The sequence below is a fragment of the Sorangiineae bacterium MSr12523 genome, assembly GCA_037157775.1.
In the GTDB taxonomy this organism is placed as follows: Bacteria; Myxococcota_A; Polyangia; order Polyangiales; family Polyangiaceae; genus Pendulispora; species Pendulispora brunnea.
Genome location: CP089982.1, coordinates 7,470,172 through 7,527,842 on the forward strand (window position 1 = coordinate 7,470,172; position 57,671 = coordinate 7,527,842).

At 63.4% G+C, this 57,671-nt stretch carries 41 protein-coding genes and 2 pseudogenes (1 of these 43 running past the window's edge); 25 read left to right on the forward strand and 18 right to left on the reverse strand.

The window, feature by feature from the left end:
- Window positions 1–1,391 precede the first annotated feature (1,391 nt).
- From LZC95_29220 to LZC95_29230, 3 genes and pseudogenes are all read right to left on the reverse strand, one after another.
- Window positions 1,392–1,481: pseudogene (locus LZC95_29220) on the reverse strand (TonB-dependent receptor plug domain-containing protein).
- Window positions 1,467–2,180: pseudogene (locus LZC95_29225) on the reverse strand (TonB-dependent receptor plug domain-containing protein). Before LZC95_29225 ends, LZC95_29220 begins: the two co-directional pseudogenes overlap by 15 nt.
- A 170-nt stretch (window positions 2,181–2,350) precedes the next feature.
- Window positions 2,351–3,949, reverse strand: a complete 1,599-nt coding sequence (locus LZC95_29230; GenBank protein WXA90526.1) for a protein kinase — start codon at window positions 3,947–3,949, stop codon at window positions 2,351–2,353.
- A gap of 384 nt (window positions 3,950–4,333) precedes the next feature.
- Here LZC95_29230 and LZC95_29235 point away from each other — a divergent pair, with 384 nt between their 5' ends.
- Window positions 4,334–6,223, forward strand: a complete 1,890-nt coding sequence (locus tag LZC95_29235) for a beta-propeller domain-containing protein (protein ID WXA90527.1) — start codon at window positions 4,334–4,336, stop codon at window positions 6,221–6,223.
- Here LZC95_29235 and LZC95_29240 read toward each other — a convergent pair.
- Window positions 6,215–7,183 carry a DJ-1/PfpI family protein gene (locus tag LZC95_29240; GenBank protein ID WXA90528.1) on the reverse strand — a complete coding sequence of 323 codons (969 nt, stop codon included), beginning with the start codon at window positions 7,181–7,183 and terminating at the stop codon, window positions 6,215–6,217. The two genes, LZC95_29235 and LZC95_29240, sit on opposite strands and share 9 nt — an antisense overlap.
- A gap of 71 nt (window positions 7,184–7,254) precedes the next feature.
- On the opposite strand from LZC95_29240, the gene LZC95_29245 reads away from it, so the two are divergent.
- Both LZC95_29245 and LZC95_29250 read left to right on the forward strand, forming a co-directional pair.
- Window positions 7,255–8,667 carry an MFS transporter gene (locus LZC95_29245; GenBank protein ID WXA90529.1) on the forward strand — a complete coding sequence of 471 codons (1,413 nt, stop codon included), beginning with the start codon at window positions 7,255–7,257 and terminating at the stop codon, window positions 8,665–8,667.
- Window positions 8,592–9,995 carry an amidase gene (locus LZC95_29250; GenBank protein ID WXA90530.1) on the forward strand — a complete coding sequence of 468 codons (1,404 nt, stop codon included), beginning with the start codon at window positions 8,592–8,594 and terminating at the stop codon, window positions 9,993–9,995. The genes LZC95_29245 and LZC95_29250 overlap by 76 nt, the downstream gene beginning before the upstream one ends.
- Here the strand turns inward: LZC95_29250 and LZC95_29255 are convergent.
- A complete protein-coding gene (locus tag LZC95_29255) occupies window positions 9,946–10,602 on the reverse strand; it encodes an FMN-binding negative transcriptional regulator (protein WXA90531.1) in 657 nt (218 codons plus the stop codon). The two genes, LZC95_29250 and LZC95_29255, sit on opposite strands and share 50 nt — an antisense overlap.
- A 91-nt stretch (window positions 10,603–10,693) precedes the next feature.
- Here LZC95_29255 and LZC95_29260 point away from each other — a divergent pair, with 91 nt between their 5' ends.
- Together LZC95_29260 and LZC95_29265 are read left to right on the forward strand one after the other, a co-directional pair.
- Entirely contained in the window at window positions 10,694–11,191 is a 498-nt protein-coding gene (locus LZC95_29260; GenBank protein WXA90532.1) for a GNAT family N-acetyltransferase, read from the forward strand.
- On the forward strand, window positions 11,188–12,072 hold the full coding sequence (locus LZC95_29265; protein ID WXA90533.1) for a glutamate ABC transporter substrate-binding protein: 885 nt from the start codon (window positions 11,188–11,190) through the stop codon (window positions 12,070–12,072). Before LZC95_29260 ends, LZC95_29265 begins: the two co-directional genes overlap by 4 nt.
- 1,103 nt (window positions 12,073–13,175) lie before the next feature.
- On the opposite strand, the gene LZC95_29270 is transcribed toward LZC95_29265, so the two are convergent.
- The 6 genes from LZC95_29270 to LZC95_29295 form a co-directional block, all read right to left on the reverse strand.
- On the reverse strand, window positions 13,176–13,520 hold the full coding sequence (locus tag LZC95_29270; protein WXA90534.1) for a DUF2019 domain-containing protein: 345 nt from the start codon (window positions 13,518–13,520) through the stop codon (window positions 13,176–13,178).
- Window positions 13,521–13,533: 13 nt separating this feature from the next.
- Window positions 13,534–21,339 (reverse strand): hypothetical protein, encoded by a 7,806-nt coding sequence (locus LZC95_29275; protein ID WXA90535.1) that lies wholly within the window; start codon window positions 21,337–21,339, stop codon window positions 13,534–13,536.
- Between the two features lie 56 nt (window positions 21,340–21,395).
- Window positions 21,396–21,698 (reverse strand): hypothetical protein, encoded by a 303-nt coding sequence (locus LZC95_29280; GenBank protein ID WXA90536.1) that lies wholly within the window; start codon window positions 21,696–21,698, stop codon window positions 21,396–21,398.
- Window positions 21,699–22,190: 492 nt separating this feature from the next.
- Window positions 22,191–23,318, reverse strand: a complete 1,128-nt coding sequence (locus LZC95_29285; protein ID WXA90537.1) for a hypothetical protein — start codon at window positions 23,316–23,318, stop codon at window positions 22,191–22,193.
- Window positions 23,319–23,665: 347 nt separating this feature from the next.
- Window positions 23,666–24,376, reverse strand: a complete 711-nt coding sequence (locus tag LZC95_29290; protein ID WXA90538.1) for an SDR family oxidoreductase — start codon at window positions 24,374–24,376, stop codon at window positions 23,666–23,668.
- Window positions 24,377–24,579: 203 nt separating this feature from the next.
- A complete protein-coding gene (locus LZC95_29295; protein ID WXA90539.1) occupies window positions 24,580–25,083 on the reverse strand; it encodes a hypothetical protein in 504 nt (167 codons plus the stop codon).
- A gap of 145 nt (window positions 25,084–25,228) precedes the next feature.
- Between LZC95_29295 and LZC95_29300 the strand changes: the two genes are divergently transcribed.
- The 3 genes from LZC95_29300 (at window position 25,229) to LZC95_29310 (ending at window position 28,297) form a co-directional block, all read left to right on the forward strand.
- Window positions 25,229–25,903, forward strand: a complete 675-nt coding sequence (locus LZC95_29300) for a response regulator transcription factor (protein WXA90540.1) — start codon at window positions 25,229–25,231, stop codon at window positions 25,901–25,903.
- Window positions 25,900–27,210 (forward strand): ATP-binding protein, encoded by a 1,311-nt coding sequence (locus tag LZC95_29305; protein ID WXA90541.1) that lies wholly within the window; start codon window positions 25,900–25,902, stop codon window positions 27,208–27,210. Before LZC95_29300 ends, LZC95_29305 begins: the two co-directional genes overlap by 4 nt.
- A 118-nt stretch (window positions 27,211–27,328) precedes the next feature.
- A complete protein-coding gene (locus LZC95_29310) occupies window positions 27,329–28,297 on the forward strand; it encodes a zinc-dependent alcohol dehydrogenase family protein (GenBank protein ID WXA90542.1) in 969 nt (322 codons plus the stop codon).
- Here LZC95_29310 and LZC95_29315 read toward each other — a convergent pair whose 3' ends face one another.
- Window positions 28,298–29,698: an alpha/beta hydrolase gene (locus LZC95_29315; protein WXA90543.1), complete on the reverse strand. Its 1,401-nt coding sequence runs from the start codon at window positions 29,696–29,698 to the stop codon at window positions 28,298–28,300.
- 11 nt (window positions 29,699–29,709) lie between these two features.
- Window positions 29,710–30,789, reverse strand: coding sequence for an amidohydrolase (locus tag LZC95_29320; GenBank protein WXA90544.1), 1,080 nt, complete (start codon window positions 30,787–30,789; stop codon window positions 29,710–29,712).
- A 113-nt stretch (window positions 30,790–30,902) separates the two neighbouring features.
- On the opposite strand from LZC95_29320, the gene LZC95_29325 reads away from it, so the two are divergent.
- The 6 genes from LZC95_29325 (at window position 30,903) to LZC95_29350 (ending at window position 35,094) form a co-directional block, all read left to right on the forward strand.
- Window positions 30,903–31,400: a MarR family transcriptional regulator gene (locus LZC95_29325; protein WXA90545.1), complete on the forward strand. Its 498-nt coding sequence runs from the start codon at window positions 30,903–30,905 to the stop codon at window positions 31,398–31,400.
- A 79-nt stretch (window positions 31,401–31,479) separates the two neighbouring features.
- The gene (locus tag LZC95_29330) at window positions 31,480–31,707 is read left to right on the forward strand and encodes a hypothetical protein (GenBank protein ID WXA90546.1); all 228 of its coding nucleotides are present in this window, start codon (window positions 31,480–31,482) and stop codon (window positions 31,705–31,707) included.
- 91 nt (window positions 31,708–31,798) lie between these two features.
- Window positions 31,799–32,470: a hypothetical protein gene (locus tag LZC95_29335; GenBank protein WXA90547.1), complete on the forward strand. Its 672-nt coding sequence runs from the start codon at window positions 31,799–31,801 to the stop codon at window positions 32,468–32,470.
- Complete coding sequence (locus LZC95_29340) at window positions 32,440–33,228, forward strand: fibronectin type III domain-containing protein (protein ID WXA90548.1); 789 nt, start codon at window positions 32,440–32,442, stop codon at window positions 33,226–33,228. Before LZC95_29335 ends, LZC95_29340 begins: the two co-directional genes overlap by 31 nt.
- An 85-nt stretch (window positions 33,229–33,313) precedes the next feature.
- On the forward strand, window positions 33,314–34,147 hold the full coding sequence (locus LZC95_29345) for a peptidyl-prolyl cis-trans isomerase (protein WXA90549.1): 834 nt from the start codon (window positions 33,314–33,316) through the stop codon (window positions 34,145–34,147).
- A complete protein-coding gene (locus LZC95_29350) occupies window positions 34,135–35,094 on the forward strand; it encodes a HupE/UreJ family protein (GenBank protein WXA90550.1) in 960 nt (319 codons plus the stop codon). Before LZC95_29345 ends, LZC95_29350 begins: the two co-directional genes overlap by 13 nt.
- Here the strand turns inward: LZC95_29350 and LZC95_29355 are convergent.
- Window positions 35,073–37,088 (reverse strand): metallophosphoesterase, encoded by a 2,016-nt coding sequence (locus LZC95_29355; protein WXA90551.1) that lies wholly within the window; start codon window positions 37,086–37,088, stop codon window positions 35,073–35,075. The two genes, LZC95_29350 and LZC95_29355, sit on opposite strands and share 22 nt — an antisense overlap.
- Before the next feature lie 80 nt (window positions 37,089–37,168).
- Window positions 37,169–39,361, reverse strand: a complete 2,193-nt coding sequence (locus LZC95_29360; GenBank protein ID WXA90552.1) for an anthranilate synthase component I — start codon at window positions 39,359–39,361, stop codon at window positions 37,169–37,171.
- A 671-nt stretch (window positions 39,362–40,032) separates the two neighbouring features.
- Between LZC95_29360 and LZC95_29365 the strand changes: the two genes are divergently transcribed.
- The 8 genes from LZC95_29365 (at window position 40,033) to LZC95_29400 (ending at window position 49,206) form a co-directional block, all read left to right on the forward strand.
- On the forward strand, window positions 40,033–41,421 hold the full coding sequence (locus LZC95_29365; GenBank protein WXA90553.1) for a hypothetical protein: 1,389 nt from the start codon (window positions 40,033–40,035) through the stop codon (window positions 41,419–41,421).
- Window positions 41,422–41,486: 65 nt separating this feature from the next.
- Window positions 41,487–43,061: an N-acetylmuramoyl-L-alanine amidase gene (locus LZC95_29370; GenBank protein WXA90554.1), complete on the forward strand. Its 1,575-nt coding sequence runs from the start codon at window positions 41,487–41,489 to the stop codon at window positions 43,059–43,061.
- A gap of 110 nt (window positions 43,062–43,171) precedes the next feature.
- Complete coding sequence (locus LZC95_29375; GenBank protein ID WXA90555.1) at window positions 43,172–44,275, forward strand: tolB protein precursor protein; 1,104 nt, start codon at window positions 43,172–43,174, stop codon at window positions 44,273–44,275.
- 221 nt (window positions 44,276–44,496) lie between these two features.
- Window positions 44,497–45,537: a hypothetical protein gene (locus LZC95_29380; GenBank protein ID WXA90556.1), complete on the forward strand. Its 1,041-nt coding sequence runs from the start codon at window positions 44,497–44,499 to the stop codon at window positions 45,535–45,537.
- 3 nt (window positions 45,538–45,540) lie between these two features.
- Window positions 45,541–47,763 carry a molybdopterin-dependent oxidoreductase gene (locus tag LZC95_29385; GenBank protein WXA90557.1) on the forward strand — a complete coding sequence of 741 codons (2,223 nt, stop codon included), beginning with the start codon at window positions 45,541–45,543 and terminating at the stop codon, window positions 47,761–47,763.
- Complete coding sequence (locus LZC95_29390; protein ID WXA90558.1) at window positions 47,760–48,404, forward strand: 4Fe-4S dicluster domain-containing protein; 645 nt, start codon at window positions 47,760–47,762, stop codon at window positions 48,402–48,404. The genes LZC95_29385 and LZC95_29390 overlap by 4 nt, the downstream gene beginning before the upstream one ends.
- Window positions 48,401–48,913, forward strand: a complete 513-nt coding sequence (locus LZC95_29395; GenBank protein WXA90559.1) for a Rieske 2Fe-2S domain-containing protein — start codon at window positions 48,401–48,403, stop codon at window positions 48,911–48,913. The genes LZC95_29390 and LZC95_29395 overlap by 4 nt, the downstream gene beginning before the upstream one ends.
- Window positions 48,914–48,936: 23 nt before the next feature.
- On the forward strand, window positions 48,937–49,206 hold the full coding sequence (locus tag LZC95_29400) for a hypothetical protein (protein ID WXA90560.1): 270 nt from the start codon (window positions 48,937–48,939) through the stop codon (window positions 49,204–49,206).
- Between the two features lie 5 nt (window positions 49,207–49,211).
- Here LZC95_29400 and LZC95_29405 read toward each other — a convergent pair whose 3' ends face one another.
- Together LZC95_29405 and LZC95_29410 are read right to left on the reverse strand one after the other, a co-directional pair.
- Window positions 49,212–49,676, reverse strand: coding sequence for an SRPBCC family protein (locus LZC95_29405; GenBank protein WXA90561.1), 465 nt, complete (start codon window positions 49,674–49,676; stop codon window positions 49,212–49,214).
- Window positions 49,673–50,014 (reverse strand): metalloregulator ArsR/SmtB family transcription factor, encoded by a 342-nt coding sequence (locus LZC95_29410; protein WXA90562.1) that lies wholly within the window; start codon window positions 50,012–50,014, stop codon window positions 49,673–49,675. Before LZC95_29410 ends, LZC95_29405 begins: the two co-directional genes overlap by 4 nt.
- 231 nt (window positions 50,015–50,245) lie before the next feature.
- Here LZC95_29410 and LZC95_29415 point away from each other — a divergent pair, with 231 nt between their 5' ends.
- Complete coding sequence (locus LZC95_29415; GenBank protein WXA90563.1) at window positions 50,246–54,202, forward strand: serine/threonine-protein kinase PknK; 3,957 nt, start codon at window positions 50,246–50,248, stop codon at window positions 54,200–54,202.
- Window positions 54,199–55,869: an isovaleryl-CoA dehydrogenase gene (locus LZC95_29420; protein ID WXA90564.1), complete on the forward strand. Its 1,671-nt coding sequence runs from the start codon at window positions 54,199–54,201 to the stop codon at window positions 55,867–55,869. The genes LZC95_29415 and LZC95_29420 overlap by 4 nt, the downstream gene beginning before the upstream one ends.
- A gap of 75 nt (window positions 55,870–55,944) precedes the next feature.
- Here LZC95_29420 and LZC95_29425 read toward each other — a convergent pair whose 3' ends face one another.
- Window positions 55,945–57,225 (reverse strand): class I SAM-dependent methyltransferase, encoded by a 1,281-nt coding sequence (locus tag LZC95_29425; GenBank protein ID WXA90565.1) that lies wholly within the window; start codon window positions 57,223–57,225, stop codon window positions 55,945–55,947.
- 236 nt (window positions 57,226–57,461) lie between these two features.
- Here LZC95_29425 and LZC95_29430 point away from each other — a divergent pair, with 236 nt between their 5' ends.
- Window positions 57,462–57,671, forward strand: partial view of an SMI1/KNR4 family protein gene (locus LZC95_29430; protein ID WXA90566.1) — the 5' end (the start) only. The gene runs 1,845 nt beyond the window's last position; only the first 210 of its 2,055 coding nucleotides appear in the window; it begins with the start codon at window positions 57,462–57,464; the stop codon falls past the right edge of the window.

Here is a 57,671-nt window from a genome sequence, read left to right on the forward strand (position 1 = left end):
TCGAACTGCTGGTACACGATGCCGTCGGGCGTGGCGATCTTCTCTTGCCACACTTGGGCCGATTGGTAGTGCCAGGTGACCTCGCCATTCAGGCCCATCTTGGTACGCACCTGGATACCGGCGTTGACCTTGTGCCGGCTGGTCCGCTTGTCCTCCGGAATGAGGCACGACGCGGGCTTGTCCTGCGTCGATACGTTCAATGCATAATTGGCAAAGACGTCGAGCCCTTCCACCGGATAGATGCGCGCACCGAGCTCGCCACCGCCGACGTTGTGCGTATCGCACTGATTGGTAAACCCGCCGAACGTGGCCGTGTACCGTCCCGCGCTCGGATCGTAGCCTCCCAGCCCGTGCTGCCGATCGGAGAGGGTCACGTTGCGGTTGTCCTGCACCGCAATGAGATCGGTCACCCGCTGGTAATAGGCCGTGACGTCGAACTCGAACAGATCGCTCTGTTGATTGAGATATCCAATTTCCGCCGAAATGATTTGCTCCGGCTGCAATCGACTCCCATCTTCGCGGCCATTGCCTGAATAATAGAGGGCGCCGGGCACCGTGAGCATGATCGGCAATCCGACATAAGCCTCGAGAAAGCTCGGCGAACGGAAGGCCGAAGCTCCCACCAGACGAAACGCTTGCCGGTCCGTGGGCTTGTAAATCACCGAGGCACGCGCCGACGGAACGATCTTCTTCAGATAGGGAACGTAGTCGAGCCGCCCCGAACCCACGATGTTGAAATGCTTGCCGAAGTGAACCGAGTCTTGGACGTACGTGGAGGCGTGGTGCTCGATGTCGTTGCCGCGCAGGTACTCCCAGCTGACGTCCTTGAGGCGATAGCCCAGCCCGAAGTGAACGTCGTGCGAGATCTGCTCGCCGAAGGTGCCGACGAACTCCGCCTCGGTGTTGAACACGTTCTGGCGCGGGTGCGACGTGTAGAGCGTGTGGCCGATGTAATCGTATGCGGCCTGGCCGGTGCCCGACAGGCGCGTGAAGTACGTGCGGGCGTTGAAGTTCTTGCTCTTGAAGTCGACGGTGATATCGCCGTTCGCTGCGTCGAAGTTGTATTCGTTCAGCGGGCCGATGCCATACACGTCGAGCTTGCTGTTCGCATAACCGCCGCCGATGTCCAAAGACATGTCCTTGCCGAAGCGTTTCGACGTGCGAATGTCGATGCGCTGCGACTCGGCGCCGGTGAATTGATTGACCGGTGCGAAGAGCAAATCGGTGCGCCCGCCGTCAATCTCGCGCGTCCACTTGGGATAGCGCGTGTAGCCCGCGGAAATGCGGTATCCAATGTCGCCCTGGCGCCCCGTGGCCCAGACCGAGCCATAGGCCTGTTGCTGATCGCCATATCCGACGCGCAAACCGGGTTTCCCCTCACCCGGCGCGATCGTAATGATGTTGATGACGCCGGCGAAGGCATTGGCGCCGTAAAGCGCCGAACCCGGGCCGCGGATGATTTCGATTCGCTCGATTTGATCGACATCGACGGAGAGCAGCTCCCAGAAGGTGGAGCCCAGAATGTCGTTGTAGACCGAACGCCCGTTGACCAACACGAGGATCTTGTTCGCCAACCGGCTATTGAACCCGCGCATGGACACATTGGTGTCGCCGCCGGTGATCTGCATGACGTCCATCCCGGCGACGCGCCGGAGCAGCTCGGGGATGCGGGTGATGCCCGACAGGCGAATGTCCTGCTGCGTGATGATGGTCGTCGAACTAGGAGCATCCAGCGGGCTTTGCTTGCCGCGCGATGCGGTGATGATCGTCTCCTCGTAGACGTCTTCCGTGCGCGCCTCGCCCACGAAGGGGGCCGGCGCGGCGGGCTTTTGCGGCTCGGCGGGCTTCGCCTCCACCGGCTTGGGGGGCGCCGGCACGTCGCCTGGGGCGATGGGCGTGGGGCCCGTGAGGTCGGGTGCGGGCGTCGGAGCTTTGGGCTCGGCGACCTTCTGCGCCGCGAGCCGATCCTCCAATTGCGCGAGCACCAATTCGACCTCGACCCGATCGGGCGGATTGCTCGCGATATACTCTTTGTAGCTGGCCACCGCCGGCTCGAGCTCGCCCGCCTCCGCGTGCGCACGGGCAATGTTGAACACGACATTGGGGTGCGGGAGAATCTCGTTCGCCTTTTCCAGTTCGGCGATGCCCTCGGCATATCGCTTGTTCTGGACCAATTGCATTCCATTCTTGAAATGCCGGCGAGCTTCCGTTCGGGCGTCTGCGAGGGCGCTCGAGGAAATGAGAATGCTCAGCAAAAAGGCAAGCCCGGAGGCGTACCTTCGAGAGGCACCGCGCCCAAGGCCCGGCTTTGCGGGCCGTTCTTGAGGTGCTGCAATTTTGAAATTGCTCACTAGTAGGGATCTGGCTTGTAGGGATCGGGCTTGAACGACGGGGCGTTAGCCGGATCTCCCTTCGGGGCATCCGGCCTCTTGCGAGGAGTCTGCGGAACGGCCACCGGTACGAGCGTGACACTGATGCTTTCCGCCCTGGGATCGACGGAAAGAGGAGACGGTTTGAAACCTTTTTTCTCCATCGTGAACCGGTGCTCTCTCGTGGCGTTCTGGCCGGAGAGCATCACATCACATGGGGTGCTCGCGCAAAGTTCTTGTCCATCTTCCGACACAATGGCGCCGGGAGGATCACTCTCGACGTGAATCGTCCGCGGCGAGGCGCTCGCTGCCGGTGCGCCCGATGCCGAGACAGATGCCGTGACGGGTGCGGAGACGGCTTGCGGCGCGGCCGGTGCTGCGGCCATGGCCGCCGCCGACTCACGTTGTTGCGACATCAGGTGCAGGACCGCCGCCACGGCGCCGGCCGCCACGAGCAACGTGCCCCCAAGGAGCACGCCCATCAACGCCTTGCGGCCCGTCGTGCCCCCGACCACATCGTCGGGCCGCCGCACGAGCACGGTCTTCTCACTCGAGGGCGGCACCGGAATGTGCGGCCGCATGCTCAATGCGGCCCCGGGTCCTGACGGTTGATCCGGCGAAAGGAACGGATTGCGCGGCGAAGCGAAGGGGCCGCTCACGTCGATGGAGCCATCCTCCGCAAGCCCTTTGATGGCGAGCAGCAGCGCGCTCATCGAGGCGAACCGGCGCGCTGGATCTTTCTCCAAGCAGCGATACACGATGGCTTCCATCTGCGGCGAAAACGCCAGCGAGGGTGCCATCGAGTGCATGTTCGGCAGCGGATCGTTCACGTGCGCCATCAACGTGGCGATGTTGGCCCCACCGCGGTCGTACGGCACCTTCCCGGTGAGCATCTCGAAGAGCATGATGCCCAGCGAATAGACATCCGCGCGGGGCGTGAGCGCCAGACCGAGGATCTGCTCGGGCGCCATGTACTTGGGCGACCCCATGAACACGCCCTCTTGCGTGTGATCCTGCGCGTCGGTCGTGACGTCTTTGACGAGGCCGAAGTCGAGCACCTTGACGTTGTCACGCTCGTCGCCCTTGTTCGTCAGCATGATGTTGCCGGGCTTCAGATCCCGGTGGACCACGCCGAGTCCATGCGCCTCGCGCAAGGAGCGACAGATCTGTGCCGCGATATGCCGCACGCGCTCCTCGGGGAGCGGCCCATCGTCGCGCAGCGCGATCGAGAGGGTGCGCCCCTCGATGTACTCCATGGCAATGTAATAGATCTCTTCGTTCTCGGCTTTGCCGTAGTCGAAGATGGTCACCGTGTTGGCGTGCGTGAGCTTCGCCGCCGTGGAGGCCTCGAGGAAGAAGCGACGCCGGAACTCCGGATCGTCCTCACCGTCGTAGCGTGGGCTCAGAATTTTCAACGCGCAGACGCGCCCGAGTGGGGCCTGCTCCGCGCGATAGACCTTGCCCATACCACCGCGCGCAATCACCGCGTCAATGCGGTAACGCCCATTGATGGTGCGGCCAATCAGTGGATCGGGGCCTGATTGGCGCGCGGCCGCGGCAACGCCGCCCGCACCTGCCATACCACCTGCCCCACCTGAGGAATGCTGCGGACCTCGTGCATTCATCGGATTGTCGGCGTTGGCCCCTCCTCCTTGACGCCTATCAGACATGGCTTCACGGCGCTCGACTCAGTTGTTCAGCTCAATCGCAAGAGTTTGCTAAGACCGATTCGCGATGTCAAATCCGAAACAACGAATCGCCCCCCTCGTGAGCGGAATTCTGGCGCTCGGATGTAGTAAACGAGCGCACCCGTACTGGGCCGCAAAGGCCATGTTCGGCGCAGCATAGCCCGGCACCGCGCCTCAGTGACAGCGCGGTCATGGCCGGAGGCCGCGCAAAATCATTCGCGGCCGAATTTCTAGCGTGCGCGACAGATGGCCCGCGGCTTGCGCAAACGACCGCTCATGAACTTCCTTGGCTTCAATCGCTACCTCGCGGCATTCCTCCTCCTGATTCCCATTCTGGTGGGCGCGGCGGCCTGTACCTCCGCGGAGTCGGACTATGCGGCAGGAGACAATGGGGCGGCGCCGCCCCCGTCGGCGGAGGTCCCGCCCGGCGATGAGACGCCGATGCAGGACGATGCGTCGCGGGCCATTGCGGAGGCCGACATCATTCAGGCCGCCGGCGGCCGCCTCTATGCCATGTCGCGCTTGGGGAGCGTGTCCGTCGTGGATATCTCGCAGCCGGGGCAGCTCACGCTCCTCGGGCAGCTCCGCATTGCGGGCGAGCCGTTCGAAATGTATCGGCGCGGCGATCAACTCGTCGCCATGGTCAATGGGGCGTACATGCCCGACGGCACGCCGTGCAATCCTATGGGCTCCTCCTATCGCCCCCGCCCCGCCGATTCGGGGGCGGCCGTCGTGGTGATCGATGTCTCCGATCCGACGCGCCCCCAGGCGGTCGACACCTTCCCCATTCCGGGCGACGTCGCCGATTCGCGCATGGTGGGCGACGTTCTCTATCTGGTCACCTACGACAATGGCCGGTGCTGGAAATGTGGCCCGATGCCGCGCACCTTGCTCACGAGCTTCGATCTTTCCGCGCCCTCGCAGCTGCGCCTCGTCGACCAACTCGCCTTCGCGAGCGGCCCCTTGCAGGGCTCGAACACCTTTACGCAGATGCCGTGGAAGCGAAGCATCGTGGCCACGAAGGACAGACTTTACATCGGAGGCATGGCCGACTCGCCCTACGCCGACTACCCCGATGACTTGGGCTACGGCGAGGGCATGCTCGAGGTCGTCGATGTGACGGATCCCAAAGGCGCGCTGGTTCGCACCACCACGCTTCCGCTGGCGGGTCCCGTGTTGAGTCGTTGGCAGGTCGACGAAACGGACGGCGTCCTCCGCGTGGTCACCCAACGCGGCGCGGGGACCTCGGTCAATGGCTCGGGCATGCCCGTGGTCGAGACGTTCAAAATCGAGGGGCCCGGAACCTTCACGCGCCTCGGGTACGGGAGGCTCCGGCTTCCCATGCAGGAGGGCCTGCGGGCGGTTCGCTTCGACAAAGAGCGCGCGTACGCCATCACGTTCCGCGTGCAGGATCCGCTCTTCGTCATCGATTTGTCCGATCCGGCGGCCCCGCGCCAGCGCGGCGAGCTTCACATGCCCGGCTACATCTTCCACATGGAGCCGCGGGGCAATCAGGTGCTCGGCTTGGGTGTCGACTCGAGCGACATCACGGCGCCGCTCAGTGTGTCGCTCATCAGCGTGGAGGATCTCGACCACCCGCGGCTGGCCCAGCGCGTCTCCTTCGGACCGTACATGTACTGGGGCGGCGCGGCTGCGGTGAACATGCTCCCCGAGGATCAGGATCGCATTCAAAAGGCCTTCCGCATCATCGGCAACGGCCAGGGCACGGATCTCGTGGTCATTCCCTATGCCGACGGGAAGTCTTATTACGAGAAGGGCTGCACCTCGACGGGGGGCGGCGTGCAGCTCGTCGACTGGTCCCACACGAGCCTCCGCCCGCTGGAGAAGCGCGCCCTGCTTCCCTTGCGCGGTCACCCGCGCCGCGCCTTCGCCAACGGTGAGGAGCTGCTCACCATCAGCGAGTCCAACGTGCGCGCCTTCTCCCTGGCCAACCGCGACGAGGCTGTGCAAACCGCCGATCTCCGGCTCGAGGAGTGCATCTCCCCCGGCGGCGAATATTACAATGGAATGGGGGACCGCCATTACTACTCGTCCCGGGGCAAGCACTTCGGATGCTCCACGGCACCGGGCTCGCAGAGCGCGGGTTGGGTCGTCTTGGCGGGACTGATTCCTCTCTGGATCGTGCGCCGCCGTCGCTCACGCTGAGGCGCGTTCGAAGGTGCGGCGGTACTCGGTGGGGGGCACGCCCACGATGCGCGCGAAGTGATGGCGCAGGTTGGCCTCGCCCCCCAGTCCGCAAAGCTCGGCGATGCGCGTGGGAGGCTCGCGCGTCGACTCGAGCAAGGAGCACGCTTTCTGAACGCGCTGGAGGAGGAGCCATTTGAGCGGCGGCATGCCCGTCGCCGCGCGAAAGTGCCGGATCAACGTGCGCGGGGTGAGGCGCTGACGCTTGGCCAGATCGGCAATGGTGAGCGGCCGCTCGAGGTTGCGGAGCGTCCAATCGAGCAAGGCGGCAAGTCCCTTGTCATCGGTCTGGGGCAGCGGCGTCTGCACGTATTGCGCTTGCCCGCCCGGCCGATGCGGCGAGATGACCAGGCGGCGCGCGAGAAGGTTCGCAATGCGTGGCCCCATGTCCAAGCGCACCACGTGAAGACATAGATCGAGCCCTGCGGCGACGCCGGCGCTCGTGAGCACATCGCCATCGTCGACGTAGAGCACGGAGGGATCGACGGTGACCTTGGGGTAGCGCTTGGCGAGTCGGTCCGCGTAGATCCAGTGCACGGTGGCCCGCCGCCCATCGAGCAGTCCCGCCTCGGCGAGAACGAACGCGCCCGTGCACAGCGATACGATGCGCGCACCGCGCGCGTGCGCCTTCCGCACGGCGGCAACGAGATCGGGCGGCGACGACTCGAGTACGTTGGCGCACGCCGGGACGATCACCGTGTCCGTCTTGCGGGCTTTGCTCAACTGGTCGAGCCCGTAGGCCGTACCCACGACGAAGCCTGCCGCGGTGCGCGTGCGACCGGGATCGCGTGCGCAGACGCGCAGATCGTACCAGGGATCCATGAGGTCGAGCCGCTGGCGCCCGAAGACTTCGCACGGAATGGCGACTTCGAAGATGGGCACGTCGTCGCTGACGGCGAGAAGGACGCGACGGGAACGCATGTCATTTATTTAGCGCACATTGTCATTCTTGCCACTGGTTGACCATGCGCTCTCGCCGCATCGTCCCATTCATGAATCGACTCCAAGGCAAGCCTTGGCTCGTGCTGGCGGTCGCTTCGGCGGCGAACTTCCTCACCGTTCTGGACCTTTGGGTGGTGAGCATCGCCTATCCGGAGCTCGAGCGAGCCTTTGCGCCGACGACCCTCTCGGAGGTGTCGTGGATCCTGAACGTGTACGCCATCCTGCTGGCGGCGTTTCTCATTCCTGCCGGGCGGCTCGCCGATGGCGTCGGCCGGCGCGCCTGCTTTCTCGCCGGCCTCGTGCTCTTCGGCCTCGCGTCGCTGGGTTGCGCACTCGCGCCGGCGCTCTCCGCGCTGATTGCCGCGCGGGCCCTCAAGGCGATGGCCGCGGCCATGCTCATGCCCACATCGCTCGGATTCGTGCTGTCGGCCTTCCCTTCGCAGCGGCGCAGCATGGCCGTGGGCATCTGGGCCGCCGTGGGAGCAGTCGCCGCAAGCAGCGGACCGGTGCTCGGGGGTTTGCTCATGACCCTGAGCTGGCGCTGGATCTTTTTCATCAATGTCCCGCTCGTCGTCCTGGCGGTGGTCCTTGGCGCGCTGTGTTTGCCCCGCGGTGACGCGCGCGTCCGGCGGCGCATCGATGCGCTGGGCGCGTTCTTGATTTCGCTCGCGATGGGGCTCGTGTGCACGGCGCTGGTCGAGGCGCGGGAGTGGGTACCGTGGCGCACGTGGTCTGCGCTGGGCGTGGGTCTCCTTCTCGCGATGGCCTTCGTGGCGCACATTCGCCTGCATCCCGAGCCCATCGTCTCGCCGGCGCTGTTCGGCGTGGATCGCTTCCGCAGCGGGGCGTGCGGCATCTTCGCGTACTACGTGGGCTTCTCCGGGATGCTCCTGGGCTCCACCTTGCTGCTCACCGACGGCTGGCATTTCTCGGTGCTGCATGCAGCGCTCGCGATCGCGCCGGGGCCCATGACCGCGAGCATCGTATCGCCCTTCGCCGGACGCCTCGCAGCGCGCATCGGTCCGCGGAAGGTCGTCCTCGCGGGGGCCGCGCTCTTCGCCGTGGCGGCGGCATGGCCCCTCGTGGTGGCGCGCACCTCGCCGGCGTACGCACTCGTCGTGCTTCCGAGCCTGCTCCTCTGGGGCGTGGCCAACGGGCTCCTTCAGCCCACGCTCTTCGCCACCGCCGATGCCGTGCCGCGTGAGGAGCTCGCGTCGGCGTCGGCGGTGTTGACGATGGCACGGCAGCTCGGTTCGGCCTTCGGTGTCGCCGTTCTCGTTTCCGTGCTGGGCACCGATGCGGCGGGAGGCTTGGACGGGCTCCGTCGCGCATGGATGGTGGTCATTTTCACGGCGGTACTCACGGCATTCACACAAGGAGATCGATCATGGATACGCACTTCCTCGAGCTCATGGAGCTCGCGGCCCACCTCCGCGGACGCGAAGTCTCGTCGCTCGACGTGACGCGCGCGCAACTGGATCGCATTGCCGCGTTGGACGGTGCGCTGTGCAGCTATGCGCACGTGACCGCCGATGCGGCGTTGGCCCAGGCCGAGGCGGCGGATGCCGAAATGGCCGCGGGCCGATACCGCGGGCCGCTGCACGGGGTACCCATCGCGGTGAAGGATCTCTGTTGGACCGAGGGCATCCCCACCGCGGCGGGTATGGCCGTTCATGCCGGGCATCGCCCGACGGAGGACGCCACGGTCGTGCGTCGTCTGAAGGAGGCCGGCGCCGTGCTTCTCGGCAAACTGCAGCTCACCGAGGCCGCGTACGCGGACCATCACGCGTCCATCGTGCCGCCGAAGAATCCATGGGATGCCGAGGCTTGGCCGGGGATGTCCTCGAGCGGCTCGGGCGTGGCCACGGCGGCGGGGCTCTGTCATGGCTCGCTCGGATCCGACACGGGCGGTTCGATCCGCTTTCCGTGCGCCGCCAACGGCGTCACCGGCCTGAAACCGACGTGGGGCCGCGTGAGCCGCTACGGCGTGTTCGAGCTTGCTGCGTCGATGGATCACATTGGACCGATTGCGCGCAGCGCCGCCGATGCGGGCGCCATGCTCCGCGTCCTTGCGGGCGACGACCCGAAGGATCCGACGGCGAGCCTCGAGCCGGTGCCCGATTACCTCGCGGGAGCTTCCCGTGGCGTGCACCGGCTACGCATTGGCATCGACGAAGCGTGGACCGACGACGTCGCCCCCGAGACGAAGGGCATGCTTGCGGGTGCCATCGAGGCCTTTGCCGCGCTCGGAGCGGATCTCGTTCCCGTGCGCTTTCCCGAGGTGACGCAAGCCATCGCCGACTGGTTTCCCATCTGCGCCGTGGAGGCGGCCGTCGCCCACGAGGCGACGTATCCTGCGCGCAAGAGCGAGTACGGCCCGGTGTTCGCGCAGGTCCTCGAGGACGGTCGCGCGCTCTCCGCGACCGCGTACCAAAAGGTGCTGCTGCGCCGCATGCACTTCCGCGGCTTGGTCGACGCGGTGCTCGATGCGATCGATCTGTTGCTCCTTCCCGTGCACCCCTTCGCGCCGCCGACGTTGGCCGATATGACGGCGCTGGGCGGACGGCCCGAGCTCGTTACGCGTTTGCTTCGCTACACGTGCCCGTTCGACATGACCGGTCACCCGAGCTTGACGTTGCCCGGAGGCTTTACGCCCGGCGGGATGCCCCTCGCCTTTCAGCTCGTGGCGAAGTCCTACGACGAGGCGACCCTGATCCGGGCCGGGGTGGCCTTCCAGGGCGTCACGTCCTGGCACCGCCGGCATCCGGCGCTGCTTGAAGGCCGCGCATGATGCGGGCGAGTTCGCGCTCGGTCTCGGAGGCTTCGAGCCCGGCCGCCGCGCCCTCGAAGTCCGCCGGCGACAGGTTTTGCCCGAGTTTCCACTTTCCCTCGAGGCGCGCGATGGGCATGCGAATGCCAATGATGGCGCGAAGGAGGCCCTCGATGTACTTCGGCGGCGCGTCGTCGACGCTCCAGGGGTGCGCCCGCCCGGCCTCGTGCTTGTCGGTCAGGCGCGAGACGATGCTCAGAAGCGGCGCCGGCGACTCGATGGTCTCGAGGGCTCCGTAGGCGTGCACCGCGATGTAATTCCAGGTCGGCACCCTGCGCCCGTGCTCACGCTTGCTCGGATAATACGACGGCGAAATGTAGGCGTGCGGGCCGGTAAAGGTGAGCAGCGATTCGATGTCCTTCGAGGCCGTTCGCCACTGCGCATTGGCGCGCGCGACATGGCCGTAGAGGGTCCCCAGCGGGCCCTCGTTCGGGTCGACGTGAATCGGTAGGTGTGTCGCCTCGAGCCCGTCGGGCCCGTAGGTCACCAAGGTGCCAAAGCCGATGCGCACGATGGTGTCGTGCAGCACATGAGTGCGCTCCTCGCGAAAATGGCCGGGCATGTACATGTGTGGGTGCAGTATTTAGGGTGGCCGCCGGCGACCGCAAATGTGCATTTGTACGAATGGCCGTAGGTCAAAGCTCGTAGAATGCGGCCGCGTGGAGATTCATCGCCTCACCGCCGACGAAGGTCCCCGGCTTCGCGCCGTCCGGCTGCGTGCCCTTCGCGATGCGCCCGATGCCTTTGGCACGACCTTCGAGGAAGCCAACGCTTGGCGTGCGGAGACATGGACGTCGCAGCTCGAGAAGCTCGCCACCTTCGTGGCTGCGCGGGATGGGATGGATATCGGGCTGGCGCGAGGCGCGCCGCACGACGACGTGGAGGATGCGGCCATACTGCTCTCGATGTGGGTCGCCCCCGAGGCGCGCGGCCAAGGCGTGGGCGATGCGCTCGTTGGGGCGGTGGCCGCATGGGCCCGGGCGCAGGGATTTCGGCAGCTGCTGTTGGACGTGGCCGACACCAATGCGCGAGCCATCGCGTTCTACGCGCGGTTGGGCTTTTTCCCCACGGGCGCCGTCTCGACCTTGCCGCCACCACGGGAACACATTCTCGAGCACCAGCGTGCGCTCGATTTATCGAGGAGGGGAACACGATGAAATGGATTGTGGTCATGGCACTCGTCACCGTCGCCTGCGGCAAGGGTGGAAATCCCGCAGCTGGAACCGGCGACAAGTGCGTCGCCTCGGGAATCGAATTGACACCCGCGAAGGGCGTGAACATCGAGGGCAGCCCCACATTCGAGAAGATTCGGCAGACCGGCAAAATCGTAGTCGGCGTCAAAGCCGACGAGCCAAACCTGGGCTACAAAGACGCCGACGGAAAGCGCTGCGGCTTCGACGTGGAAATGGCCCGACTCGTCGCCGCCCGACTGGGCATCGACTCCGCCAAAATCGAATACCGCGAAATCCCCACCACGAACCGCGAGACGGCCATCAAAGGCGGCGAAATCGACTATTACATCGGCACCTATTCCATCACCGACAAGCGCAAAAACGAAGTCGGCTTCGCCGGCCCTTATTTCATTGCCGGGCAAGATCTCCTGGTGCGCAAATCCGAGTCGGCCATCACCGGAAAAGATTCCCTCCAGGGCAAACGCGTCTGCGCCTCCACGGGCTCCACACCCCTGCAGCGGGTGCGGTCCCTCAAACTGACCGACGATGCGAACATCACCGAGTTCAAGGCCCCCTCGGAATGCGTATCGCAATTGCTCGACCAGAAAACCGACGCCGTCACCACCGACGACGCCATCCTCAAGGGCTTCGCCGCCCAAATGCCCGCCAAGATGAAGGTCGTCGGCCAGCCCTTCAGCCAAGAGAAATACGGCGTGGGCGTCCGCAAAGAGGACATCGCATTCCGCAACGCGATCAACGACGTCCTCGAGGCGGCCATCAAAGACGGCAGCTGGAGGAAGATTTACGACGGCACCTTGGGGCTCTCGGGCTCGACGGCCGTACCGCCCGCGGTGGAGCGGTATTAGCGCGGAGCCCCACCGGCACCAAAGGCACACGTGGCACGCGACACCTCGTAATGGGGTGGGCCATTGGATGAGCGGTGGCACGTGCCCTTGCACTCCTGCCCGGCCGAAAGCTCATCGCATGGACGATTTGTCGCCGTGTCGATGCAGGTGAGTTCTGGGTTGCACGAGACTTGCCGGTCACAAGCCTCACCGATGCGCGGAGAGCGGGTGCACACCTTCGTCTGCGGATGGCAATATCCACCGTACGCGCAATGATCTCCATCGCACGGCTCACCGAGCGCGTCAAACGGCTTGCAGATCCCGGTCGGCGTATTTCCCGGTCGCGAGCAATATCCGATCAGAGGATCGCACGAGCGACGTTCGAACTTGTCCTTCGAAATCGCCTCGCAGGTTTCGCCCATCGCGAGATTCCATCTCGCGAGATAACACTTGTCGTCCCGCTCCCCCTGGTTGGGGTTGATCCCGAAACTTAGACAGACGGCATGCGTCCCGGGCCCCGAATCGGCACAGTCGAGAGCATCCGTGCACGCTTGCCCCGGACCTCCCCGACCCGCATTCAAATTGGTGCACGCGAGCTCCACGGCCCAATCGGCACGCGCCGTCGCATCCGGCGACGCCAAGCTATCGGTGCACAGGGCCATCCGCGCACGCACCGCTTCCGCGCACTTCCGTATGACCGAGCGCTTGTACTCAAGCCCTGGTATGGGCGGCCCGGGCCACCACCACTGCCACGGGGTGCCACACTGCGACACATCGTATTCGAGCTTCCCCACCTGGCAACAGTCCCGCAACGACTCGCAATAGGCCGGCCTCAGGACCGCGATGGCTTCTTCCTGGGTATATGTACCGGTGTCCGAATTGTCGGAGCCATCGGTGGCGTCAGCATTGTCGGAACTTGAGCAGCCCTGCAGCATTGTCGCGAAGATAGCGAGAGCCGAGAAGCTTGCCCATTCAACACGGGTCGAGAAAATGAATATCATGTTAAAGCTTCTCCCGTCGTCGAGCTTAAACGGCGTCTCCGGAATAGGCCACGGCACGACGTCCATCGCATTCGCTCAGCACGCCAAACGCGCAAAGGACGCCCGGGGTGCGTGGCGGTCGAGTCATGCGAACTTGAGCCGACCTGCTCGCCACTCTTGAAGGGTTACCTTAGCGGAGAAGGACAAAAGGCGATGCTGGCCCGTTTCAATGGCCTGCAACACGCGTTCACCATCTTCCGGTGCAAATTCGAGTGCATGAGCGGCCGCCCACAGTCGGATGCCCACGTCTGAATCCGTTAAGAGAGGGAGAAGCTTTCGTTGCTCACCGCGGCGGCGTATCTCCGCGTATGTCGCCGCGATCAAGTCATGAGCTTCGTTGGCCTCCTCTGAGGCTCCAGACCGTGTTGCAGTTCCATGTTTGGAGGCGGCCTCTTGATAGCGAATGAGCAGCTCTTCAATCGTTTCCATGAGTGATTCCTCGTTACTGTGAAACACCAAACATCCGGAGAACCTCCCGGCCGAACGTCTGTTGTTCCGCGAAAGAACGTCCGGACAGATATTGGCGTACAGTCATGCCGCTTGTAAACGGTTGTTTCGAACTGTAGTAGGCGCTTATCTCTTGATGAATTTCAGTATTGACACGAACCAGGTTACCAGTGTTGTGGACGGATTGCTCACCAAACCGAGCCACGTTCGCGGAGGTCTGCTCAACGACATGGTGCCACTGCGAGTCTGCGCCAGCTTCGCCAACGACCCCCTTGAAATGCGCGAAGCTATCAAACCCTGCACCCGCAGCAGCATTAAACTCCTCTGCTGCAGCGCCGCAGATATTATGCACGAGGGCTTGCAGCTCACCGACGAAGTATGAGTGATTGCCGGCAACCTCGAAATTGTAGACGGTCGCAATACCTGACTTGCGTTCGCTATCCTTCACGAGAAGCCGGGCGCCATCCACGTCGCGGACCTCATCGCCGACTGTCAATGCCCCCGCGCCAGTCCAGCCTTTGCCTTCTACCCAGAACGGATGCTCCGATGTGGTGTGCACCAGGTCGCCGTATCCGGCAGCCGTAGTGAGGGCCACGTCCACAAGCTCTTCTGACGGACGCACAGTGGTCCGCACCACCACTTGGCACTGTGGCGTTCCCGTCACCTCGTTCCATGACAGCACTGAGTCGCCCGGCCGAATCGTCTCGATGGGCTGCTTGCTCCCATCGCACGTCGTCACGAGCGTGCCCTCGGTGAAGCACCCCTCGCGAGCGATCAGTGACAAGCCGTCACCTGCGGCGCCCGCTTGGGCGATGGCGCCGAGTCCACCCGCTACAATCGCGACTGCCGTCGGAATGAATTCGCCAGCCTCGAAGTCTGACTGCGCGTAGGGCGTGGTGGGCGGCGTGAACGTGACCGCTGACTGCGCCGCATTAATGCTGTCCCCGAACGCCCGCCCTAGTATCGGATCGTTCCTCATAGCGTTGAAGGGAGTGCTTGCGACGCTGTTCCAAGCGCCCTTGCCCAGGAGAACTGCGGTATCGCCCCACCCCTTGGGTTCGAGGTTGGCTCTCCGCTCCGCCTCGAGGGCAAAGTTCGCCCACGCGACGCCCAGCGCGAGCATCTGTTCCGGTGAGCGTTGGTCCTTATCTTTAGAGACAGCAGTAGCGGTCAGACCCGGGTTTATGACGTCTACCACCTGCATGCACCACCCCTTAGGTATGTCGCAAGTTTGGAAAGCATCGCCACTGTACCCCGCCATCAATCCGCTGCCGTTTGAGTAGCTCACACCCTCGGTGCCTGCGTTCGTGACCGTAATTTTATTCGTACTAAACAAGCCCCCTAGGTCCGTGAGGTGCTGCGGTGATCCAAAGACGTAGGCATACGGATTCAAATCGCTCTGAAGTGCATGCACCGTAAGCGGGTCGGCGCTGGCCCACTGACCGAGAGCGGGCACGTAATATCGGAAACCAAAATACGTGAGCCCGACACCAACGTCGTCCTCTTTGCCGCTAAACCGGTAATGCTCTCGATACGCCTTCCATCTCTCTGGACGATAATCGCTCTCGCCCTGGCCAAAGGCTTGGTACGTCGTGCGCTCGACCAGTTCGCCCGTCCACTTGTCGATGACGGCGCTCGTGGACCCCATCGGGTCGGTGAGCATGAAGAAGATATGTTGGGCGCCACCAACTCGACCTTGAGGCAACCGCTCGTCGTAAATCACGCGCGCAAGAGGATTGCCGTTGGCAATCAGGTACACCGTAACGGTGTCCTTCGTACGCTCGTAATCGCCATTTTGGAAGCGGGCGTGCTCCAGTCGAAGTGTGGCGAAAATTTCGCTCGTGTACGTGCGCTCGTGGGTGTGCGGATCCTCGACTGACTTGGTAATCCGCTGGCCGCCTGCGTCGTACGTGTAGTGAAAATCGGCGCCGCGGTCGCCGCTCACTCCAACGATTGGCTCACGGTTCGCGCGAACCAATCGGCCGATCTCATCCCACTGGTATGAAAACACGATATTCAGCGTCGCACCGGTCGGGCCTGGTTTCGTGACCGTGAGCTTCGTCAAGTTGCCCGCGGCGTCATAGCTGGCATTCGCGTGCCCCCGTGGCCCTTCCGCCGATGCGATGCGATTGGGTCCGTTCATTGCGCTCCCGTAAGTCGCGGTTCCCATGGACCGGTCGTGAAACGCGTGCGCATCGTCGTCCGACTTCGTCAAGTTGCCTTGCCAGTCGAAGTCGTACGTTTGCCACCTCACGCGCTTGTCTTGGTTCCCTTCCGGAATAGGCCGCGTGTCGCCGCTCTTGGTCTCCGCATCGAACAGTGGGACCTGCTTGTCGTCCGTAGTCGACGTGACATAACTGTAGTCAACGCGTCGAAGCTGGCTCAGATCATCATAGGTCAACTGACGATTCACAGGCTTTGCGCCGTCAGGCCATTCCGCAGCGTTGCGCCCGTCCGCTACGCGCAGTGGATTTCCGATCGCGTCATAATCGAAAGTCCAATCCTGAATGACCTTCGGAGTCGAGGTTTCTTGTTTCACCGCCGTATGGCGAAGGCGTCGTCGCGGATCCGGGTCGAACGTCGCCGACGTTTGGACAGCCTGGGAGGTGTCCCCAAACGTAACGCGGTCTACAAATCCGTCCGCTTCCACTTTTTTACCAAGAATCAGGTCTCCATAGCTGGTCCCGATGGTCTTGGTGACCCCGCGGCCCGAATAGGTGGTTACAATGACGTCATTGCTCGTAAGCCACCCCTGGCTCACGGGGTTACCGTAAAGTTCCGGCACCTCGGCGGATCGCGCACCGACCGCATGCCCCCTTACGCGTTCCGCTTCATCGTACGAAAACGCGGTCCGATACCAGTGTGGGGCATACTCGCCTCCTGGTGTGGATGGCACCCCTCCCCCACCGCCGTACGCAAGACCATCAGGATCAGGAACGGCGAGCTGCCGCTGAATCACGATCGTGCGCCCTCGCCCGTCGTAGGTAAGGCGCGAGTGCTGCGCGCGATCGTACATCGCAGCGAGCTTGCCGGCCCACAACGCCGGATTCGCGGCGCCTTCCTGACCCTCCTCCGGCGAATCATACACGTACAGGTTCGTCACGTGCTGGTCGTACGGATGCTGGCTCGACAGGCAGGGAGAGTAGGTCTCCGAAACCATACGTCCAAGACCGTCCCATTCGACGTTCTTGCCGCAACCTCGAGCATCGCTCGTACCGACGATTTCGTTCGAGTCATTGTAGGCGTAGCGCCACGTCTTCAAGCTGGTGGTGCCGAAGCCGGTCGACGTGTTTGGCTCCGCGGTTTGCACGAGACGACCCCACGAGTCGTAGGTCATCTCGCGCGTGTAGACATCGCTGCTAGCGGTGTGCGTGCGCTGGACCTTCTTCACCTCGCCAGTGGGCGCATAGATCACGCGCGTCGAGATGGAATCCGCCGTCCCATTCTGATTCGTATTCTGTAGCGAGCCGGTTGGACGCCCGTGCCCGTCTCGAATCGTTCGCGCCGGGTAAGATGTGGAGCCTTGCCCCAGGTCCGCAGCATCGAAGTTGTCCTCCGAGAGAGCGTAGTAACGAGTCTTGCTTGTCGGCTCTCCTTCCAAACCGAAGGTATCTGTCACCCGGCCGAAGGCGTCATGCAAAGCAACCCGGGACGCAATCGAACCTGGCACAGCGGGTGGCGCGTACGTCGAGGGCGACTCGCCGCTGAAGTATGGCTCGTACGCCCGGACCACGAATCCCCGGCCATCTCGTTCGACCCTGCCACGGATGATGTAGGGATCCGCATCGCCCGCCGACGTATCGGCCTCCGAAAATGTCGCGATGATTTGCCCGTAAGCATCGGTGTACGTCCAGGCACTGTGATAGCGCGGCGAATCTCCATCGTCGTCCCGGACCTCCGCTTGCACGCGTTGATACGGCCCACCGGGAACATCGAAGTACGTAAACCGGGACGAAGGTTCGCTCTGCGGCAGTATCCCAAGAGTCACGTTGGCCTTGTAGATCCGCGTGGGACGTCCGAAGCCGTCATACTCCACCGTCGACGTGGCACCCGTCGGGGCCGTCGATGACGTTGGCACCTCGAGGCCGCGGTCGTACGAAGTCGACGTTGTAAGGGCATCGCCACCGCACCCGTGCTTGTAGGCAAGGTGGGCCACGGCGAGTTGCGCGAATGGACCATCGAACCTGGTATCCGCACAGCGTGTACCCTTGGCATTCTTCACGCGGACGGCATTGCCGAAGTTGTCGTAAGCGACCTCGGAGTGGAGCTGATGGTCGCCATTTTGAGAGGCATCTGCGGGTGGCGGTGCAACCATCTTGTCAGGGTCCTCGTGGAAACGTTGCAAAGGCAACGTTCCGCTCAGATCTGCGTACGTTTTCAACACTTGACCGAAATTGTCGTACTCGAAGCTCGAGTGCCTCAAACTCGGCGCGCCAATGGACTCTCGGACATAGCTATCCTTCGGCCGCCAGATCCAGTGGCTCGTGTCGCCAGGCTGCAGTGTCCACACCGTGTAATTGACAATGGCAGAATCCTTCGGAATGATCGGGTCGAACGATTCCATTACGCCATAGTCCGCCAGAATCGTAGGATTGCCGAAGCGATCGAGCTCCTGCGTCGTACGCGTGTGAACGGAGTTGGTGTGCGACGCAATCGTGTCGCGTCCATTAAGCGTCAATCCCTCGTTCGACGCCAAATCCACGAAGTCCGTTGGCCCGCCATCCGCAACGAAGTCCGCAGTGTCGAACGTCCACGTGTCGGTTTGGCTGACGTAGATCTGCCGCACTTTACGGCCGTCCATCCCATCGTAGAGTTTATTCATCTGGTACTGCTGATGGCTCGTCGACAAATGCACGCCATTCGCGTCGAACTGATCGACCGAGACCGGGAGGTTGCGAACGGCCATCGTGGGATTGTCCACGGCGGCGGCGCAAGGGATCTCTTGGCCTTGAGCCTGGCAGCTTCCAATCAAATAGCGCGTTTCGCTGATCACGCGTTTGGGATCCGCCGCGTCGCCTGACGTCGTACGAACCTTGCGAAATCCTCGAAACTGATGCTCCACGTAGTCGTACACGGGCCCGTCGTATTCGTAGCTCGTGACGTACGGCCCGCCCGATTCCTGGGCCGTGCCCGTAGCTGTAACCCTGATGTTCTTCACACGGTGTAGTGCGCCCGGTATCCCGGGAACGACCTCGTATTGCAGCGAAGTCGTCGCGCCGAGACCATTGCCAATCGTGCTGAGCAACGCGGGACGCGCGCCATTGTCGGGCGAGGTGTCGATGAATTCGACGTGAGCGATATTTCGGTACTGCTCCGAAGTCTGCGCCGTGATTATCATCCTCACCAAGCCATTATTGAGTTGGCTGGCGAAGTGCAGCTGCATCGGCTGGTGGTACGCCTGCGTTCCACCGGGCGTCGGATAAATGGTCGCCCAGTTGGGGATGTCAGGATCTCCGGGGTTCAGATGTGCGACCTGATTCCAGCGCCAACCGTCTCCCAAGAAGATGTCGATTCCGGGATTGGGATCCCCTGCACCTCCGTAGTTTGCGTTTCGCAAATCGATGCGATCGGCAATACCGTCCGAGTTCAGATCTGCGACGAAGTTCGTGAAGTTCGGTGGATAGGCATTGGTGGGTCCCCCATCGATCGTGCGCGCCGGCTCGTACGAACCGTTGCCCAGACCGAACTCGACAGTCCAGTGTTGATCAAATATCGGGTGCTCAATATCCGGTATACGATTCCGCCAAGAAGACCGAATCCGATCAGGAATCCCGTCTCCATTGAAATCTGCATCGTAATTGCCGTCCAGAACTCGAGGTTCGTAGTTTTCAGAGCTTTCATCCGGAATGCATTTAGTATTCGGTTGCTGACGCGAGTACGGCACGTTGTTGCCAGCAGCATCCCTCGTCGAGAAGAGGTAGCATTCCTGATACTTGGCCTTCTTGCCAGCACTGGGGTCGGGGGCTGTCAGGATGATGGTCGAGCGGAGATCCGGATTGCCATCCGCGTCGATGTCAATGGGAGTCGTCGGGTCGCTCTTGTAGGTCCGATCTTCGGGCGGCGGAGGTATGGGGATCGGCCAAGCGGCTTCTGGCGGCAGAGTTTGAACCGGCCCGCCGACCAAGCGATACTGGTTGGTGGCGACGTCGAACTTCCATGAATAGAACATGTAGCGGCGGACATCGTCACCCTCGCCGCGCCACAGGAAGTTCATCCTGCCGTCGTTGTTCCAGCCGCCCTGCGCGCCTAGTTGCAAAAGACCGACGACACTCGCTCCGAGGTTGCCATTTTCCAAATAGACAGCCCCGCCTCGGTGGTAGGTAAGAGGCCCCGTCGCGCCGTGACTCAGGTAACCGTATTCGACGGGCTCGCTCTGCGTGCTGTAGGAAAACACATCGGCCCTATTGATGCCGGACACGTCGATGAATCCAATTTTCGTTCTTTCCGGGTAGAACGCATGTTCAAACGGCAGCGTTTTTCCCTGGGCACTTGGATGCGTATCGAATGCGGCGTAACCCGTATACGTCATCCCGGCTATATCGCGCTCCTGCGTGGCGCAGACTCCGGATTCGGGCAAGTCGTAGTTGGCATCTTCGTAGGTGTTTGGGCACGCCCCAATCAAATGCACGCGCTTCAGCAACTTCCGAGCTTGCTGCGCATAGGTGCCCGGCGCATAGTATTCCAAGAGATAGCGACGGACCAAATGACGGGGCGCGCCCTCCGAGCCGTTGTAGTCCGCGCTCGAGACATCCACTCTTGCGAGGTGGTACCCAGGGCGCGCGTGCCAGATGGCTGCACCCGGAAAGCGCTCTTCGGCGACCCGATCGTAGTGGAGGCGGGTATGGTGCGCGAATTTAGCCGCCCCGATTGGCGCGCCGCCCGACACACCCGCGCGTGGCGTATCGAACACGTCGACAAGATAGTTGCGACGGTCGACCGTCGCGTCGAACTTTTGCCACCGATAGACGACTACGTTCGCGTGGCCATGGCTCCACAACCTCGTTAGGTTCCAACGAAACACTGGAGCGGTGTCCGAGCTGATGCCGTCGGCAAGGTCCACGCCACCCAAGTCGGCGGAATCGTCAGTCGGCACGCCAAACTCCGCGACTACTCCTGACTTTTCGAACGCGAAAAAGGTGCGACCATTTTTGGAGAGAAAGTATCGAGTGCCATTGTCGACGCGGGTGCGGAAATAGCTGCTGCCGCTCTCGATGTTGTCAGGAAGGATCTCGCCCGCCAGGAGTCCGGAGCATTGTCCGACCGTGCAAATCTTGACGAGTTCCGCCCCGTTGATTCGAAGTCGGTCGTTATCATCGTATCGCGGCCCGCCGCCTCGGTTCTCACGTTCGATTCGGGGAACATTGAGAGACCACGAATAGCCTACCTCGGTATTCCCTCCCGAAGAGCTGTACGAAACGCCGAGACTCGGCTGCGCCTGACCGCGCGCCCGTGGCAGACGGAACGCGATCGATGCGCTCGACGCCCCCGTCGATGGATCAACGCTTGCCTGACCGGCGCTTCCCTCGGCAGAATCCACCGAGACCGGGCCCTGAAAAGGGGGGTTACTGGACACATTTCCCACGGGATCTGCGGCCAATGCGGCGCTCGTGCTCGAAGGTTCCGCGGCGTCCGAGGGCTGCGAGTTTTTGCTCCCTTCTTCCGCGAAGGCACGCAGGGGCATCGGCCCCAGGACCAGCATCGGAATCAATGAGAGCGAAATGAAGGCATTGAGGTTGCGCCTCAAAATGACGGTCCGTCGGAGCATAGCCTCCGACATGGCGGAGGGCCGAGTCTTTTTCATTGGATTCTCACGTCCAGAAAGTCTCGAAAATAAGAATTGGGCGCCCATGTGATCGTTTAGCGACAGGCACGGGAAAGTTGCGCTTCTGCGGCGCGGCATTGGGCGGCCAGCTTCTCGCGCGCCACATCGTCTTTATCCTTGGCAGCCGCGATGAAGGTCTGGCGGGCCATCCCGGTCCGCTGGGAAGCCAGGTCTTGCCCGGCCGCCGCGGCACAGCGAGATAGTGCGCGAACATAGGAATCACACTCGGAAATTCCGGTGTTCTCGTCTGCGACCGAGCCACACGCGGCGAGCAAGGCTGCGACTCCCACCAGCGCGATGGTGCGCGCGTGAGCCACAAAGGCTAGAATGTGCTGCATCGACCCCTCGAATATTGGAATCCCGCACATCGGGCCCGGTTTGAATTGCGTCAGCGGACCATCGGAGATTAAGCAACGGGGAAGATAAGACGCACGTCGGACGTTTGCCTCTTTCTCACGGCGCGAGATGACGGTCAATCGCGAATTGCTGAGTACTCACAAAATTTTGGCGTCGGCCACCTCTGCGAGAAGTTGCTAGGTTTCGGCAATAAGTCTCGAGACCTTCCCTGCGGCAACCTGAAGGCGGAGCACGGTTCGAGATCGAAGGGCGCGGCGTTTGTGACGAACGACGCCGCGCCCACGAACGGCCGGCCGCCGAAACGCGGAATGCCACCGAGCGATGCCGAGGTCCGACTCCGATACATTCGATTGTCAACGCTCGAACATTCACACTGGTAGCTCCGATGTCTCACTACATCAATAAACCATGTCGCGACGTCGCGAAAAATTGACATATGTAGACTTGGACAGATCGCCGCCGATCCATCGGAGCTAAGGCGATACGCTCGCGTTGCCGTTGTCGTCGAACGTGATCGGGATCTGTATTTGAAATGGGCCTTTTTTGGGCGGCCCCTCTTTTGCGGTTACGAATTGGCGCAGATGCCAATCCACGCAATCGGCGATCGGGGACGGTGGGGACAGTTTTGCCTGGCCTGTATTTCCGTGTTCGTCGAAGGGCACGGTTACTAGGTACCGACGAGGAGGCGGTGGCTCGTCTGCCCCCTGCTCTCGCAGTTTTGCCTTCGCCTGGTTGCGGTCCAGTAGATCGCGGCCGCACCCTTGCAATCGATCGAGGCGGGCGAGAATGCGACGGCGGCCCCACTCTTCGTTCGTCATTTTGGACGCGGCGTTTTGCGCGGTTTTCGGTGCCGCGGAGGCTGCGACCTCCTGTTTCGTCTCCGCTTCGGCGGCTTCCGGCTCCGCCGCCCCTGTCGATTCGTGCGCGTTGCCGGCTTTGTCGAACTCCAGGGGTACTTTGATGTTGAAGCTGCGCTGGGCCGGCGGACGCTCTTCGGTCAATTTACGTCCTCGCATTTCCTCGATGACGCAAATTTCGAAGTGTATGAGCGTCATGGGCTTTGGATGCATATCGACGTTCGTGTCTCTCACGGAGCCATTTTCATTGAAGTAGACCGCGAGCGTGAACCGTCGGGGGGCTTCTTCTTTGACCAGCCCCAGGCCGCAACGATGCAGCCGATCAAGGCTAGAAACCAAAGAGCGGCGCCCCCATTCCTCGAGCGCTTTCGGGTCCACCTCGGAGGGGGGCGGAGGGGCGAGCGCCGGTGGCGGCGGCGCTGCAGTCGAAGCCGCGGTACCGGCGGATCGCTTCGATTTCCACGCCTCCATGACGGCGGACACGCCGCTGCACGTCGCTGGTATGGCGCCAAGGAACAGCGAAAACCCCAAGACTGCGAGCACCATGCGAATGTTGTCACGTTGCACGGCGCGAGAGTGTTCAGCCCATTTCCCTGGAGTATCCGGCGCCGGCACTGGGTGCTCCACGGCCACCGCCACACCGCAATACCGACATCGAAGCTCGGTCTGTCCAGGCTGCGGGGCATCGAGCGGCGCGCCGCAATTCGCGCAGTTGTTCGGTTGTTTTGCCTTTCGTCGTGCCATGGAAACCGTCATCGCATCGGCATCGGGCGCGCGTCAAACTGGGCTCGCGAGAAAGCGCGCACGAGCCGTTCCTCGAGAGCACCATGAGATGGTGCTCCCACGTGAACACGTGGTTCAGCCGAACGGCACCATTCGCGGAGCGCACCGACGACGCCATCCTCAAGGGCTTCGCCGCCCGAATGCCCCGCCAAGAAGACGGTCGTCGGCCAGCCTTTCAGCCAAGAGAAATACGGCGTGGGCGTCCGCAAAGAGGATATTGCATTCCGCAATGCAATCAACGACGTCCTCGAGGCGCACTCCCCACGGACCAAAGGAAACTCGTCGCACGTGACACCGCTGCGGTGCGCTTACGTGGGCGAAACGGGGCGAGGAGGCCGGAGTGAGAACGAGGTGAGGCTCATTCCACCGTCGATTTCGATTTCCTGCGCGGTGATGTACGAGGCTTCCTCGCTGGCCAGAAATGCAGTGAGGTGCGCTATTTCTGCCGGCTCCGCGAAACGTCCGGCGGGGATGGCGGCGATGGCACGCTCCCGAATATCGTCGGGCATCGCAAGGGCCTTGGGGGTCGCGACCAGTCCCGGCAGAACACAATTGGCTGTGATGCCGTGACTCGTATTCTCGATCGCCACGGTCCGCATCAGCCCCTGCAGCCCCGATTTGGACGCCGCGTATGCTATTTGACCGGGCGCCCCGAGGTGTCCGGCGACGCTCGAGATCGCAATGACGCGGCCCCAACGCCGCGCCCGCATTCCAACGAGGCAAGCCTGAATGACGCGGAACGACCCCGTGAGGTTTACATCGATATCTCGAGACCACTGCGCGAGTGACATTTTATGCGCCGCGGCCATCGTATCGACGATGGCGGCGTTCGCTACACAGATGTCCACGCTGCCGAAAACATCGGCGGGCAGCGTGTCCCGGGAGATATCCAGCTTGAGATCGCAAGGACCGCTAACATCGAGACGGATAACCTTCAGCCCATTGGCGCGCAGCCGTTCGACGATCGCAACACCGATACCACCGCTGGCACCGGTCACCAAAGCAGTGCGTATGCTCATGAGTGGGGCCCTTTCATGATGGACCGCAGGATACCGTTCTGCGGTGACGCAACGGCTATAGAGAGCACTTTTCCTATATCAAGGTCTCCCGATCTGAACTCCCGTCAAGAGACCTCGTTCCGTTCTTCCGACCGCTCGCAGCATTCCTCGAGAGCACCATGAGATGGTGCTCCCAAGTGAACGCGAGGTTCAGCCGAACGGCACTATTCGCGAATCGTGTGGAGCACGAGCTCCCCGGGTAACTCGCTGGCGCACGCCTTGAGCGCGGCATCCACCGCGCCGCCGTCATCGCCCGCCCGGCGAGCGATGAACAGCCGCGGGCCGGGGCCGGCATCATCGGGGATGCGCGGCATGACCTCTTCGCCATCGATGGGACGCGCGGGGATTGCTTGCACGGCCGCGCCGTCGATGTGGCGCGTGGTCGCGAGGATCATCCGGCGGCCACCGTCGCCGTTGGGCGGCGGAGGATCGGGCCAGTCGGTGGCGCCGTGGGCACGCATGCATTGTGCATGTTTCACCATTTTCGCGTGGACCTGCTCCATGGTCGCGGCATCCGCCGCCGTTGCATCGGCCGTGGTGAGCGGCTGTGTGCTCGAGGTGGGCGATTCCGCAGGTGGGTCGCTGGAGCCGTTCGAACAACCGACGACGACGGCTGCCAATGTGACAAACGACGCGAGAGAGGCAAACGAGACGATACGAAGTTGCATGGGTTGGTCTCCTTTGCCTGGGACCGTACTTCCTCGAAGCTTACGGGAAGCTGAGCACCCCTGAGACTGTTCTCAGCCTGCCTCTCTGCTTCCCGAACCTCTCAGGAAGCTTTCAGGTCGGCACTGGCAAGATGGACGTTCCACCATGCGAATCCTCATCGTCGAAGACGAAGCGCGGCTGGCCGATGCTCTGGCCACCGGCCTTCGCGCGGAGGGCTTCTCGGTCGATGTCGCCCGCGATGGCGCGGACGGCCTCGAACGTGCGCGCGATGGCTCCTACGCCGCCATCGTGCTGGACCTCCTCCTGCCCGAGAAAAATGGCTACGAAATCTGCGAAGCGCTCCGCGCGGAGCAAATCTGGACGCCCATTCTCATGCTCACCGCCAAGGACGGCGAGTACGACGAGGCCGAGGCCCTCGACACGGGCGCGGACGACTTTCTCTCCAAGCCGTTCTCCTACGTCGTCCTGGTGGCGCGCTTGCGGGCGCTCATCCGGCGCGGCTCCGTGGCCCGCCCGGCCAAGCTCTCCATCGGAGACCTAACGCTGGATCCGGCCACGCGCGAGGTTCGGCGCGGCGACAATCCCATCACGCTCACCCCGCGCGAGTTTGCCCTGGTCGAGGCACTCATGCGGCGCGGAGGGCACGTCATCACGAAGCAGCAGCTCTTGGCCGATGTGTGGGGCGAGGAGTTCGGCGGGGATCCCAACCTGGTCGAGGTGTACGTGCGCTACGTGCGGCGCAAGGTCGATGAGCCGTTCGGCCGGCGCACCCTGCAAACGGTGCGCGGCGTCGGATACCGCATGGTGGCCGACCCATGAAGGCGCTGCCGGCGGCCAGCGTCCGCGTGCGCGTGACCTTCGCGGTGACGGCCCTGTTCGGGCTCGCGCTCATCCTGGGAGCGTGGCTCCTGGTGCGCGCCGTCGAGCAAACCGTGCTGCGCACGGTCGAGCAGCGGCAGACCGGGCACCTCGAAGCGTTGCGCGCGCAAGTCGAACACGGCGTGCCGCTCGATGCGCTGCAACTTCCGCCCGGCCCGCCGAACACGCAGTTCGAGGTGCGCACGCCGGCAAGCCCCGCGATGCCCGCGCGTGTGTTGGGCGTCGGGCCTCGGCTTTTCCTCGCCCAGCGCAGGTTGCCCGATACGGACCTTTCCACCACGGAGCTCGCCACGATCTCGCCCAAAGAGGGACGCTTGATGCTCGTGGCCATGAGCCCTCTCGACGACGTTCGAAACAGCGTCGATGCCTTGAAACACGTGCTCTGGGCGGCCATCCCCGCGCTGGTCGTGGCCATCGCACTCGGTGCGTGGTGGGTCACCGGCCGTGCTCTTTCACCCGTGCGCGTGATGACCCGGCGGGTCGCGTCCATCACCGGGAGCACGCTCCACGAGCGGCTGCACGTCTCCTCCTCCGGCGACGAGATCGCGGAGCTCGCCCAGACGATGAACTCGATGCTCGACCGGCTCGAGCGCGCTGCGCAGCGGCAGCGCGAGTTCGTCTCCGATGCCTCGCACGAGCTGCGCAGCCCCGTGGCGAGCATCCGCACGCAGCTCGAGGTCGCCCTCGCCCACCCCGATCCAACGCGCTGGCCGGCCGTCGCGCAGGACGTGCTCGCGGAGGACGCGCGCATGGAGAAGCTCGTCGCCGACCTGCTCCTTCTCGCGCGGCTCGATGAATCCAATGCCGTGGCGCGCGACGAGATCGATCTCGACGATCTCGTGCTGGAGCAGGCCGCACGCACCTGGCGACTGCCGGTGCAGGTGCACGGCGTTCAGGCCGCGCGCCTCACGGGGGACCGGCACCAGCTCGCGTGCGTCGCGCGCAACCTCATCGAAAATGCCGTACGCCATGCCAAAGGCCGCGTGGAGGTGGCCACCACCACCGACGGCAGCGCCATCCGCTTCACGGTGGACGATGACGGCGAGGGCATCCCGCGCGCACACCGCACGCGTGTCTTCGAGCGCTTCACGCGCCTCGAGGAAGGACGCAGTCGCGACGGCGGCGGCGCCGGCCTGGGGCTCGCGATGGTTCGCCGCATCGTCGAACTTCACGGCGGTGCCGTGCGCATCGGCAAGAGCCCGCTGGGCGGTGCCCGTGTCGCCATATCTTTGCCGACTGCAACGTGAGGTGCGCAGAACCTCAGTTCGGCGAGAGCCGATTCTACACTGCTTTCATGGTCGCTCTTGCCGGCTCCAATCTCGTTCTCAAACATTGTGATCGCAATCAAAACGAGAGGCCAGGAACATGCGCGCCATTCTTCTCACCGCATTTGGCAACCCCATCGACGTGTTGCAATTCACCCAGGTGCCCGAGCCGCCGCCGCCCGGACCGGGTGAAGTCTTGGTCGATATGCTCTTTGCGCCGCTCGATTTCAGCGATCTATTGATGGCACGCGGCGTTTACCCGCTCCCTATGACCTTGCCGAGCGTCATTGGAAATGAGGGTGTGGGGCGCGTCCGGGCCATTGGCAAAGGGGTAACCAATGTCAAAGCGGGAGATCGCGTGTTGGCGCCGCTTCATGGCCTCACGTGGGCGGAGCGCGCGACCTATCCGGCCGATCGTCTGTTTGCACTGCCGGTCGGTGGGGACGCACGCCAATTGGCCATGGCCGGAATCAATCCGCCCACCGCATCGCTTCTATTGAGTGAATACGTCGATTTGAAACCGGGCGATTGGGTCGTTCAGAATGCCGCCAACTCGGGCGTGGGGCGCTCGGTGATTGCATTTGCCAAAAAGCGCGGGCTGCGCACCATCAACTTGGTTCGCCGTCCGGAGCTGGTACCAGAGCTGATGGCCGCCGGTGGCGATGTCGTTCTCGTGGATGGTCCCGAGACCCTCTCGTCGGTCAAGCGCGCCGTTGGAACGGCGTTGCCCCGGCTGGGGATCGATGCGATTGCCGGCCCGTCGACGGCGTCGCTGGTGCGCCTGCTCGCTCCGGAAAGCACGGTCGTGTTGTATTCGCAACTGAGTCGCGAACCCGCCGCGCTCGACGGCCGCGATCTGATCTTCCAACGCATCACGGTGCACGGCTTCTGGCAGGGCGCGCCGCAGTTCGCGACCAAGCTCCCCGCGGCCACGCGCGAGGGTGCGGAGTTGATCATTTCCGGGCAGATCAAGGTGCCCATCGCCGCAACCTATCCGCTGTCGGCGATTCGGGAAGCGGTGGCGCACGCCGAGCGCGGGGGCAAGGTGCTGCTGCAGATGCAGGCCTGATCAGCGCAGTTGCGCATCCAAAAAGGCGAAGGTCCGGTCGAGCACCTCGCGCGTCTCGTCCGTCGCATCGAGGACATCGAAGGCGTGGTGCGCCCGATCGTGCCGCACCAAGGTGACGGGCGCCTTCATGTCCGCGGCGAGCTTCGCGAAGTCGTCGATGCCGCGATTGAGCACGTCCCAGTCGTAGCCCGCGCGCACGAGCAACACCGGCGGGATCTTCGCGCCATCGCGACGAGGCCGGCGAAGCTGCCGCACGGCCGACAGCCGCTCGATCACCGCCGCCGGCAGCGGCGGCTCGGTGGCCGTCAGCGTCGACTCGGTGATGAGCGGGTAATACGCGACCACCGCGCGCGTGAAGGGCTCGAGGTTTCCCAGGGCGCTGCCCAAGCCATATGCCCCGCCGGCCGAGGCCACCCAAAGCGCCACGCGCGCCGGATCCACCCCGAGCGACGCAGCATTCGCGCGCACGTAGCGAACCGCCTCTTCGAGGTTGTCGGCCACGGGCACGACTTCGCTGAATAGCTTGTTCGGCCCATAGCCGGTAGCGCTGGCCCCGAGGTTGGGCATCACCGCCACATAGCCTTTGGAGGCGAGAATCTGGGCCATTTCCTGGTAGCCGCGCCAGTTCTTGGCCTCGCGCACGAGCGCCGGGTGCATTTGTCCGTGGACGAAGATGACGGCGGGCCTGGGGCCTTGGACTTGGGTGGAGCGGTACACATCGAGGCGGAAATCCTGCCCCGCCACCGTGCGGTACGTGCGCTCGGGCAAACGCTCGAACGACGACGGCGGCGGGAGTGGATACGCCACCGGCAGCCGTGTCATGTAGAAGCCGGGGATCTTGGCCTGCTCGGTCTGGGCCGGCGCAAAGACCTGCTGCAAGAACTCCCGTCGATCGCGGAGGACGACGTCCGCGTTCATCGACTCGTAAACGCGCCTCACCTTGGGATCGGGCGTCTTGTCGAACATATCCTCTGACGGATCGCGCACGTCGAATTGTTCGAAAATCAGAACATGGCTGTCCTTGAGAAAGGGCTCGTCCTCTTTTCCGAACTTCGCGGCATTCGCGAATGGCGGTACCACGAGGATTGCCGCCTTGACCCGCGAAAGCACGGCAACGCCATGGCGATCGCCCACGTACGCCATGCGATCCGCATCGACGTCGGGCTGCGACGCCAGCTTGTCGAGGCCCTTCGAGGGCTCGTCACCCTCGTCGAGCGTCCGCGAAACGATTCCCAACTTGGCCAATGCCTCGACCTCGGCCTGCGGTGGCCGCTGCTGGAAAAGCACCGCGGGATGCTTCGCGCCATGTTGAGGCGCAATCGTCGCAGGGGGCGGACCAGAAGAAGTACAGGCCAACGAAGCCAAGACGCTCAAGTGCACCACGAGGCGAGAAAGCCGCATGGTGCCACATCTTACGCTTCAATTTTCCGTGCGAGGTTCGGAAAAAGGCGCAGTGCATTTCCTCGTTCAATGCGGGCACGAGCTGCAGCATCGAGCGCCGGATCCGCCGCGAATCGTGCAATATCGTCCTTCACCAGGTCCTCGACGACCTGGTGGTAATCCGTCCCGAAAAGAATACGGCTGGGATCCGCGCTGGCCAGCAACGTGGGCGTCATATGCGAGGACATCGGGCCGGCCGTATCGAAATAGAAGCGGCGCATGTACGTGCGCACCTTTTCGGGATCGATGCCATCTCCGGTGCGGTATCCGCGCGACATGCGATCGACGATGTATGGCAGAAAGCCGCCGCCATGCGGAAGGATGATCGAGATATCCGGATAGCGATCCAACGTGCCGGATACCATCATTCCGAGCGCTCCGCGCGTGGTGTCGAGCATGAAGTCGGCGAGCGATCCTTCGATTTTCGGAGATATTTCATTGTCTCCAGGCAGGAAATCCGGATGGGTCAACACCACCGCCCGCCGCGCGTTCAGCGCCGCGAACAAGGGTTCGAAGATGGGGTCCCCCAAATACCGATGTTCGAAATGATTCATCAACAGAAAGCCATCCGCCCCCAAATCGGCCGCCCGCCCGAGCTCCTCGAGCGCGAAATCGACATGAGCCAATGGCAAATAGGCAAAAAAGCCCCAGCGCGTGGGATGCCGTCTCGCCATGTTGGCCAGCGAGTCGTTCAAGGTGCGAACGCCCTCGCGCGCCATGGCCAGGCCGCGATCGGCGGCCTTGGGATCGAAAAAGATGTCGCTCGGCGCGGGCATGGAGGTCACCCCGGCTTGGATGCCCAGCCGGTCCATCACGCCGAGGGCGGTGACCTCGTCCCAGATCATCCAGGGCTCGGTCGCCTGAGGAGGCAATTTGTGCTGATCCTTCATCCACTGCTTCATCTCCGGAGGCAGCGCGTGGTGGTGCGTGTCGATGCGTTTCGTGCTCGTTGGATCGAGCAGCGGCGGTGTGGGATCCCCATCTTCCTCGTTGCATCCCAAGGTGGTCCGAGCAGCCGCGATGGTCGCCCCGGCCATCATGGCGCGCAACATGACGCGCCGCCCAAGCCTTGATGTATCGTTCTTCATGCATCTGGGCTCCCGGAAGGGGCTGCGCCGTTCAAAAATATTTTGATTTTCGAACTATCCGAATGTCTAACCATAAAATGTCCAGCGAACTTCGGGCTCAGGTCGCCGTCGCCGTGCAACGGATGCAAGCAGCATCGGACGCCATGGATGAGGCGGCGGCCAAAGTGCTGGGCATCAACCGCACCGACTTTCGCGCCTGCAGCGTGCTCGCCTACGCGGGGCCCATGAGTGCAAGCGCCCTGGCCGAGGCCACGGGTCTGAGTCGCGGTGCGATGACCACGTCGCTCGATCGACTGGAGCGCGCAGGCTACGTGCGCCGCACTGCGGCGGAAGCCGACCGGCGCAGCGTCATCGTCGAGTTGACCAACAAGATGCTGCGCATCGCGGCGACCATCTGGGGCCCGCTCGCCGTCGAATCCAACGGGCGGCTCGAGCATGTTTCGGATGAAGGTCTCGCGACCATCGTCCATTTCCTCGACGGCTCGACACGCCTGTTGGAGTCACACGCCGAGCGCGTTCGCGGCATGGCCAAACGCCGTGTGGCGCGCAAGGCAATGGCCTCGAAGCAGGATTGACGCATACACGCGTTGCGAGCCAAGGTGCCCTCCGTCCGTGATCCGTATTGCGTGATCCGGCACATCCCAGGAGGGTTGAATGAAGCGTGCATCAAGCATCCGCAAGCTTGGATTGTTGGGAATTGGTGTGATGTTGGCCGGCATGTCCCTGGCCCCCAATGCACATGCCGACGGAGGTACGTATTACGCGTCGTATCCCACGTACGACGAATGCCACGATGCTGCAGTGGAAGGACGACGTGCGGGCGAGTGGTATCGCTACTTCTGCCGTGAAGTAACGGATCACTGGGATCTCTGGGTGAAGTAGTGGCGTGACATTCTCGATTCGAGCGCTATCCTCCCGAACCGCCTGCTACCGGTGTCAGATCTTCAGAAACAGCAGGAACGGTGGAGGAATCATGAGCACGAATCGATCGATCCGAGCGGGTTTGGCCTGCAGTATCCTTTCCGTATCGTTCGTTGCGACCGTGGCCGGGACAGCCCAAGCGCAAATTGGCTCGGGGTGGAAATCGGCCACGTATACCAAGAAGATTCACCTCGACGACGAAAACGGCCTGCAGACCTTCAATTGGACCTCGTACAAATCGGTCTGTAATCCGATATGCGCCGATTACCGTGCAACCGGTAACTCGGAGACATTTCGCATCTTGGACAATCGGTCCAACCGCTCGGAAATACGCCTCTACAACGAATACAGCAGTGGGGAGAGGCAATTTCAGGGCTATGTCATCTTCTCCGCGCCGCTCAACGATGAATCGTTGTTTCAAATCTTCGGTAGCACCAGCGGTGCAACGCTCACCATGATGCGCGGGTATTCCGACTCCGGCGGTACGTTGCGAACGGTCGGCGGGGGCGGAGTGCTCGCCACGGGCGTTTATGGCAAAGAGCAACGCATCAATGTCATCCACAAGCAGGATGACTACGTGGAATTCTACGTCAATGGGTCGCGCAAGGCGCGGTTCTCCGAGGACGAGGAAGTGACCAATTATTGGAAGTACGGCGTTTATGGGACCTTGCGCACCGGGGCGGTGAGCGTCACATGGCGCGCCGTGCAGACCTTCACGCGGTGAGCCTCATGCGATGGGTGCCCGTCGCAGGGTGGCTTGCGCTGCTGTCCGCGGGGGCGTGCTCCAGGCCCGCGGAGCGCGTGCACGAGAAGAAGCCGCGCACGGATTCGACGCTGCAACACGCGTTTGCCGCGCCGAGGGGGCTTTCGTCGGCGCCCTCGGGCGGAAACGTGCTTCTTCGATGGGAAAACCATGCCACCGCGCCCGGCGGCTATTTCGTCGAGTTTCGCACCGACCCGAACGACGCGTTCACGATGATCGATGCCGTCTGGGCCGATGCGCAGACGCGCACGCAGCAATTCGCCCATGAGGACGCGGCGCGGGACACCGTGTTCTCGTACCGCGTTCGTCCCTTCTTCGGGGCCACTTCGGCGGCGGCGGTCCTCACCACCGGCGCCGGCGTCGATGCGGGCGCGCACGAAGAAGAGGGCCCCCTCGCGGAGCCCTCACCAACCGGCGCCGTGGCCTCACTTCGCGATGCACGTGCCATGGTGGAGGCGGCGCCCGCCGAGCTTTCCGCCACACTTGCGTCGCCGACCACCGCCGTCTTGCGATGGAAGGACCGCGCCCGCGATGAAGATGGCTATCTGCTCGAAATGGCACCGGCCGACTCGTCGGCATTCCAGATCTGCGCCTTGCTGCCGCCAAACACGACGTCCTTTCGCAAGGTGAAATTGCCGCCCCATACGAAGATGCAGTTCCGGGCACGAGCCTATTTCTTGGGGACCCCCTCCAATGAGACCACGGCCTCGCTGCGCTAGTCCGGCCTAAGCCCGCGTTCACGAGAATGGCACCGTGTGTTCACGGTATGCTAAGGCCGCTGCTGGCACCCGTATGGGCCTCCCGATGCTTCTTCCCCGGCTCTTGCGTGAACCCGTCGTTCAGTTCCTCCTGATCGGCGCGGCGCTGTTCGGCGTCGAGCGGCTGCGACGGCACGAGGAACCGCCGCGAACTCCGGAGTGCCGTCCCGAGGCGACTGCCGGACGCATCGTCGTGACCGACGAGCTGAGGCAAACGCTTTCGGAGGAGCACCTGCGTGTTCATGGGCGACGGCCCACACCGGCCGAAATGGATACCCTCATCGCCGCCTGGGTGAACGAAGAGGTGCTCTTTCGGGAGGGCCTTGCGCGAGGCCTCGAAAAGGATGATCCGCGCATCCGCCAGCGCATCGTGGAAAAGATGTCCTTCGTCCTGGACCAGGGCCTCGAACCGCCCGTGCCGAGCGAGGCCGAGCTCTCCGCGTGGTTCGACGCGCATCCGAACAAGTGGGCCACCTCGGAGCTCGTGGACTTCACGCAAGTCTTCATCCAAGGCGACGATGCGGCGGCCCGCACCCGCGCCCGTGGGCTGCTCGCCCAGCTGGAAGCGGGCGCCGATCCCGCGGGCATGGGGGACACGTTTTCGGGTGGCCGCCGCTACCGGCGCCGCAGCCTCACGGACTTGGGCGAGAGCTTCGGCCCCGATTTTTCGGCGGGCCTGGCCGAACAGAAAGAGGGCACGTGGTCGCTTCGGCAATCGCGCTTCGGCCTTCACTTGGTTCGCGTGGACCGGCGCACCCCGGCCGAACGCCCCACGCTGGTGCAGGTGCGCGAGGACGTGCTCCTCGATTACCGCGAGGCCAAGCGCGCCACCGCGCGCGAAGGCGCCATCGCCGAGATGCGCAGACGATGGACACCGTGATCAAGGTTCTCTTCGCGCTGCTCGCCCTGGTGGCGCTGCTGGTGGCGACGCCGGCCGCCGCGCACGACTTCAACCCGGGCGTGCTCACCTTGGTCGAGGTGCGCGAGGGCCGCTTCGACATCGCGTGGACCGAGCCCGTCGACAGCTTGGGCACCGGCCATGTTCGCATTGGGTATCCGCCGCAATGCCACCGCGAGGGCGACCACCTCGCCTGCGGGCGCGAGGGTCTGCGCGGGGAGCTCACCTTCGAGGGCCTGCACGCGCGGCGCACGAGAATCGTCGTCACCGTGCGCTACCTCGATGGCGACGCGTTCGATGCCGTGGTCACCTCGGACGAGCCGCGCGTCCGCATCGACAAGGCGCCCCACTCCGAGATCGCCTCGCAGTGGATCCGCCTCGGGGCCGAGCACGTCTACACGGGGCTCGATCACGTGGCCTTCGTCGTGGGCCTCTTTCTCATTACGGGCGCGCAGCGCCGGCGGCTGCTCGCGACCATCACGGCCTTCACGGTGGCGCACTCGCTCACCTTGGCGCTCGCCGCGCTGCACATTCTGGAGCTGCCACGCGCGCCCGTGGAGGCAGCCATCGCGGCCAGCGTGGTGCTCGTGGCCTACGAGTCGACCCACGACGAAAAGACCTTCACCCGCCGGTATCCCTGGGCAGTCGCTTTTGGCTTCGGGCTCGTGCACGGCCTGGGGTTCGCCGGCGCCCTCGGCGAATTGAGCTTGCCGCGGGGCGCCTTTGGCGTGGCCCTCGCGTCCTTCAACGTGGGCGTGGAGCTCGCGCAGCTCTCCATCGTGGGTGCGCTGCTGGCGCTCGCATGGCTGGCACGCGCGCGCCTCAGCGACGTCCGCCAGGCCATGGCGACGAGGGCGGTGTCACTCGTCCTCGGCGCCTTCGGGGCCTATTGGTTCTTCGATCGCGCTTATTTGGTACTAAACCGATAAACCGGGCTGCTGACGACGTGCGCGCAGTCGGTCACCGTGGCGTACCACTCGTAGTTCTTCCCCGGCGCGAGCCCGTCCACGTTGGTGCGCACACCGGACGCATCGGCCAAATCGAGCTTGGCCACCGACTTGAACGAGGCATTGCCCGCGCCCGAGAGATCGACCTTCAGCGTAAATTGGCTATTCGCATCGGTTTCGAATTTGTTTGCCGTCGGCGAATACGTACGCACGGTAAGCTCGCCGTTCTTGGGCGAAAATTCCCAGATGCGCAGGTACCCACCCCCGCCATTGGCGCGTGATTGGTAATCGGCCAGCATCGAGTGAATCGTCCTGCCCCCATACTGGTCACTGCGCTTGCTCTCCGCGCTGATGTGTCCGCAGGTGAGGAGCTGCACGTTGCTGGTGGTTTTGACGGCATCGTAAATCGATTTTCCGGCCGCACCAAAGCTCGCATCGGCATTCAAAATATGGTGCGAATTGACGATACCGAAGGCGTTCGGGTGCTGGGCAAAGACGTTTTTCGTCCAATTGAGCACGGCGGCTTCGCGCGCCTTCGAGCTGTATTGAAGATCGACGAGCACGAAATCCAGCCCACCGCCGGAGAAGGTCACCCAGTTTTCGTCGGTCTTGTTCGCGGAGTAGGTCCCACCGAAATAGGACCTTCCCTGGAATCGGCTGGTACCGAAATACTGATTGTATTTCACGGTACCGCCCGCCGTACCAAAGGGATCCTGGTCGTGATTCCCGGCGCCAACGCCGTAGGGCATTCCTTCGGGGAAACGCGCGGACTTCGTCTCCAACGTTTTCATCGCCTTGTCGGCGACCTGCCATTGGGATTCCACGTTCACTTGGTCGACCACGTCGCCGTTGTGGATGACGCCGACGATGTTGTACGCCGCCGCATTATCCATGATCCATTTGGTTTGGTCGTAGTAATATTTCGAATATTCCGGATACCGTGAATAATATTGCGTATCCGGAAGCACCACGATGGTGAAGTCTTCCCCCGCCGTCACCTCGCGCACGTAAAACGATGCACTGAACGCCGCGCTATCGGGATCGTCCACCTTCACGTCCAAGGTCGCCCTGCGGCCATCCACCGACGGCGTCCCGCGCAATGCAGGCGGGAAGCCCAGGTCCAAGATGGCCCCATCCCGCACGAACGCGGCCCCCGCCGCGATGCTACCGTGATTCGTACCCGCGCTGTCCGGCGCACCGCGATCCTTTTCGTCGAAGGCCCAGCGCCCGACCAAGCCAGAGCCCCGGGCTGCCCGGCGGTACATCGAGGCGGCAATCTCCGACGCGCTCCGTGCGTGATCCCAAAGGCGTACCTCGTCGACGGCGCCCTTCAGGAAGCCGGTTGGCGTCCCGCTCGCATCGAGCATGCTGCCGACGGCGAACGACTGCGCGCCCGACGTGCGCGGGGTAGTCTTCGCGACCAATTCGGCATCGAGCCGGCCATCGACGAAGAGCCGCCACGTCGTGCCGTCGTAAGAGGCCGCCAAATGATGCCACTGTCCCAGGGAAATATCGGTCTTTCCGAGCACCGTATGGTGCACGCCTTCTTCGTTCTCGAAGTCGGCCGCAAGCTCCCCATCTTCGGCGAAGCCGAGCACGTAGTTTCCACTTCCGCGGCCGGCAATCGGCACCAAAGATGGCCCACCTTCGCCGGCGGCATGCGGCACGCCGAATCCGTCGCGCCGCACCCATCCTTCCAGGGTGAACTGCTCGAGCGCGAGGCTCGCCGCGTCTCCCATCGCCACGTGCCCGCGCTCGCCGTCGAAGGCGAGCGACGTCGCGTCGATGGGCACCCTGCCCGTCGGGCAGGCAACCGTCTCACGCACAGGTTTTTCCGGCGGCACCTGCTCGGTCCCGCGGGAATCGTTCGCAGCAGGGCTAACCACCGAGCCCTCGCCGCCGTCCGCGCTGCACGCCACCAGCGACAGCGAACACGCCGAGAGAATGGCCCAAGGGCCAAATCGATATTTCCCCATGGCGGGCACGCTAAACGAGCGTGCCCATCCATGTTGTTACAATTATCCGGCTAAGCCGACTCGAAGTTACAATCGTTCGACTAAGCCGATTCGGGAATTGCCATCGCGTGTTCAGTTGAAGCGCGGCGCTCTGCCAGAAGCACATTGATGGCACGGTCGATGAGTCGATGTCCGATATCGGGCGATGTCATGACCGACTCGGGATGAAACTGCACCGCGGCCAATGGCAATGTCGCGTGTTCGATCGCCATCACGACGCCATCGACGGTTTCGGCGGTCACGATGAGCTCGGGCGGCAAGAGGATGCGGCTCGCGTGGATCGAATGGTAGCGGCCGACGACGAAGTGCTTCGGCAAGTCCGCGAGCACGCGCCCGCCGAGGATGCGCACGTCGGAGCATTTGCCATGCATGGGCAGATTGAGCACGGCCAGGGTGCCACCAAAGTGCTCGACCATGCCTTGCAGACCGAGGCAAACGCCGAATACCGGCAGGCGCCGTTCCACGGCGAGGGCCAAGGTCGCATTCATGTCGAAGTCGGTCGGACGCCCCGGGCCTGGCGAGAGCACCACCAGATCGGGATCGCGTCCGGCGCGCAGTTCCTCACGCGCCAGCTCGGGGCGCATGGTGGTGACCTCGGCGCCGGCAACCCGGAAATAGCCGGCAAGCGTATGCACGAAGCTGTCCTCGTGATCGATCAGCAGCACGCGAGCCCCAGTGGCGCTGGCGGCGCGCATGGGTGCCTGCACGCCGGAAACACCGTCGGCGCGGATGGCCGCGAACATCGCGGAGGCTTTGAGGCGCGTTTCCGCTTCTTCGGCCGCGGGTTCGCTGTCGTGCAGCAACGTCGCGCCCACGCGCACTTCGGCGATGCCGTCCTTCATGCGGATCGTGCGCAACGTCAGACCGGTGTTCATGTTGCCGTCGAACGTGACGCGCCCGATGGCGCCTCCGTACCAACGGCGCGGGCTCTTTTCCTCCTGCTCGATGAAGCGAATGGCCCACCGCTTGGGCGCGCCGGTCACGGTGACCGCCCAGGCATGGCTCAAAAAGCCGTCGAACGCGTCGAACTCGGGCCGGAGCATGCCCTCGACATGGTCCACCGTGTGGATCAAGCGTGAATACTGCTCGATCTGCCGGCGTCCGATAACGCGGACGCTGCCGGCCTCGCACACGCGCGATTTGTCATTGCGGTCGACGTCGGTGCACATGGTGAGCTCCGCTTCGTCCTTGCTCGAGTTGAGCAATTCGCGGATGCGGTCGGCGTCCTCCAGGGCATCGACGCCGCGCTGGATGGTGCCGGCGATGGGGCACGTTTCGATGCGCTTTCCTTCGACGCGGACGAACATCTCGGGTGAGGCGCAAACGAGGAACTCGCCGCCGCCGAGGTTCATCATGGCGCCGTAGGGCGCGGGGTTTTTCGCCCGAAGGCGGCGGAAAATCTCGCTCGGCGCCTCGCCGCACGTGGCGGTGAGGGTCTGCGCGAGCACGGCCTCGAAGAGGTCACCGCGCGCAAAGGCCTCGCGCGCACGCTCGACGCCGGCGATGTATTCGCCGGGCGCGTGATCGCTCTCTGGCGGGATCGGTCCGATGGGGTCGCGCTGGTACGGGGAGTCGCCGGTGCGCCGCGGAACGCCGATGGTGGAGCGCCCCGATACGACGAAGTCGTACCGGACGACCTGGGCCGAGCGCTGCATGTGGTCCACCACGAGGACTTCGTCCGGCAGATACAAGACGAGATCGCGCTGTTCGGCCGGGCGCGTGAGGCGCAAGGGCATGGGCTCGAACTGAAAGACGAGATCGTACCCGAAGGCTCCGTAGAGCCCGAGCTGGTGGTCTTCGTTCGATTGGAAAAGCTCGGTCAAGGTGCGCAGCACGGTGAAGACGCTGGGCTGCCGGCTTCGCATTTCCTCCGGGAACGGCTTGCTTGGGGCATGGACCTCGCCCTGGATGCGCTCCTGGTTCGCATGCAGCGTCACAAAGACATCGAGCTCGTAGAGCGCCACCGCGATGGTGGGCAACAGCACCGCACCGCGGGCGTTCAGCGCTTCGATGGTGAAGCTGCGGCCGCGCGCGGTGACGACCAGCGGCGGATCGGCAAATCCGGTATCCCATCGCGCATAGCGACCTGGGAACTCGAAGCTCGAAGAGAGAAGTACTCCGCGCCGCTTGTCGAGGCGAGCCGCGAGCAGCTGGATGTCGTTGGGGTACGGAATGTCCTCCCGCTCACGATGAACGGTGATCCCGCCTTTGGTACGATAATCGTCATGGTACATGAGACCTGCTCCTCGAAAGGCTGCCGGTCTCGGACTCGGTTGGCGGACCCTAGAATGAACGAAGGCCGCCTCGACTCCGAGACGGCCTATGTCAATGCGCTGCTGGGCCGCTCGGATTAAGCGGGCCACCACCAGCGAGAAAGGGTCGACAACGAGCTCACATCCCTGGGATAGCAGACTTTTCTGTCTCGTCCGTAACATTTTTGCAAAACTGCCCCGACCGTCACAAAACCGCGGGGTTTCGTCTCCGATGACGCATCCCCCCTTCCCGCTTCACCGAGCCTAACCGCGCCTTCTCTCCCCCCCCCCTGCCCGTGCCCGTGCCCGTGCCCGATCCGCTTCTCCGAAGAAGCGAGAGCGGGAGCGAAGATACCGGCGCTCCATAGCGAGTCGGCGAGTCATCTCGGCTCGGGTGCACCTTTCATCGATTGGCGGCCAACGGAAATGTCATTTAACGCCATTGGCGCCATATTAAAGTTGGATATTCCAATCCGCATTAACGATTGCAGTTCGGAAACTCATTTTCCGAAGGCGGTGATCATTCACTGTGGCGTCTGGTGGAAGACCGATTATCTTCGCCTCCGTTAAGCAGTGCCATCGATGCGTGAGCTCCGTATTGGCGAGCCGCGTCGAGTTCCAAGCGGAATCTGTGAGCACAACAGGAGGCCAACATGCGACGTTCCCTACCCGTCGGGTTGTTTCTGCTGCTATCGCTATCAGCGCTTCAAGGGTGCGCTTCGGATATCGAAGATAGCGATTCGAGCAATGCTGCGTTGACGCAGAATGACGGCATCGAGTTGCAATGGAAGGAAAACCTCGATTCGGTGGGCGGGGATGTGGTGGGAATTCAGGCCGAAAACGACGGATGGCGGGTCTTATCCGATCACGGCTTATTTACCTTCCCCACCCGCCGATTGGCTCAACCCATCGATCGCGTATGGGCTACAGCCTCGGGCGACATACCGGACCAATCCGAAGTGGCCATTGAAGTACGCAATCGTTCCATCGGGGGCGGTTGGTCGGAATGGCGAATCGCCACCCCGCAGGAACCTGCGGTCTTTCCGCGCGCGGGCTCCGAGGTTCAGGTTCGCGCCGTGCTAACGGCCAATCCAAGTGGGCAATCGCCGGTTCTTCGTGCGCTATCCTTGCACGCCTCGCCGTCCGCCGCATCGGCACCGATGAGCGAGGTCCCGCTGGCCCCATTGACGTATCGCGTTTACGCGACGCGCGAAGGCTTGGTGGGCGGCACCACGGCCAATGGCCACGTCATCAAATCGCGCGATCACTTCGTCGCCCTTCCCACGCGCCGCGCACTCGCCAGCAACGGTGGACGAGAATACACGGTGACGCTCCGATACAATGGCCGCACGGTCACCGAACCCGTATGGGACGTCGGGCCTTGGAATACCAAGGATGATTACTGGAATCCCGCGGCCACGCGCGAGATGTGGCGCGACCTCCCGCAGGGCAAACCGGAAGCGCAGGCCGCGTACCAAAATGGCTACAACGGCGGCAAAGACCAATTCGGACGCAAGGTCGCGAACCCCGCCGGCATCGACCTCGCGGATGGCACCTTCTGGGATTCGCTGGGCATGTCCGACAACGATTGGGTCGACGTGACCTACAACTGGACGAGCGGTGGCGGCTCCACCTGGGAAACCATCGTCGACGACGCCACCGAAGGACGCTTCCACGCGAGTGCCAATTGGGGCAGCTCCTCGTGGTCCTCGCAACGATACGGCACCGGCTATCGCTTTGCATCGCCCGAGGCGGTGAGCGATGCGGCCTGGTTTGCCGTCGACGTTCCCGCGGCCGGCAATTACGAGGCTTACGTCTACTACCCCGCCGACTCGGGCTACAATTCGCAAACGCCGTTCCTCGTGCAGGCGACCGATGGCGTACGCACCGTCAAAGTCGACCAGCGACAGGGCGGAGGCCAGTGGGTCAGCCTGGGCGTCTTCCCCATCGCCGCCGGCGATCACGATGTCGTCGGCGTGAGCCGCTGGACGACCACCACCGGTTACGTCATCGCCGACGCCGTCAAATTGGTTCGCCGTTAATCATTCCAGTTCGAGTACTTTCGCTTTCTCTCCCGACAGGGAGGGGGGCCACCAGGAGGATTCCCATGCGGATATCGTCACGGTCGTTCCTATTGGTTACGCTGTTGGTCGCCTCGGCTTGTGCCTCGGCCTGTACCGCCCCCGAGGACGAGAATGCCGGCGATGTCACGCCGCAGGCACTCGACGATAGCCGCAGGCCCCTCGATGCGATGTTCGAGGACGCGGCCCGCGAATTCCAGGTTCCCGCGAACCTGCTCAAAGCCATCGCGTACACGGAAACGCGGATGGAAATGGTTCGGGGCGAACAGGAATTCGAGGGCCGCCCCGCCGCCTTTGGCGTCATGGCCCTGCGCGGCGACACGCTTTTGCGCGGCGCAAAGCTCGCCGGTGTCACGCCGGAAAAAGCACGGACCGATCCGCGCGCGAACATCCGCGCCGGCGCCGCGGTGCTCGCATCGCTCGCCGAAGAAGCGGGCCTCGCCGATCGCGCCGACGTGGGCGCATGGGCCACCATCGCCGTTCGACTCAGCGGCATCACCAGCCCGGAGGCGCAAGCCCACTACGTTCACCGCGAGGTCTACGACGTGCTCCGCCGCGGCGAACCGGCCGCCGGCATCACACCGGCCGAGGGCATTCGTCCCCAATTCGCCGAAGCCCAAAGCGCGGTGCAGGCGGCAGGCCCGGATTATCCCGCATCGATCTGGCGCCCCTCGCCCAACTATGGATCGCGCCCATCGGGTGACATTGGCGACCCCGGGATGATCGTCATTCACACGTGCGAAGGCAATTATGCCGGTTGCTGGGATTGGCTCACCAATTCCGCGTCACAGGTGAGTGCCCATTACGTCGTCAACGAAAGCGGGAGTGAGGTATCCCAGTTGGTCCGCGAAGCGAACCGCGCCTGGCACGTCGCCGCGACCTACAAATGCTCGCTCAATAGCAACGTGGAATGCTGGCGCAACGGCTACTCGGTGAACCACTTCTCGGTGGGCATCGAACACGGCGGCTTCGCCAGCCAATCGTCGTTCCCGGCCGGCCAGATCGACGCCTCGGCGAAATTGTCCTGCGACATTGCGCGCGATCAGGCCATCCCGCGCGACCGCTTCCACATCCTCGCGCACGGCCAGCTCCAACCCGAAAACCGCACCGACCCCGGTCCGAATTGGCCGTGGACCAGCTACATCAGCAAGATCAACTCCTTCTGCGGCACCGCCACCGGCGAGATTGTCATCGACAGCGACAACGCCAACAACGATACGGCCAAGGCCAAAATCGAAGTGTCCAGCGAGTGGGCGACTGGCTCTGCCACCAGTGGCTACTACGGCAGCGGCTATCTTTATGCCTCCACCGTGGCCACCGCGGACAAGGCCACATTCTCGTTCTACCTCCCGGCCGCGGGCACGAAGACCGTCGATGCTTGGTGGGTCGCCGGCACGAATCGAACGACCGCGGCGCCCTTCGTCGTGGTCGATGCCAATGGCACTACACTTGCGACGGTGAATGCCAACCAGCAAACCAATGGCAGCAAGTGGAACACGCTGGGCTCGTGGTCGTTCCCAGCGGGATGGAACAAAGTCGAACTCCGGCGCACCGCCGCCGAAGGCAGCGTGGTCATCGCCGACGCGGTTCGCGTCCGCTAACGTGGCGGATGCGTTCGAACCGCCAAGGGTCATGAAGAAGGCATTTCATCTCATACATCCATCTTGGCGTCTTGGCGGTTAATCGAAGCTATCTACGGAGAGTACGGACATTGTTGCAGATTCGTGCATTCCAATTTGGAGCCCTGCTCCTCGTCTCCGGGCTGCTGACCGGATGCCCCGCCGCCTCGTGCGGCGGTTCAGGGGCATCCGGCCTGGCGGGGGCGCTCGGGGCCGACGAGCGTGCGGCGATGCCCGGGCGCATCTATTTCGTCTCCGAGCGCGCGGGGCAAAAGGACGTGTGGTGGATCGATGGCCGCGGCCAGGAAGGGCGGGTCACCCAAGGCCCCGAGGACGAGTTCCCCGCCGCGCCCACGCCCGACGGCCTCGGTCTGCTCGTCGTCTCGTGGCGCATGGAAAACGGGGCGCGCCGCGAGGAGCTTCGCCTGCATCCGACGAAGGACAATGCCCCTTCCCCCGGACAGCCGCTCACCGCCCTGCGCGGGCGCGCGCGCCACCCGAGTTTCTCGCCCGATGGCCGCTGGTTCGTCGCCGAGTCGGACGAACGAGGTTTTAGCGACCTTGTCCGCACGGACACGCAATCGCGAACCGAGGAGCGCCTCACCGCCGTGCGCGAGGGCTGCTTCGAACCGGAGGTCTCGCCCGACGGAAAGCATATCGCATTCGTGTCGAGCAAAGAGGGCGATCCCGAGATTTACGTGATGGATGCCGACGGCTCGAACGAGCGGCGCATCACCGCCTTCCATCGCGAAGACTGGTCGCCGAAGTGGAGTCCCGATGGTGCGTGGCTCGCCTTCCTGAGCAACCGCGAAAACCGCGATCGCGTCTACTTGGTTCATGCCGACGGGTCGAACGTGCACCCCGCCTCGGGCTCCGCGTTCGCCGGCGACGAGCGCGAGCTCGCCTTCGCCCCCGACGGAAAGCACATCGCGTACGTGAGCCGGTCCGCCGACGGGAAGAGCCGCATTTGGCTCGCACCCGTCGAGAGCGGCACCGCCGCGCCTCTCACCGATGGTGCCTTTCGTGACGACGCCCCCGCGTGGAGCCCGGATGGAAAGCACATCGTCTTCGTCTCCGAACGCGCGAACGAAGTCGATCTCTACTTGATGCGAAAAGACGGCACGGGACAAACGCGCCTCACGCAATCCAAAGGCGCCGATTGGGCACCGCATTGGGTCGCGACATCGATGCGGTGACGAACCTTACATCGCGTTAAGATAGGAAATATATTACTGCGGCAACCATATTCCCTTTTCGGTTGACGTCATATCGATGCTGCTTCGACATCCAATCATCGGATTCAACATCGACTTCGACTAATTCATAGTATGTGCGCCCATGGACGACGCTCGAGATTGCCGAGTTCGTCCAATTAAACCATTGATATACAGAATTTTAATTCTATGCTCCACCGGCGATGGCAACCAAGCCGGTGGCACACATCTCGGATGGCCGGCATGCGACCTTTTGGGGGCTGGCCGCTGCAAGCGTACTCACCGCTGCGATTTACGTCGGTAGCCGGCGTCTTCGCGATTTCGATGCGGCATTGGTGCCCTACGCGGGCGCTACCGTGTTTGCCGCATTCGGCATCGGTTATCGCTATAGTATGTGGATCCGCCGCCCGCCGACGCGGCTCTATTGGCGGCGCGGCTGGCAGATTTTTTTGCGCCGTCTGCCCGTCAATGCGATAAAGCTCGCGACCATCGTCTGGAACGACATCGTCGCCCAACGCTTCATCGCCAGGCGCTCGCGCAAACGGTGGGCCGCGCACATGCTCATCGCCTGGGGATGCATGCTCGCCGCCGCGGTCACCTTACCGCTCACCTTCGGCTGGGTGCGTTTCGAAAGCGAGCCGTCGGCGCAACTCACGTACGACGCATTGGTCTTCGGGATCAAAGTGTTGCGTTTCGACAGCAACGGGCCGCTGGCCCCGCTCGTATTCAACGTACTCGACGTCGCGGCGGTCATGGTCCTGGCGGGGGTGGCACTCGCCTTGTGGCGGCGCGCCGGCGATCGCGGGGCTCTGGCGCTCCAGCAGCCGGTGAACGATCTGCTGCCGCTCATGCTGCTGTTCGCCGTGTCGATCACGGGCCTCTTCCTGACGTTATCGACGCATCTCTTGCGGGGCGTGCACTACGCCTTCTTGTCCGAAGTTCACGCCATCACGGTGATCTTCACATTGCTCTATCTGCCGTTCGGCAAATTCTTCCATATTTTCCAAAGACCAGCACAGCTCTCGATCAAGTTCTACAAAGAGGCCGGGGCGCGGGGCGGGGATGCGCACTGTGTACGCTGCAATGGCGCGTACACGAGCCAACTGCACGTGGACGACCTCAAGAACGTCGAAGCGACACTCGGCATTCGCTACGCCACGGCCGACGGGCACTACCAAGACGTCTGCCCCGCGTGCCGCCGAAAAATGCTGGCCCTCGCCCAGGATTCGCTCTGGAGGCAATGATTCATGGCCAAGCTCCCAACATCGGTCCCATTACTCGTCGATCGTTTCGGTCCCCACACCCATACCATTCCCCCCGGCGGCTGGACCTCCGCCGAAGAGCCCGACCGAACCGTCAAAACCCATTGCTGCTTTTGCGGCCAGCAATGCGGTATCCAGCTCAAAGTCAAAGACAACAAAGTCGTCGGCTTCGAGCCCTGGCAAGATTTTCCCTTCAATTTGGGAAAGCTCTGCCCCAAAGGCGTTAAACGCTATTTGCAAGGCGACCACCCGGATCGCCTGCTCACGCCGCTCGAACGGGTGCAGGGCGAAGGCTTTCGCCGCATCGACTGGAACAAAGCGCTCGACCGCACCGCAGAGGCCATTCGACGCATCCAGCAGGAGCACGGCCACGACGCCTTCGCCGTGCTCACCGGCGCCTCGCTGACCAACGAAAAAGCCTATCTCATGGGCAAATTCGCCCGCGTTGCGCTGCGCACGGCGAACATCGATTACAACGGGCGGCTCTGCATGGTCTCCGCGGCGGCGGCCTCGAAAAAGATCCTCGGCTACGACCGCGCGGCCAATCCGTGGAGCGATATCCGCAAGTCCAAATGCATCCTCGTGGCCGGCGCCAACGTCGCCGAGTGTGCTCCCATTACCACGGAGTATCTCTGGTCCGCCCGCGAGGCGGGGGCGAAAATCATCGTGCTCGACCCGCGCATGACCCCCATCGCGCGCACCGTCGATTTGTACATTCCCGTTCGTTCGGGCGGCGACATTGGCATCTTCAATGGAATGCTTCACGTGATGATCGAACGCGGTTGGATTGACCGCGATTTCATTGCCAAGCACACCACCGGATTCGAAGAGGTCGAGCGCGCCGTCCGAAAGTACACGCCCGAATATGCCTCCAAGATCGCCGGCGTCCCGGCCTCGATGATCGTGCGCGCGGCAGAAATGTGGGGGCCGGCCGAGTCGAGCTTCCTGCTTCACTCGCGCGGCATCGAACACCACACCAAAGGCGTCGAGAATTGCATGGCGGCCATCAACCTGGTGGTTGCCACCGGTCGCATCGGCCGCGAAGGCTCCGGCTACGCGATGATCACGGGCCAGGGCAACGGCCAAGGTGCACGCGAGCAAGGGCAGAAATGCGATCAGCTCCCAGGTCATCGCGACATCGAGAATCCCGAACACCGCGAGCACATGGCCAATGTGTGGGGTGTGCTCGAATCATCCATTCCGCACAAAGGGCTGAGTGCGCTGGAGATCTTCGAGGCGGCCCATGCACGCAAAATTCGCGGGATGATTCTCCTGTCGTTCAATCCCATGGTCTCGTTGCCCGATCAGCGCTTCATCCGCGAGGCCATCGAGCGGCTCGAGTTTTTCGCGGTCATCGACTTCTTCCTGTCCGAAACGGCCCGCTTCGCCGACATCGTGTTTCCAGGCTCGCTCATGGAGGAGGACGAAGGCACCACCACCAGCGCGGAGGGCCGCGTCGTCCACCATCGCCAAGTGGTCGACCCGCCGGGCGAGGCGCGGCAGGATTGGAAGATCATTTGCGATCTCGCCACGCGGCTCGGCCCCAAGGACAAGTTCGCGTTCGCGTCGCCCAAGGAGATTTTCGACGAGCTCCGTCAAGCCTCGCGCGGCGGGGCATCCGATTATTACGGCATCACCTGGGAGAAAATCGACGAGCAGAAGGGCGTCTTCTGGCCCTGCCCCGAGCTCGATCATCCAGGAACACCGCGCCTTTACGAGGGCGGACGTTTCGCCCACCCCGATGGCAAGGCGCATTTCCAAGCCGTGGAGTGGCGACCCGCCGCGGAGGAGCCCGACGAGGAATACCCCATCACGTTGACCTCGGGGCGCGTCGTCGCACACTACCTCTCGGGCAACCAGACGCGCCGCATTGGAGCGCTGGTCAAACAAACGCCGCAACCGTATTGCGAAATGCACCCGAGGCTCGCGGAAAAGCTTTCGGTGGCCGAGGGCGACTTCGTCCGTGTGGAAAGCCGCCGCGGTTCGACGACGTTGCGCGCGTTGATCGTCAAAACCATCCGCCCCGACCACGTCTTCGTTCCGTACCATTGGCCGCTGGAGCGCTCCGTCAACAACTGCACCATCCGCGCCATCGATCCGGTATCGAAGATTCCCGAATTCAAAATATGCGCCGTGCGCGTCGCCAAGGCGGCGCCGCCTTCGGACGATCATGTGAAGCTCGCCCCCGAAGCGGGAGGTCTACGATGAGCGAGTTGGCCTTTTTCATCGACTACTCGCGGTGCATTGGCTGCCGCGCCTGCGTCCAAGCCTGCGAAGAGTGCGACACGCACCGCGGGCAATCGATGATCCATCTGGAAACCATCGAGCGCCGAGATACCGTGCAAACGGCACCGCAGATGTGCATGCACTGCGAAGATCCGGTGTGCGCGCGCGTGTGCCCCGCGGATGCCATCAAACAGACGCCCGACGGCGTGACCCAATCGTCGCTCAAGCCCCGATGCATCGGCTGCGCGAATTGCGTGATGGCCTGCCCCTTTGGCGTGCCCAAATACGAAGCATCCATCGATCAAATGATGAAGTGCGATTACTGCTTCGATCGCACCAGCATTGGCAAAAAGCCGATGTGTGCCACCGTCTGCCCATCGCAAGCGCTGACCTTCACCACGCGGGAGGAAATCGAACGCACCCGCCGCGGCCGGCCCATCAACGAATGGCGCTTCGGGAACGAGGTGGTGCGCACCAAGGTTTTCGTTCTCGTTCCCCCTGCCACCACGCAGGTCGACGTCGGCCTCGGCGACCTCGTTCAGATTCGCGCGGGCAAGAAGGCTTCGCATGTCCGCCCTGTCGCCAAGGACGACGTCGCCGCCCTTTTGGAGGATTTGCCATGAGCGAAGACGCAAAACGGCATTTACCGCTCTGGCGTCGTGATTTTCCCATTCGTTGGGACGAGGATCATTACGTCACACGCCGCCAGCTGGCGAAGTTTCTCACTTTGGGCTCTGCCATTCTCGTGGGTGCGAATGTCGCCATGGTCGCCGCGGGGCGAAAGCACACGGCGGAGTCGTATCCGCCGCAACGCATTTGCGCAGCGGACGCACTTGGACCGGGGGAATCGCTTTTGTTCCGCTATCCGACGGCGCAGGATCCGTGCATCCTCGTGCGCACGAAGGCCGGCGCCCTGGTCGCGTTTTCCCAGGTTTGCACGCATTTGTCGTGCGCGGTCGTATACCGCAAATCCGATGATCGCTTGTTCTGCCCTTGCCATGAGGGAGTCTTCGCCTGCCACGAAGGAACGGCCGGCGCCGAACCGCTGGAGGGGCCGCCCGAACGTCCCCTCCCTCGCATCACCTTGGACGTGCGCCAAGGCAACGTTTTTGCCACGGGAGTCGCGCTTTGAGCCGGTCGCAGATTGAGAACTCGATGGCCGATGAGGCCTACGAGGGCCGCAAGGCCCGAGTGCACAATGAATCGAAGAAGCAAGTGCTCCACGTATTTACCTTCGTGGCCTGCCTCGTCGGAATGGGCGTCGTATTGCAATTGTGGTTGCTCGGCGATGCACTGGAGGCCTTGTTGGCCGGCAAGGGCGATCTCCTGATCCCGGCCGCGGGCGCCTCCCTGATGCTCTTCGCGGTTCACGCCGGTCTGCTGGCCTTCGTCCATCGTTTGGATCAGCGCACCACCCACGTGTAAATCATTTAGTCGAGAAGCTCGGCGAGGCGGTCCCAGGTCTCTACGGCGCCGGCTTCGGCCCCGCTCTGCATCATTCCATCGCGCGCCTCGAGCGATTGGAATACCGATTTGGACGTGATGCGCGTCTTGCCCTCGATTTCCTCGAAAAGCACCGTTTCGAGGAGCACGTGGCCGGGCATTCCCTCGAACTCGAAGGTGTAGACCAGGCGCTCGGGCGAGAGGGCCTCGTGGTAGACGCCGTTGAAAGCAAATTCGTGTCCCGCTTCGTCGCGCTGAACGAAGCGCCAGAGTCCCCCCTTGCGCGGCTCCATCTTGTCGACCACCGTCTTCAGACTTCGCGGCCCCCACCAGCGCGGGACCGCTTCCGGATTGGTGTAGGCCGCGTACACACGCGCGCGGGGCGCATCGAAACTGCGCGACATGAGAATCTCTTGCTTGCCCGGTTCCGCGATGAACGTCGTCTTGCTCATTTTGGCTTCTCCTCGTGTTCCTCGTGATGGATGGACTGCAGAAATTCATCGAGCCGATCGAAGCTCGCCTCCCAGTGCTCGCGGTAGTTCCACACCCAGGTGGCGACCTCCTTGAGCGGCGCGGCCTCCAGCCGACACGGCCGCCACTGCGCCTTGCGCGTCTGCGCCACGAGTCCCGCGCGCTGCAGAACCTTGAGGTGCTTCGAAATGGTGGGAAGCCGTAGGTCGAACGGCTCCGCGAGTTCGTTCACCGTGGCCTCCCCTCGAGCCAGGCGGGCCAAAATGGCGCGCCGGGTGGGATCGGCCAGCGCCGCAAACGTGAGGCTAAGCTGGTCCATGCATTTTCCTTATCGGCTAATTAGCCAAGAAGGAAAATAGGTCGTCCAGCGATGGCGTCAAGTCGCACGGTTGATCGGTCGTGACGGTGCAATTGGAACATCCATAGCCACCGCTTGTGCTGTCCAGGATTCGTTGACTTCGAGCCCTAAAGCCGGTCTCCTTTCAGAGACAGCGGAAGCGGCCGCGCACAAACAGCGGGGAGGAGTGAAAACCTGGTGGTCGAGGCGGGGTTGACGCGGTCTTTGGACGAGCTGCTAAGCAAAGCCGGGGAATTCCCTGGCTACACACTGGACGAGGTGGTGCACCGCGGCTCGAAATGCACCGTCGCACGCGCCCGGCGCGCCCGCGACGACTGCCGCGTCGTCCTGAAAATCGTGACCGACGCGGATCCCGAAAGCCGCCCCTATGCCGTATTGCGCCACGAGCGCGCCGTCGCCAACCGCGTCGCCAGCGATGGCATCGTGCGCGCGCTCGGGTTGGAGCAATGGAGCGGCCGCGTCGCCCTTGTGCTCGAGGACTTCGGCGGAAGCTCGCTGCGGCAATACCTCGATCGCAACGGCAAGCTATTGCCCGAGGTCTTTCTCGACATTGCCTTTCAGCTCTGCTCGGCACTGGCTGAGATTCACCAGCACGGCATCATTCACAAGGATTTGAAGCCGGACAATATGCTCATCAACCCTGCCGGGGTGGTGAAGATCGCCGACTTCTCCATATCGTCCATCCTCTCCAACGAGGTGACGGTGCCGGCGAGCGCGCGCGAGCTGGAAGGCACGCTCCCGTACATGGCGCCCGAGCAGACGGGCCGCATGAACCGGGGGCTCGACCAGCGCGCGGACCTGTACTCGCTGGGCATCACGTTCTACGAGCTGCTCGCCGGCCATCGCCCCTTCCGCCAGCGCGATGCGCTGGAGCTCGTGCACGCGCACATCGCGAGCGTGCCCATCCCGCTTCACGAACTCGATCCGGGCGTGCCGCGGGCGCTCTCCATCGTGGTCGACAAGCTGCTCGCGAAGAACCCCGAGGACCGCTACCAAAGCGCGGTCGGTTTGCGGACGGACATCGCCGAGTGCCGGCGCCAGCTGCGCGAACGCGGACGCATCGCCGACGACTTCGTCCCCGGGACCAAGGATCATCCCGATACGTTGCAGCTCCCGCAAAAGCTTTACGGGCGCGAGACCGAGACGAAAACCTTGGTCGAGGCCTTCGAGCGCGCCTCGGAGGGCAAAGCGCAGCTGCTCTTGGTGTCCGGCACGGCGGGCGTGGGCAAGTCGGCGCTGGTCAACGAAGTGCACAAGGAGCTGACCCGCCGGCGCGGGCTCTTCGTCACCGGCAAGTTCGACCAGCTCACGCGAAACACGCCTTTTGCGCCGGTGGCGCAGGCGATGCGCGAGCTGGTGCGCCAGATCCTCTCGGAGGAGCCGCAGGCCCTCGCGGTGTGGAAGACGACGCTCGAAAACGCGATGGCCGGCAATGGCGGGGTGTTGACCCATCTCATTCCCGAGCTTTCGCTGGTGATGGGCCCGCAGCCCTCGGTCCGGGAGCTGGGCGCGGCCGAGGCGCAAAACCGATTCACCCTCGTCTTTCAGAACTTCATTCGCGTCTTCGCGGACGAGCAGCATCCGCTGGTCATCTTTTTGGACGACCTGCAGTGGGTCGATCCCGCGTCGCTCCGGCTTTTGCAGCTGCTGCTGACGGATCCGCGCAGCGGGTATCTGCTGGTGATCGGCGCCTACCGTGACAACGAGGTGCCGCCGACGCATCCCTTGGCGCTGGCCATCGGCGAGCTGCGACGCCAAGGCGCGGCGGTCGCCGAGGTCGGCGTCGGCCCGTTGGACCTGGGGAACGTGAGCCGGCTCGTCTTCGATGCGCTGAGCAGCGACTCGAAGGAGACGGCGAAGCTCGCGGAATACCTTTTCGCAAAGACGCACGGAAATCCGTTCTTCGTGAATCAATTCTTGCGCAGCCTGCGCAAGGAAAAGCTGCTCACGCGCGATGCCGCGAGCGGGCGGTGGATGTGGAATCTCGAGGACATCGAACGCGCACGGGTCACCGACAACGTGGTCGAGTTCATGGCGGCGCGTCTGCGGCAGCTGGCGCCGGAGACGCAGGCGATTCTGCGACTGGCGGCGTGCATCGGCTACCAATTCGACGTGCGCACGCTGTCCGTGATCCGAGAGGCCTCGATTGGCGATACGGCGGATGCCCTGTGGGAAGCCCTTCGCGAGGGCTTCGTGCTGCCGCTCAGCGCGGATTACCGCTTTCTGCATTCGCCGGATCACGACCACTCGGACCCGGCGGTGTCGACGGGTTCGACGTTTCATGTAGGCTACAAGTTTTTGCACGACCGCGTGCAGCAGGCGGCCTACTCGCTCATCGAGGATGCGCAGAAACAGGCGGTGCATCTGCGCATCGGGCGCATCCTGCTCGGTAAGTGCACGGGCGGCGTGCCTCGCGACGAGGAGCTGTTCGACGTGGTGAACCACTTGAACGTGGGCGCCTCGTGCATCGAGGATGGAGAGGAGCGCCTTCGCCTGGCGCGGCTCAATTTGCAGGCGGGGCGCAAGGCCAAGTCGGCAACGGCGTACGATGCCGCCGCGGATTATTTGCGAACCGGGATGTGGCTTCTGGAGAAGTGCGGCGCGCACGCCGAGTCGGACGGCGGCTGGGACATCGACTACGAGCTCGCCTTCGGGTTGCACCTTTCGCGTGCCGAGTGTGAGCATTTGACCGGGCGCTTCGGACAGGCCGAGCGGCTTTTCGACGTCATCTCATCGCGGGTGAAGACGGATCGCGAGCGGGCGCAGGTTCAAAATCTGCGCATGGTTCTGTGCCTCACCCTGGGCAAGTACGCCGAAGCGGTGGCCGCAGGCCGTGCGGGACTCAAGCTGTTCGGCATCGAGCTGCCCGAGAATCCCGACGAACTGCGCGCCGCGCTCGATGCGGAGCTGGCCCAGGTGGATGCGACCCTCGGCGGGCGCCCCATCGCAGACTTGATCGACACACCGGCGCTGACCGATCCGCGGATCCAGACGATTTCGTCGCTGATGTCCACGGTAACGCCGGCGGCGTACTTCGTGAACCCAACGCTGTTCGGGTTGTTGGGCGCGAAGCAAGTGAACTTGGCGCTGCTCCACGGACACAACAACGTGTCGGCGTACGGGTACGTCGCATACGGGATGTTCCTCACGGGCGTGCTTGGGCGCTACCGCGAGGCGTACCAGTTCGGCGTGTTGGGTTTGGCGCTGAACGACAAGTTCGCCAACAACGAACTCACATGCAAGGTCAACGTGCTCTTCACGGCCTTCATGAACTTCTTCGGCATGCCGCTGCGTACGGGCCACCAGCCACTGTCGCGGGCGTATGCGGCGGGCATGCAAACGGGTGACTTCGTTTACCTGTCGTACGCGTGCGATCAGATGCTTTTCATCCGCCTGGGCGCCGGGGACGAGCTTGCGATGGTGCGCGAGGAGATCGATAAATTCCTCGAACTGATGCACCGCACGAAGCATGCGCTCTCCATCGAGCTGCAGAAGATCATGCTGCAGATGGTGAAGAACCTGCAAGGTTTCACCAAGGGTCGCTACACCTTGAGCGATGCCGGTTTCGAAGAGGCCGGGTACGTGGAGGGGCTGCTCGCGTCGGGGCTGGGGTTCGCCGCGAGCTGGTACTACGTGGTGAAACTGATGCTGCTCTATCTGCACGGCGACTATGCGGGCGCCTTCGCGGTGGGGCTCGAGGCGCAGAAGCGCATCGGGACCGGCGGCGTGTACTTTGCGACGGAGCTGCCGTTCTTCCTCGGGCTAACGTGCACGGCGCTGCACGATGGCGCTACCGACGAGGAGAGGGAAACCCAGCGCACGATGCTGGGTCCCATCGAAACGAAGTTGAAGCTGTGGGCCGAAGAGTGCCCGGAGAATTTCCGACACAAGCACCTGATGGTGGCCGCCGAGCTGGCGCGCATCCAAGGGCGGGACGAGGCCGCGCAAAAGCTTTACGAGTCCGCCATCATCGCCGCGCAGGATGCGGGCTTCGTGCACCACGAGGCCATGGCTGGCGAGCTTCTGGCCAAGTTTCATCACGCGCACGGCCGGCGGGCCGAGGCCGCGCGCACCCTCGACGAGGCACGGCGCGCATACGAGCGGTGGGGCGCCACCGCCAAAGTGGACGATCTCGAGGACATGCCATGACTCGAAAAATGGATCCCGGGCAGGAGCGCTTTCAGACGCACGAGGTGGCCAACGTGCCGCCGGCGCTCGTCGACTACAACCTGTTCACCACGGACCGCGTTCTGGCGGAGGCCACGGAGCGCGAAGGTGCCGGGTGGGCCACGGCGGATCTCACCGCCTTTGGCGAAAAGCTTGGACGCGCCGAGACCATCGAGCTCGGGTTTCTCGCCAACCGGAACCTGCCGATTTTGCACACGCACGATCGCACCGGCCGGCGGCGCGACGAGGTGGAGTATCACCCGTCGTGGCACGAGTTGATGAGCATCAGCGTGGGCCAAGGGCTTCATGGGAGCCCGTGGTCGGATCCCAAAGACGGCGCGCACGTTGCACGGGCCGCGGGGTTGTTTCTGCTGGTGCAGGTGGAGGCCGGCGTGATGTGCCCCACGACCACGACGTACGCATCGGTGCCAGCCCTGCGGCGGCAGCCCGAGCTTGCGGCCGAGTGGGAGCCGATGATTCTGCCCCGGCGTTACGATCCGCGCTTCCGGCCGGCCAAGGAGAAGTCCGGTGTGCTCGTGAGCATGGGCATGACGGAAAAGCAGGGCGGCACGGATCTGCGCACCAACGCATCGCGCGCCGTGCCCATCGGCCGCGGCGGTCCCGGCGGCGAGTACCGCATCGTCGGGCACAAGTGGTTCTTCTCCATTCCGATGTGCGACGCGTTCTTGGTGACCGCGCAAGCGCCGGGCGGGCTTTCGTGCTTCCTGATGCCCCGTTGGACGCCGGATGGCGCGGTGAATGGGCTGCGGCTGCAGCGGCTGAAGGACAAGCTGGGCAACCGCGCGAACGCATCGAGCGAGGTGGAGTTCCAGGATGCCTGGGCGCGCCTCGTGGGCGAGGAAGGACGCGGGGTGGTGACCATCATGGAGATGGTGAACTACACGCGGCTCGATTGCGCGGTGGGAAGCGCCGCGCAGATCCGCCAGGCGGTCGCGCAAGCGATTCACTATGCGTCGCACCGGCAGGTGTTCCAGCGTGCGCTGGTGGAGCAGCCTCTGATGGCGCAAGTGCTGGCCGATCTGGCCATCGAGTCGGAGGTGGCGACCGCCTTGGTTCTGCGCTTGGCGCGCGCCTTCGACCTGCAAAACGACGAGCACGAGACGGCGCTGCGAAGGCTCATCACGCCGGCCATCAAGTATTGGACGACGAAGCGCTGCCCCGCCATCGTGACGGAGGCCCTCGAGTCCTTCGGGGGCGTTGGTTACATCGAAGAGTGCATCATGCCGCGCCTTTACCGTGAGGCGCCCCTCAATTCGATCTGGGAGGGCTCCGGCAACGTGATGTGCCTCGACGTGCGCCGCGCCCTCGCCCGCTCCCCGGAGAGCGCCACAGCCCTTCTCAAGGAGCTGCGACTCGCCCGCGGATCCGACCCGCGCCTCGACCACGCCATCGCCGCCCTCGAACCAAAGCTGCGCGATCCCGACATGGCCGAGGCCCAAGGCCGAACCCTGGTCGAGCACATCGTGCTCGCCCTCGCCGGGTCATTGCTCGTGCGCTTCTCTCCCCCCGCGGTGGCCGACGCATTTTGTGCATCGCGCCTCGCGGGCCATTGGACGGGCGCTTTTGGCACATTGCCCGCGGGTGCAGATACGCGAGCCATCGTGCAACGAGCCACCCCCGCCACTTAGCGGCGCGAAACACGCGAATCGACGGGTTCAGACTGCCTGATCGAACCGCCAAGACGCCGAGGACCCCAAATTGCCCTAGACGGACAAACGCCACCCCCACCGAGTGCGGTTCGTCCGCAGTCCCGGACGGTGTTGCAAGACCATGCGGTGGGCCCCCAATAGCCCGTCGAGAAAGGCGCGCGCACACCCGTAAAGATAAAGCCGGAACCTCCGATAAAGCCCCGGGCTCCACCGGCGCGCGATCTCCTCGGAGACGGCATCGAGGTTCTCTGCCCACTTCTTGCAGGTCAAATAATAATTGTGCGTATCGTCTTGCAAAAGCGCCACGTCGAAGTCGGTGTGAGCGACCTCTTTGAGGTACGTCGGCAAATGAAGCGGCGAGGTATTGCCTTCGAAAACCCATTTGGTCACCACCGACCCCATGGCAAAACGGTCGCCCGAATAGGCATCGAGGTAGACGCGCCGTCCCGGCTTCAACAGATTTGCGTATTGCCGTAAGGTTGCGCGGTAATTCGGCAGGTGCTCCGTCACCCCAAGATTCACGATGCCGTCGAATCGATCCTGCGTATCGAATTCGAAAAGATGCACCTGGTGGGCGCTGCAATGATGGAGACCCTTCTGGGCAATCAGATTCGTCATGTACCGATACGACGAATCGGAAATCGTCACCGAAGTGACATGCAATCCCTGCTCACCGGCATATTGCAAAAAGGAACCCCACCCGCCACCGATGTCCAACACACGGTCGCCGGGCTTCAACCCGCACGCGTCGATGGCATATTGGAACTTGCGCACCATGCCCTTTTCGATGGGCTCGTCGTCGCTTTCGAAAAATCCGTGCGAATAGCTGCGGATGTCCTTGTCGAGCCAGAGCTCGAAAAACTCCGAATCGATATCGTAGTGGCTACCGATTCCCTTCTTGTCGGCGCGCACTTGGCCGAAAACGGCCGCACGCAGGTACGTCGCCCAGAGGTAGCGCAACACGCGGCGATCGCGAAGGAGCGGCCGGAACTTGAGCAGCTCCATCAGGTCCCCTCCGAAATCGAGATGGCCATTCATGTAGGCCTCGGCGATCGCGAGATCGTCGAGCGAGGCCAGGGCAGCGCGCCCTTCATCGTTGACCACGTCGATCGTCGATGCGGCCACCCCCGGCCCATAGGTGCGCGCCTCGCCGTTGGGAAAACGAACCCCGAACGGAGCAAGCTCGGCCAACGCCCCGCGCCGCACCAACTCATCGTAGCGAAGTTGAAGTGCGTCGAGGATGCTCGACTCCGAGGCCCGAACGCCGGACGAGGTACGATTCCAGCCATTGATTCTGGGGGTCGTGAGCGTTTCGAACGTATCGCGTAGCCTCATGAGAGCTCCTCCCTTCGACGGGCGGGACCATAGCAGCGGGCGACGCCCTCCCGCTTGGTCAGTGTGTAAGAAAAAAAGTGCGAAAAGAAATGTCCGACCGCATGCCCTGGCCATCGAGCACGTAGCAAGGTCATCCGCGGAGAACGCTCCGACGACCCGAAATGCGAAGACGGGATTCTCACCGAGCTCCCCATGTTCCCTATACTTTCTCCGGAAGGATCGATATCCGGATTGGCGTGTCCGTCGCTCTCTTGAAAGAAGCCTTTCTCGCCGCCCCGTCATGGACTCAGAAGGACGCGGAGCTCATCGCACGCGTCATGGACTCCTTGATGCGCATGGCGCCGAACCTCACGCGCAACGAGGTGCTCGCGTGCTTCGGCGCTTTGAAGCAGGATCCGCAGTACCGGTTGCTGCTTTCCGACCTCCATTTGGCGTCGTGTCTCGAG

Excerpts from the sequence above, each read along its gene's own strand:
- LZC95_29230 (WXA90526.1), bottom strand. The coding sequence starts at position 3,949 with ATGGCAGGTGCGGGCGGCGTTGCCGCGGCCGCGCGCCAATCAGGCCCC.
- LZC95_29235 (WXA90527.1), top strand. The coding sequence starts at position 4,334 with ATGAACTTCCTTGGCTTCAATCGCTACCTCGCGGCATTCCTCCTCCTG.
- LZC95_29240 (WXA90528.1), bottom strand. The coding sequence starts at position 7,183 with ATGCGTTCCCGTCGCGTCCTTCTCGCCGTCAGCGACGACGTGCCCATC.
- LZC95_29245 (WXA90529.1), top strand. The coding sequence starts at position 7,255 with ATGAATCGACTCCAAGGCAAGCCTTGGCTCGTGCTGGCGGTCGCTTCG.
- LZC95_29250 (WXA90530.1), top strand. The coding sequence starts at position 8,592 with ATGGATACGCACTTCCTCGAGCTCATGGAGCTCGCGGCCCACCTCCGC.
- LZC95_29255 (WXA90531.1), bottom strand. The coding sequence starts at position 10,602 with ATGTACATGCCCGGCCATTTTCGCGAGGAGCGCACTCATGTGCTGCAC.
- LZC95_29265 (WXA90533.1), top strand. The coding sequence starts at position 11,188 with ATGAAATGGATTGTGGTCATGGCACTCGTCACCGTCGCCTGCGGCAAG.
- LZC95_29270 (WXA90534.1), bottom strand. The coding sequence starts at position 13,520 with ATGGAAACGATTGAAGAGCTGCTCATTCGCTATCAAGAGGCCGCCTCC.
- LZC95_29275 (WXA90535.1), bottom strand. The coding sequence starts at position 21,339 with ATGAAAAAGACTCGGCCCTCCGCCATGTCGGAGGCTATGCTCCGACGG.
- LZC95_29280 (WXA90536.1), bottom strand. The coding sequence starts at position 21,698 with ATGCAGCACATTCTAGCCTTTGTGGCTCACGCGCGCACCATCGCGCTG.
- LZC95_29285 (WXA90537.1), bottom strand. The coding sequence starts at position 23,318 with ATGGCACGACGAAAGGCAAAACAACCGAACAACTGCGCGAATTGCGGC.
- LZC95_29290 (WXA90538.1), bottom strand. The coding sequence starts at position 24,376 with ATGAGCATACGCACTGCTTTGGTGACCGGTGCCAGCGGTGGTATCGGT.
- LZC95_29295 (WXA90539.1), bottom strand. The coding sequence starts at position 25,083 with ATGCAACTTCGTATCGTCTCGTTTGCCTCTCTCGCGTCGTTTGTCACA.
- LZC95_29300 (WXA90540.1), top strand. The coding sequence starts at position 25,229 with ATGCGAATCCTCATCGTCGAAGACGAAGCGCGGCTGGCCGATGCTCTG.
- LZC95_29305 (WXA90541.1), top strand. The coding sequence starts at position 25,900 with ATGAAGGCGCTGCCGGCGGCCAGCGTCCGCGTGCGCGTGACCTTCGCG.
- LZC95_29310 (WXA90542.1), top strand. The coding sequence starts at position 27,329 with ATGCGCGCCATTCTTCTCACCGCATTTGGCAACCCCATCGACGTGTTG.
- LZC95_29315 (WXA90543.1), bottom strand. The coding sequence starts at position 29,698 with ATGCGGCTTTCTCGCCTCGTGGTGCACTTGAGCGTCTTGGCTTCGTTG.
- LZC95_29320 (WXA90544.1), bottom strand. The coding sequence starts at position 30,789 with ATGTTGCGCGCCATGATGGCCGGGGCGACCATCGCGGCTGCTCGGACC.
- LZC95_29325 (WXA90545.1), top strand. The coding sequence starts at position 30,903 with ATGTCCAGCGAACTTCGGGCTCAGGTCGCCGTCGCCGTGCAACGGATG.
- LZC95_29330 (WXA90546.1), top strand. The coding sequence starts at position 31,480 with ATGAAGCGTGCATCAAGCATCCGCAAGCTTGGATTGTTGGGAATTGGT.
- LZC95_29335 (WXA90547.1), top strand. The coding sequence starts at position 31,799 with ATGAGCACGAATCGATCGATCCGAGCGGGTTTGGCCTGCAGTATCCTT.
- LZC95_29340 (WXA90548.1), top strand. The coding sequence starts at position 32,440 with ATGGCGCGCCGTGCAGACCTTCACGCGGTGAGCCTCATGCGATGGGTG.
- LZC95_29345 (WXA90549.1), top strand. The coding sequence starts at position 33,314 with ATGCTTCTTCCCCGGCTCTTGCGTGAACCCGTCGTTCAGTTCCTCCTG.
- LZC95_29350 (WXA90550.1), top strand. The coding sequence starts at position 34,135 with ATGGACACCGTGATCAAGGTTCTCTTCGCGCTGCTCGCCCTGGTGGCG.
- LZC95_29355 (WXA90551.1), bottom strand. The coding sequence starts at position 37,088 with ATGGGGAAATATCGATTTGGCCCTTGGGCCATTCTCTCGGCGTGTTCG.
- LZC95_29360 (WXA90552.1), bottom strand. The coding sequence starts at position 39,361 with ATGTACCATGACGATTATCGTACCAAAGGCGGGATCACCGTTCATCGT.
- LZC95_29365 (WXA90553.1), top strand. The coding sequence starts at position 40,033 with ATGCGACGTTCCCTACCCGTCGGGTTGTTTCTGCTGCTATCGCTATCA.
- LZC95_29370 (WXA90554.1), top strand. The coding sequence starts at position 41,487 with ATGCGGATATCGTCACGGTCGTTCCTATTGGTTACGCTGTTGGTCGCC.
- LZC95_29380 (WXA90556.1), top strand. The coding sequence starts at position 44,497 with ATGGCAACCAAGCCGGTGGCACACATCTCGGATGGCCGGCATGCGACC.
- LZC95_29385 (WXA90557.1), top strand. The coding sequence starts at position 45,541 with ATGGCCAAGCTCCCAACATCGGTCCCATTACTCGTCGATCGTTTCGGT.
- LZC95_29390 (WXA90558.1), top strand. The coding sequence starts at position 47,760 with ATGAGCGAGTTGGCCTTTTTCATCGACTACTCGCGGTGCATTGGCTGC.
- LZC95_29395 (WXA90559.1), top strand. The coding sequence starts at position 48,401 with ATGAGCGAAGACGCAAAACGGCATTTACCGCTCTGGCGTCGTGATTTT.
- LZC95_29400 (WXA90560.1), top strand. The coding sequence starts at position 48,937 with ATGGCCGATGAGGCCTACGAGGGCCGCAAGGCCCGAGTGCACAATGAA.
- LZC95_29405 (WXA90561.1), bottom strand. The coding sequence starts at position 49,676 with ATGAGCAAGACGACGTTCATCGCGGAACCGGGCAAGCAAGAGATTCTC.
- LZC95_29410 (WXA90562.1), bottom strand. The coding sequence starts at position 50,014 with ATGGACCAGCTTAGCCTCACGTTTGCGGCGCTGGCCGATCCCACCCGG.
- LZC95_29420 (WXA90564.1), top strand. The coding sequence starts at position 54,199 with ATGACTCGAAAAATGGATCCCGGGCAGGAGCGCTTTCAGACGCACGAG.
- LZC95_29425 (WXA90565.1), bottom strand. The coding sequence starts at position 57,225 with ATGAGGCTACGCGATACGTTCGAAACGCTCACGACCCCCAGAATCAAT.